At 68.1% G+C, this 55872-nt stretch carries 54 protein-coding genes and 1 tRNA gene (1 of these 55 only partly in view); 31 read left to right on the plus strand and 24 right to left on the minus strand.

Translation table 11 applies throughout. From position 1 onward, the window contains the following. Positions 1 to 1211, minus strand: the 5' portion of a protein-coding gene (locus MVG78_RS05395; RefSeq protein WP_247558903.1) for an extracellular solute-binding protein. Its footprint begins 547 nt before the window's first position; the window shows 1211 of its 1758 coding nt (coding positions 1-1211); its start codon is at positions 1209 to 1211; the stop codon falls past the left edge of the window. A gap of 356 nt (positions 1212 to 1567) precedes the next feature. Between MVG78_RS05395 and MVG78_RS05400 the strand changes: the two genes are divergently transcribed. Continuing rightward, on the plus strand, positions 1568 to 1762 hold the full coding sequence (locus tag MVG78_RS05400) for a hypothetical protein (protein WP_247558904.1): 195 nt from the start codon (positions 1568 to 1570) through the stop codon (positions 1760 to 1762). Positions 1763 to 1785: 23 nt separating this feature from the next. Here MVG78_RS05400 and MVG78_RS05405 read toward each other — a convergent pair whose 3' ends face one another. Continuing rightward, positions 1786 to 2580 (minus strand): inositol monophosphatase family protein, encoded by a 795-nt coding sequence (locus MVG78_RS05405; RefSeq protein WP_247558905.1) that lies wholly within the window; start codon positions 2578 to 2580, stop codon positions 1786 to 1788. Between the two features lie 11 nt (positions 2581 to 2591). Beyond that, positions 2592 to 3134 (minus strand): c-type cytochrome, encoded by a 543-nt coding sequence (locus MVG78_RS05410; protein ID WP_247558906.1) that lies wholly within the window; start codon positions 3132 to 3134, stop codon positions 2592 to 2594. Positions 3135 to 3379: 245 nt separating this feature from the next. Here MVG78_RS05410 and MVG78_RS05415 point away from each other — a divergent pair, with 245 nt between their 5' ends. The 5 genes from MVG78_RS05415 (at position 3380) to MVG78_RS05435 (ending at position 7035) form a co-directional block, all read left to right on the plus strand. After that, positions 3380 to 4126, plus strand: a complete 747-nt coding sequence (locus MVG78_RS05415; protein ID WP_247558907.1) for a 3-deoxy-manno-octulosonate cytidylyltransferase — start codon at positions 3380 to 3382, stop codon at positions 4124 to 4126. Then, complete coding sequence (locus MVG78_RS05420) at positions 4123 to 4977, plus strand: prephenate dehydratase (protein ID WP_247558908.1); 855 nt, start codon at positions 4123 to 4125, stop codon at positions 4975 to 4977. The genes MVG78_RS05415 and MVG78_RS05420 overlap by 4 nt, the downstream gene beginning before the upstream one ends. 170 nt (positions 4978 to 5147) lie before the next feature. Next, positions 5148 to 5954 (plus strand): undecaprenyl-diphosphate phosphatase, encoded by an 807-nt coding sequence (locus MVG78_RS05425; RefSeq protein ID WP_247558909.1) that lies wholly within the window; start codon positions 5148 to 5150, stop codon positions 5952 to 5954. 87 nt (positions 5955 to 6041) lie between these two features. Further along, the gene (locus MVG78_RS05430; RefSeq protein WP_247558910.1) at positions 6042 to 6521 is read left to right on the plus strand and encodes a hypothetical protein; all 480 of its coding nucleotides are present in this window, start codon (positions 6042 to 6044) and stop codon (positions 6519 to 6521) included. A 268-nt stretch (positions 6522 to 6789) separates the two neighbouring features. Further along, positions 6790 to 7035: a hypothetical protein gene (locus MVG78_RS05435; RefSeq protein ID WP_247558911.1), complete on the plus strand. Its 246-nt coding sequence runs from the start codon at positions 6790 to 6792 to the stop codon at positions 7033 to 7035. A 141-nt stretch (positions 7036 to 7176) separates the two neighbouring features. Here MVG78_RS05435 and MVG78_RS05440 read toward each other — a convergent pair whose 3' ends face one another. Together MVG78_RS05440 and MVG78_RS05445 are read right to left on the minus strand one after the other, a co-directional pair. Further along, positions 7177 to 7827 (minus strand): CoA transferase subunit B, encoded by a 651-nt coding sequence (locus MVG78_RS05440; protein WP_247558912.1) that lies wholly within the window; start codon positions 7825 to 7827, stop codon positions 7177 to 7179. A gap of 12 nt (positions 7828 to 7839) precedes the next feature. Further along, positions 7840 to 8589, minus strand: a complete 750-nt coding sequence (locus tag MVG78_RS05445; protein ID WP_247558913.1) for a CoA transferase subunit A — start codon at positions 8587 to 8589, stop codon at positions 7840 to 7842. A 155-nt stretch (positions 8590 to 8744) separates the two neighbouring features. Between MVG78_RS05445 and MVG78_RS05450 the strand changes: the two genes are divergently transcribed. Then, positions 8745 to 8820, plus strand: a tRNA-Ala gene (locus tag MVG78_RS05450). A gap of 117 nt (positions 8821 to 8937) precedes the next feature. On the opposite strand, the gene MVG78_RS05455 is transcribed toward MVG78_RS05450, so the two are convergent. From MVG78_RS05455 to MVG78_RS05480, 6 genes are all read right to left on the minus strand, one after another. Further along, positions 8938 to 9312: a hypothetical protein gene (locus tag MVG78_RS05455; protein ID WP_247558914.1), complete on the minus strand. Its 375-nt coding sequence runs from the start codon at positions 9310 to 9312 to the stop codon at positions 8938 to 8940. Positions 9313 to 9364: 52 nt separating this feature from the next. Next, complete coding sequence (locus MVG78_RS05460; RefSeq protein ID WP_428480800.1) at positions 9365 to 11260, minus strand: potassium transporter Kup; 1896 nt, start codon at positions 11258 to 11260, stop codon at positions 9365 to 9367. Positions 11261 to 11720: 460 nt separating this feature from the next. Beyond that, positions 11721 to 12515 (minus strand): amino acid ABC transporter ATP-binding protein, encoded by a 795-nt coding sequence (locus tag MVG78_RS05465; protein WP_282615051.1) that lies wholly within the window; start codon positions 12513 to 12515, stop codon positions 11721 to 11723. Positions 12516 to 12541: 26 nt separating this feature from the next. Next, positions 12542 to 13675, minus strand: a complete 1134-nt coding sequence (locus MVG78_RS05470; protein WP_247558916.1) for an amino acid ABC transporter permease — start codon at positions 13673 to 13675, stop codon at positions 12542 to 12544. A gap of 16 nt (positions 13676 to 13691) precedes the next feature. After that, on the minus strand, positions 13692 to 14894 hold the full coding sequence (locus MVG78_RS05475) for an amino acid ABC transporter permease (RefSeq protein ID WP_247558918.1): 1203 nt from the start codon (positions 14892 to 14894) through the stop codon (positions 13692 to 13694). A 93-nt stretch (positions 14895 to 14987) separates the two neighbouring features. Next, the gene (locus tag MVG78_RS05480) at positions 14988 to 16010 is read right to left on the minus strand and encodes an amino acid ABC transporter substrate-binding protein (RefSeq protein ID WP_247558920.1); all 1023 of its coding nucleotides are present in this window, start codon (positions 16008 to 16010) and stop codon (positions 14988 to 14990) included. 279 nt (positions 16011 to 16289) lie between these two features. On the opposite strand from MVG78_RS05480, the gene lhpI reads away from it, so the two are divergent. After that, positions 16290 to 17222 (plus strand): bifunctional Delta(1)-pyrroline-2-carboxylate/Delta(1)-piperideine-2-carboxylate reductase, encoded by a 933-nt coding sequence (gene lhpI, locus MVG78_RS05485; RefSeq protein WP_247558922.1) that lies wholly within the window; start codon positions 16290 to 16292, stop codon positions 17220 to 17222. 118 nt (positions 17223 to 17340) lie between these two features. Here the strand turns inward: lhpI and MVG78_RS05490 are convergent, their stop codons facing one another. Then, on the minus strand, positions 17341 to 18150 hold the full coding sequence (locus tag MVG78_RS05490) for an NAD-dependent protein deacetylase (RefSeq protein ID WP_247558923.1): 810 nt from the start codon (positions 18148 to 18150) through the stop codon (positions 17341 to 17343). 138 nt (positions 18151 to 18288) lie between these two features. On the opposite strand from MVG78_RS05490, the gene MVG78_RS05495 reads away from it, so the two are divergent. Next, on the plus strand, positions 18289 to 20466 hold the full coding sequence (locus MVG78_RS05495) for a TonB-dependent siderophore receptor (protein WP_247558924.1): 2178 nt from the start codon (positions 18289 to 18291) through the stop codon (positions 20464 to 20466). Positions 20467 to 20818: 352 nt separating this feature from the next. On the opposite strand, the gene MVG78_RS05500 is transcribed toward MVG78_RS05495, so the two are convergent. The 3 genes from MVG78_RS05500 to MVG78_RS05510 form a co-directional block, all read right to left on the minus strand. Continuing rightward, entirely contained in the window at positions 20819 to 21994 is a 1176-nt protein-coding gene (locus MVG78_RS05500; RefSeq protein ID WP_247558925.1) for a YncE family protein, read from the minus strand. A 300-nt stretch (positions 21995 to 22294) separates the two neighbouring features. Next, positions 22295 to 23521, minus strand: a complete 1227-nt coding sequence (gene rlmN / locus MVG78_RS05505) for a dual-specificity RNA methyltransferase RlmN (RefSeq protein ID WP_247558926.1) — start codon at positions 23519 to 23521, stop codon at positions 22295 to 22297. After that, positions 23518 to 24048 carry an invasion associated locus B family protein gene (locus tag MVG78_RS05510; protein WP_247558927.1) on the minus strand — a complete coding sequence of 177 codons (531 nt, stop codon included), beginning with the start codon at positions 24046 to 24048 and terminating at the stop codon, positions 23518 to 23520. Before MVG78_RS05510 ends, rlmN begins: the two co-directional genes overlap by 4 nt. A gap of 234 nt (positions 24049 to 24282) precedes the next feature. Between MVG78_RS05510 and MVG78_RS05515 the strand changes: the two genes are divergently transcribed. From MVG78_RS05515 to MVG78_RS05535, 5 genes are all read left to right on the plus strand, one after another. After that, the gene (locus MVG78_RS05515) at positions 24283 to 25566 is read left to right on the plus strand and encodes a methyltransferase (RefSeq protein ID WP_247558928.1); all 1284 of its coding nucleotides are present in this window, start codon (positions 24283 to 24285) and stop codon (positions 25564 to 25566) included. Between the two features lie 48 nt (positions 25567 to 25614). Next, positions 25615 to 27381, plus strand: a complete 1767-nt coding sequence (locus MVG78_RS05520) for a transglycosylase domain-containing protein (RefSeq protein ID WP_247558929.1) — start codon at positions 25615 to 25617, stop codon at positions 27379 to 27381. Beyond that, positions 27339 to 27488, plus strand: coding sequence for a hypothetical protein (locus MVG78_RS05525; protein ID WP_247558930.1), 150 nt, complete (start codon positions 27339 to 27341; stop codon positions 27486 to 27488). The genes MVG78_RS05520 and MVG78_RS05525 overlap by 43 nt, the downstream gene beginning before the upstream one ends. Further along, positions 27485 to 28096: a hypothetical protein gene (locus MVG78_RS05530; RefSeq protein WP_247558931.1), complete on the plus strand. Its 612-nt coding sequence runs from the start codon at positions 27485 to 27487 to the stop codon at positions 28094 to 28096. Before MVG78_RS05525 ends, MVG78_RS05530 begins: the two co-directional genes overlap by 4 nt. Positions 28097 to 28218: 122 nt before the next feature. Further along, a complete protein-coding gene (locus tag MVG78_RS05535; RefSeq protein WP_247558932.1) occupies positions 28219 to 28521 on the plus strand; it encodes a putative quinol monooxygenase in 303 nt (100 codons plus the stop codon). 10 nt (positions 28522 to 28531) lie between these two features. Here MVG78_RS05535 and MVG78_RS05540 read toward each other — a convergent pair whose 3' ends face one another. Beyond that, the gene (locus tag MVG78_RS05540) at positions 28532 to 29236 is read right to left on the minus strand and encodes an SDR family oxidoreductase (RefSeq protein ID WP_247558933.1); all 705 of its coding nucleotides are present in this window, start codon (positions 29234 to 29236) and stop codon (positions 28532 to 28534) included. Positions 29237 to 29282: 46 nt separating this feature from the next. Then, positions 29283 to 30225 (minus strand): IS630 family transposase gene (locus MVG78_RS05545; RefSeq protein WP_247558396.1). Its coding sequence is split into 2 segments (ribosomal slippage): positions 29283 to 29888 and positions 29890 to 30225, totalling 942 coding nucleotides; the frame shifts between segments, so codons are not numbered across the junction. A 127-nt stretch (positions 30226 to 30352) separates the two neighbouring features. Between MVG78_RS05545 and MVG78_RS05550 the strand changes: the two genes are divergently transcribed. The 9 genes from MVG78_RS05550 (at position 30353) to MVG78_RS05590 (ending at position 41660) form a co-directional block, all read left to right on the plus strand. Beyond that, entirely contained in the window at positions 30353 to 31030 is a 678-nt protein-coding gene (locus MVG78_RS05550; RefSeq protein ID WP_428480753.1) for a TraB/TrbI/VirB10 family type IV secretion system protein, read from the plus strand. 2 nt (positions 31031 to 31032) lie between these two features. Further along, on the plus strand, positions 31033 to 31263 hold the full coding sequence (locus MVG78_RS05555) for a DUF2274 domain-containing protein (RefSeq protein ID WP_247558934.1): 231 nt from the start codon (positions 31033 to 31035) through the stop codon (positions 31261 to 31263). 280 nt (positions 31264 to 31543) lie between these two features. After that, positions 31544 to 34510, plus strand: a complete 2967-nt coding sequence (locus MVG78_RS05560) for a type I restriction endonuclease subunit R (protein WP_247558935.1) — start codon at positions 31544 to 31546, stop codon at positions 34508 to 34510. Continuing rightward, positions 34497 to 34835 (plus strand): restriction endonuclease subunit S, encoded by a 339-nt coding sequence (locus MVG78_RS21485; protein ID WP_282615052.1) that lies wholly within the window; start codon positions 34497 to 34499, stop codon positions 34833 to 34835. Before MVG78_RS05560 ends, MVG78_RS21485 begins: the two co-directional genes overlap by 14 nt. Before the next feature lie 29 nt (positions 34836 to 34864). After that, on the plus strand, positions 34865 to 35737 hold the full coding sequence (locus tag MVG78_RS05570) for a restriction endonuclease subunit S (protein ID WP_282615053.1): 873 nt from the start codon (positions 34865 to 34867) through the stop codon (positions 35735 to 35737). Positions 35738 to 35740: 3 nt separating this feature from the next. Further along, positions 35741 to 36868 carry an anticodon nuclease gene (locus tag MVG78_RS05575; RefSeq protein ID WP_247558936.1) on the plus strand — a complete coding sequence of 376 codons (1128 nt, stop codon included), beginning with the start codon at positions 35741 to 35743 and terminating at the stop codon, positions 36866 to 36868. After that, entirely contained in the window at positions 36865 to 38499 is a 1635-nt protein-coding gene (locus MVG78_RS05580; RefSeq protein ID WP_247558937.1) for a type I restriction-modification system subunit M, read from the plus strand. The genes MVG78_RS05575 and MVG78_RS05580 overlap by 4 nt, the downstream gene beginning before the upstream one ends. Before the next feature lie 450 nt (positions 38500 to 38949). Beyond that, on the plus strand, positions 38950 to 41415 hold the full coding sequence (locus tag MVG78_RS05585; RefSeq protein WP_247558938.1) for a phosphoenolpyruvate carboxylase: 2466 nt from the start codon (positions 38950 to 38952) through the stop codon (positions 41413 to 41415). 14 nt (positions 41416 to 41429) lie between these two features. Further along, complete coding sequence (locus MVG78_RS05590; protein WP_247558939.1) at positions 41430 to 41660, plus strand: hypothetical protein; 231 nt, start codon at positions 41430 to 41432, stop codon at positions 41658 to 41660. 66 nt (positions 41661 to 41726) lie between these two features. Here MVG78_RS05590 and MVG78_RS05595 read toward each other — a convergent pair whose 3' ends face one another. The 5 genes from MVG78_RS05595 to MVG78_RS05615 form a co-directional block, all read right to left on the minus strand. Next, the gene (locus tag MVG78_RS05595; RefSeq protein ID WP_247558940.1) at positions 41727 to 42761 is read right to left on the minus strand and encodes an ABC transporter ATP-binding protein; all 1035 of its coding nucleotides are present in this window, start codon (positions 42759 to 42761) and stop codon (positions 41727 to 41729) included. Continuing rightward, positions 42761 to 44335, minus strand: a complete 1575-nt coding sequence (locus MVG78_RS05600; RefSeq protein WP_247558941.1) for an ABC transporter permease — start codon at positions 44333 to 44335, stop codon at positions 42761 to 42763. Before MVG78_RS05600 ends, MVG78_RS05595 begins: the two co-directional genes overlap by 1 nt. Positions 44336 to 44339: 4 nt before the next feature. Next, positions 44340 to 45347 (minus strand): iron ABC transporter substrate-binding protein, encoded by a 1008-nt coding sequence (locus MVG78_RS05605; protein ID WP_247558942.1) that lies wholly within the window; start codon positions 45345 to 45347, stop codon positions 44340 to 44342. 234 nt (positions 45348 to 45581) lie between these two features. Next, a complete protein-coding gene (locus MVG78_RS05610) occupies positions 45582 to 46514 on the minus strand; it encodes an alpha/beta fold hydrolase (protein WP_247558943.1) in 933 nt (310 codons plus the stop codon). 148 nt (positions 46515 to 46662) lie between these two features. Continuing rightward, positions 46663 to 47220, minus strand: coding sequence for a histidine phosphatase family protein (locus tag MVG78_RS05615; protein WP_247558944.1), 558 nt, complete (start codon positions 47218 to 47220; stop codon positions 46663 to 46665). Between the two features lie 173 nt (positions 47221 to 47393). Here MVG78_RS05615 and MVG78_RS05620 point away from each other — a divergent pair, with 173 nt between their 5' ends. Next, on the plus strand, positions 47394 to 48062 hold the full coding sequence (locus MVG78_RS05620; protein ID WP_247558945.1) for a Tim44/TimA family putative adaptor protein: 669 nt from the start codon (positions 47394 to 47396) through the stop codon (positions 48060 to 48062). A 372-nt stretch (positions 48063 to 48434) separates the two neighbouring features. Beyond that, positions 48435 to 49898 (plus strand): murein transglycosylase A, encoded by a 1464-nt coding sequence (gene mltA, locus MVG78_RS21490; protein WP_282615054.1) that lies wholly within the window; start codon positions 48435 to 48437, stop codon positions 49896 to 49898. 27 nt (positions 49899 to 49925) lie between these two features. On the opposite strand, the gene paaI is transcribed toward mltA, so the two are convergent. Then, a complete protein-coding gene (gene paaI / locus MVG78_RS05635; RefSeq protein WP_247558946.1) occupies positions 49926 to 50372 on the minus strand; it encodes a hydroxyphenylacetyl-CoA thioesterase PaaI in 447 nt (148 codons plus the stop codon). A 129-nt stretch (positions 50373 to 50501) separates the two neighbouring features. Here paaI and MVG78_RS05640 point away from each other — a divergent pair, with 129 nt between their 5' ends. The 6 genes from MVG78_RS05640 (at position 50502) to paaE (ending at position 55180) form a co-directional block, all read left to right on the plus strand. Then, a complete protein-coding gene (locus MVG78_RS05640; RefSeq protein ID WP_247558947.1) occupies positions 50502 to 51377 on the plus strand; it encodes a PaaX family transcriptional regulator C-terminal domain-containing protein in 876 nt (291 codons plus the stop codon). Between the two features lie 71 nt (positions 51378 to 51448). Next, positions 51449 to 52468 (plus strand): 1,2-phenylacetyl-CoA epoxidase subunit PaaA, encoded by a 1020-nt coding sequence (gene paaA / locus MVG78_RS05645; protein WP_247558948.1) that lies wholly within the window; start codon positions 51449 to 51451, stop codon positions 52466 to 52468. 15 nt (positions 52469 to 52483) lie between these two features. Next, complete coding sequence (gene paaB, locus MVG78_RS05650; RefSeq protein WP_247558949.1) at positions 52484 to 52774, plus strand: 1,2-phenylacetyl-CoA epoxidase subunit PaaB; 291 nt, start codon at positions 52484 to 52486, stop codon at positions 52772 to 52774. Positions 52775 to 52798: 24 nt separating this feature from the next. Then, positions 52799 to 53578: a 1,2-phenylacetyl-CoA epoxidase subunit PaaC gene (gene paaC / locus MVG78_RS05655; RefSeq protein ID WP_247558950.1), complete on the plus strand. Its 780-nt coding sequence runs from the start codon at positions 52799 to 52801 to the stop codon at positions 53576 to 53578. Continuing rightward, complete coding sequence (gene paaD / locus MVG78_RS05660; protein WP_428480757.1) at positions 53575 to 54066, plus strand: 1,2-phenylacetyl-CoA epoxidase subunit PaaD; 492 nt, start codon at positions 53575 to 53577, stop codon at positions 54064 to 54066. The genes paaC and paaD overlap by 4 nt, the downstream gene beginning before the upstream one ends. A gap of 13 nt (positions 54067 to 54079) precedes the next feature. Then, positions 54080 to 55180, plus strand: a complete 1101-nt coding sequence (paaE, locus tag MVG78_RS05665; protein ID WP_247558952.1) for a 1,2-phenylacetyl-CoA epoxidase subunit PaaE — start codon at positions 54080 to 54082, stop codon at positions 55178 to 55180. On the opposite strand, the gene MVG78_RS05670 is transcribed toward paaE, so the two are convergent. Continuing rightward, a complete protein-coding gene (locus tag MVG78_RS05670; RefSeq protein WP_247558953.1) occupies positions 55158 to 55805 on the minus strand; it encodes a TetR/AcrR family transcriptional regulator in 648 nt (215 codons plus the stop codon). The two genes, paaE and MVG78_RS05670, sit on opposite strands and share 23 nt — an antisense overlap. Positions 55806 to 55872: the final 67 nt, after the last annotated feature.

The following is a 55872-nucleotide window of genomic DNA, read 5'->3' on the forward strand; positions in this document are numbered from 1 at the left end:
ACCATCTGCCGGTCACGCACCACCCAGCCCGCCTGCCGCAGCAGTTCCAGCGCGCGGCGCTGGTTGTCACGGTTGTTGCCGCTGCCATCCGTGACCGGCAGCTTGAAGGGCTGCGTGAACAGCTCCGCCGGCAGCCTGTCGCGATAGGGTTGCAGGATCTCCAGCTCCCGCCCCTCCGGCACGCCGGAACAGGCGAGTTCCGAATTGGTGAAGTAGGAATAGCTGCGCTTGTACGCGTTGTAGAACAGGTTGGCGTTCATCCACTCGAAATCGAAGACCAGCCCCAGCGCCTCGCGCGTCCGCCGGTCGGCGAAGAGGGGCCGCCGCAGGTTCATCGCGAAGCACTGCATCCCCGCCGGAAGCTCGTGCTTCAGCTCGTCCCGCTTCACCAGCCCGCGCTGCACGGCGGGGAAGTCATAGGCGGTGGCCCAGGAGCGCGCGATGTTCTCCTGCCGGAAATCGATCTGCCCCGCCTTGAACCCCTCGAAGGCGACGGTCGGGTCGCGGAAATACTCGAAGCGCTGCACGTCGAAATTCTGCAGCCCCTTCATCGTCGGCAGGTCGCGCCCCCAGTAGTCCTTCACCCGCGACAGCACCATGCTGCGCCCCGCCTCGAAGCGCTCCACCTTGTACGGCCCCGAGCCCAGCGGCACCTCCAGCGAGGGCTGCGCGAAATCCCGCCCCTCCCACCAGTGCTTCGGCAGCACCGGCATCTGCCCGATGATCTGCGCCAGCTCCCGGTTGTCCGCGTTGCGGAAGCGGAAGACCACCCGCCGCTCGCCCTCGGCCACCGCCTCCGCCACATCGGCCCAGTAGGCGCGGAAACGCGGATGCCCCTTCTCCATGATGGTGGCGAAGGTCCAGGTCACATCCGCCGCCGTCACCGGCCGGCCGTCATGCCAGCGCGCCTCCTCCCGCAGCTCGAAGGCGGCCCAGCGGTTGTCCGCCGGCAGCTCCACCAGCCTCGCCAGATGCGCATAGGCGGTGCTGGCCTCGTCCGAGCTGTCCATCAGCAGCGTCTCGTAGAGCAGCCCGATCCCCACCGCCGACGTGCCGCGCAGGATGAAGGGGTTGAAGGAGTCGTAGGAACCCAGCGCCGTCCGCACCACCTCGCCGCCCTTCGGCGCATCGGGGTTCGCCCAGGGCCAGTGCGTGAAATCGGGCGGCAGGGAGGGATCGCCCAGCAGCGACAGCGCATGCACCCGGCGCACCGCCGTGTCCGGAATGGGGGAGGGGGTGGGGGCCGCCGTCCCTGCCCCTGGGCCAGGACGGCGCGTGACACCGTCCCCGACAGGGTGGCGGTCATCAGGGAGGCAGCGAGCAGGTCTCGGCGGAACATCCCGCGAGGATGAGGCTTTCCCGCCCCGCCCTCAACCTCTCCCTGCGTAGCGGATTGTCTCACGCTCCGGCGGGCCGGCCCTCCGACCGGAGCCGGAATTTATCCACCCCCGAAACCGTATGCCGCACCGCGGTGTTCCTTCCGGCGAGGCACCGTCTCCGCAAGGGGCAGGGCCACCGGACCGAAACGACATCCCGACCGATGAACCCACGCCCTGGCGGAAACACCATGGGAGTGCCCCCGATGGCCGAGGAACAGCCTGCCGCGAAGAGCCTGGGCGGCGCGATGAAGAATGGCGGGCAGATGCTGCGCAACGGGCTGAACCGCCTGCGCCGCTCGCCCGACGAGCTCCTGGCGCATCTCGACGCGAAGGCGAAGAAGGCGATGGACCGCCTGCGCTCCCGCCGCCGCTGGGAAGCCTGACGCGGCCCCCGGGGACTCCCCGGTCAGCCCGGCGCCGGGCTCAGGATGTGCCCCGCCTGCGCCAGCAGTGCCGGGTCGCCCACGGCGATCACCGTGCCGTCGCCCTCCAGCGTCAACGGCCGTCCCTTCCAGTCGGTGACACGCCCGCCCGCCCCTTCCACGATGGGCACCAGCGCCGCCCAGTCCCAGGGTTTCATCGTGGAATCCACCACCACGTCGATCAGCCCCAGCGCCAGCAGGCCATAGCTGTAGCAGTCACCGCCCCAGCTCACCCGCCGCACCGCGCCGCAGAGCCCGTCCCGCGCCGCGTATTCCTCCGGCCGGAAGATCGTGGGGCTGGTCATCGCCAGCTCCGCCGCCGACAGCTCCGGACAGGCCCGGCACCCCGCCACCCCGCCGAAAGGCCCGCGGAACTCCGTCCGCCGTCCGGTGATCCCGGTCCAGCGCTCCCCCGTCGCCGGCTGGTCGATGATCCCCAGCACCGGCCTGCCCCGGTGCAGCAGCCCGATCAGCGTGCCGAAGAGCGGCCGCCCGGTGACGAAGGCCCGCGTCCCGTCGATCGGGTCCAGCACCCAGACCCATTCGGCATCCGGGCGCACGGAGCCATGCTCCTCCCCGATCACCCCATGCTCCGGGAAGGCGGTCAGCAGATGCTCGCGCAGCACCAGCTCCGCCCGCCGGTCCGCCTCGGTCACCGGGCTGGCGTCGCCCTTGGCCTCCACCAGCAGCGCCGAGCGGAAGAGCGGCCGGATCACCGCCCCCGCCAGGTCGGCACCCGCCTGCGCGGCGGCCAGGAAGCTCTCGGGAGGCACGGGCATGTCCGGCACCGTCAGGGGGTGGGGAGGGGAGGCGGGTTGTCCGACAGCGTCCGCAGATAGGCCAGCACATCCGCCCGCTGCTGCGCGTTGCTCAGCCCGGCGAAGGCCATGCGCGTGCCCGGCATCGCCTTGGCCGGCGCCGAGATGAAGCGGTTGATCGCCTCGTAGTCCCAGACCTTGTCGGCCAGCGCCTTGTTCGCCGGGGAGTAGTTGAAGCCCGCCTCCGCCGCGTGGTGCCGCCCGATGATGCCGTACAGATTCGGCCCCACCCCGTTGCGCCCGTTGTTCTCGAAGATATGGCAGGCCCCGCATTGCCGCTGCACCAGGGTCTTGCCCGTATCCGCATTGGCATTGGCCAGCAGCGGCGCGATGGGGGGCACCTCATAGGGCGCGGGGGCCGCCGCCCCGGCCTCGGCCGGCGCATCGCCGATCTGGATCGCCGGCTTCTCCAGCCGCTGCGGGGAAACGACGACACTGCCGATGAAGCCGGCCACTCCGAAGACGACGCCCGCCGTCAGGATCGCCGCAAACGCCTTGTTCCCCTCCAGGCTCATCGCCCCGTCGTTCCCTTCTTATCGTTTTTCCGCGCCCGCGGGCCGTCGTCCAGTGGCGCAAAGGCCCAGCCCCGCCCAAGCTCCGGCAGGCCCCCCGGCCGCCCCGGCACGGCCTCCATCGGGAGGGCCTGGGGAATCGGCCGGACGGCATGCGCGGAACCCGTTCAGGCCATAGGTTTGCGCCTGTTCCCCGGCTCCATTACAAGCGCCTGGACCTTAATCGCCCAAGGCTCGTCTCACAACCCGTGCGCCCGCTCGTCCTGATCCCGGCCCGGATGGCCTCCACCCGCCTGCCGGACAAGCCTCTCGCCGACATCCATGGCAAGCCGATGATCGTCCACGTCCTCGACCGGGCGCGGGAGGCCGATATCGGCCCGGTCGCCGTCGCCTGCGACAGGCCCGAGATCGCCGAGGCCGTCCGCGCCGCCGGCGGCACCGCCATCCTGGTCGCCGACGACGTGCCCTCCGGCACGGATCGCATCAACCTCGCCCTCGCCACCATCGACCCGGTGGGGGCGCATGACGTGGTGGTGAACCTCCAGGGCGACCTGCCCACCATGCCGCCGGACATGCTGCGCGCCGTGCTCGCGCCGCTGGCCGACCAGCGCGTCGATATCGGCACCCTCGTCGCCCCGATCACCGATCCCGGGGAAGCCGCCGCCCCCTCCGTGGTCAAGGTCGCCTGCGCCTTCCCGCGCGGCGTCGCCGTCGCGCCCGCCCTCTATTTCTCGCGCAACATCATCCCCTCCGGCGAAGGGCCGCACTGGCACCATATCGGCGTCTACGCCTATCGCCGCCCGGCGCTCGCCCGCTTCGTCGCCCTGCCCGAGGGCGCGCTGGAGAAGCGCGAGAAGCTGGAGCAACTCCGCGCCCTGGAGGCCGGGATGCGCATCGGCGTGGTCCGCGTCGATCACGCCCCCTTCGGCGTGGACACCCCAGCCGACCTCGAACGGGCCCGCAGGACCCTCGCATCCGGGAGCCAGGCTGCATGAGCCAGACCATCGCCTTCCAGGGCATGCCGGGGGCCTATTCCGACCTCGCCTGCCGCGCCGCCTATCCGGGCTGGACCACGCTGCCCTGCCCCTCCTTCGAGGCCGCCATGGCCGCGGTGCGGGAGGGCAGGGCCGATCTCGCCATGCTCCCCTGCGAGAACAGCCTGGCCGGCCGCGTCCCCGACATCCACCGCCTGCTGCCCGATTCGGGCCTGCATGTGGTGGGTGAGCATTTCGAGCGCGTCGAGCACTGCCTGATGGCCCCGAAGGGCGCCACCCTGGACAGCCTGAAGCGCATCCACAGCCACCCCGTGGCGCTCGGCCAGATCCTCGACCTGCTGCGCGAGACCGGCCTGCAGGCGGTGATCGAGGCCGACACCGCCGGCGCCGCCCAGCTCGTCGCCCAGCGCGGCGGCATCGAGGACGCCGCCGTCGCCTCCTCCCTCGCCGCTGAGCTCTACGGCCTCGACATCCTCCGCCGCAACGTCGAGGACGCGGCCCACAACACCACCCGCTTCTACGTCATGTCGCGCGAGGCAACCCTGCCGCCGCCGGACACGCCCGGCTGCGTCACCACCCTGGTCTTCCGCACCCGCAGCGTCCCCGCCGCGCTCTACAAGGCACTCGGCGGCTTCGCCACCAATGGCGTGAACATCACCAAGCTCGAATCCTACATGCTCGACGGCCGCTTCGCCTCGACGCAGTTCCTCTGCGACGTGGACGGCCATCCCGACAGCCCGCCGCTGCAACGCGCTTTCGAGGAACTGCGCTACTTCTCGCGCCAGATGCACGTTCTCGGCGCCTATCCCGGCCATGCCTATCGCCGGCAGCAGGAAGAGGCTCCGCTATAAGACATAAGCCCGGCCAAATATTCATATCCGAGCCGGATTCCTGCCTTCCGCCTGCATCCGGAATGCTCCACAAGAACCGCAGGCGCATCCAGGCTGGTGAATATTCTTCCCGGTCCTGACGCGCAGCCTATTTCTTGAGACGCCCTTGAGACGCAGGAGCAGCGGCCCGCATGGATCTCGCCACTATTCTTCCGGCCCTGCTAATGGGGATCGTGGAGGGGCTGACCGAATTCCTGCCCATCTCCTCCACCGGCCACCTGATCCTGCTCAGCGACCTGATCGGCTTCCAGGGCCCGCCCGGCAAGACCTTCGAGATCGTCATCCAGCTCGGCGCCATCCTGGCCGTCATCGTCGTCTACTGGCGTGACCTCATCGCCATGGCCACCGGTTTCTGGGTTCCGCGCTCGCGCGAACGCTACGCGGTGGTCAACCTGATCCTCGCCTTCATCCCGGCGATGGTGCTCGGCGCCCTGCTGCACAAGACCATCACCGAGGTCCTGTTCAACCCCTATGTCGTCTGCTTCGCCCTGATCATCGGCGGCGTCGCGCTCATCATCATCGAACGCAACCGCCCCAAGCCGAACATCCACTCCATCGCGGAAATCGGCCCGCTCTCCGCCCTGCTGATCGGCTTCGGCCAGGTGCTCGCCATGATCCCCGGCACCAGCCGCTCCGGCGCCACCATCATCTTCGCCCTGCTCTTCGGCGTGGAACGCAAGGCAGCGGCCGAGTTCTCCTTCCTCCTCGCCATCCCCACCATGCTCGCCGCCACGGTCTACAGCCTCTACAAGGCCCGCGCCGAGCTCGCTGTCGGCGACATCAGCGAGATCGCGATCGGCTTCGCCGCCGCCTTCGTCGTGGCGCTGCTGGTGGTCCGCTGGGTGATCCGCCACATCAGCCGCATGGGCTTCCAGCCCTTCGGCTGGTACCGCATCGCCCTCGGCCTCGTGATGCTGGCGCTCCTCGGCCTGCGCTGAGGAACTACCCTCGGGGGAAACACCTGCGCTAGGCTCGCCCGGAAGTGGCGCCGGGCGCCACGACAGGAAAGTCTCCCCCGAGGTCCCATGCGCCGCATCGCCGCTCTCGCGCTTCCCGCCCTGCTGCTGGCCGGGTTCGTGCCGGGTCCCGCCAGCGCCCAGATGTGGCCGAACGATGTCGGCCCACGCCGCGACATGCTGGAACTCGCCCTCCAGCCCTTGCAGCGCTTTCAGCCCCCACCTTCCATCGCGCCCGCCGCAGCCATCCCGCCGCCACCCGTGGCGCCCCTGCCGGTCTGGACCCAGCCCGTGCCGGCACAACCCGCCCGCACCGCGCCACGCCGCGTCGCCCGCAGCACGCCGCCCCGCACACCCCCGCAGGCCCAACAGCCCCAGCCATCCGCCGCCGCGATCGGCGATCTGGAGCAGCGCCTCGCCGGGCGCGAAAAGCAGCTCGAGGAAATGCGCCGCCAGATAGAGACGGACCGGCGCAGCCTCCAGGCCCTGCGCTCCACTTCGGACAATGGCGCAAAGCCCGCGGCGAGCGTGTCTTCCACAATACAGTGATGCCAAAAAGTGACGGCCTCATCTCTTTCCGTGGTAGCAACCAGAGCCGTTGTCTGTTCTTGCTTGTAACAGGCGGATCGTCACGATTCGTCCAGAAGAACCAGGGAGTATGCGGGATGAATGCCCGTCTTTTCTTTGCCCTTCCCCTGCTCGCCGCGGTCGCGGCCTGCGCCAGCAGCCCTCCCCCCCGCCGCCGCCGGCGCCCGCTCCCGTCGTTGAGGCCCCGGCCTTCCCGCCCGGCCTCGACGGCGTCTACACCGGCTACGCCGTGGCCAACCAGCGCGCCTGCCGTCCCGCCCGCGTGGCGGTGACCAGCACCGTCGCCAACGGTCAGGCCGTGTTCCGCTGGTTCCGCCGTGCCGAGGTCGAGACCAAGATCCACGCCGATGGCGGCGTCGATTACCTGTTCGATGGTGGCCAGACCACCGGCACCTTCGCCCCCGGCACCTTCACCGGCAAGGCTGTGACGCAGAGCGGCGCCTGCACCTACACGCTCACGCTGAAGCGCTCGTAACCCCCGCACGCCTCCGGGCCGCGGAACGGGAAAGGGCGGCCGGGAAAACCGGCCGCCCTTTTTCATGCCCCATCACTCTCCCGTCAGGGGAGGCGGCACCGCCATTCCGGCGGCCTCCGCCAGCCCCTGCCGGCGAGGCTCTCAGCCAGCGAGGCCGGACGCCACCGTGTAGTCCGCCTCGGTCTTGCCGCGCACCTCATCAAGGGTCACGCCCGGCGCCAGCTCGATCAGCTCCATCTTCCCCGCCTCCTTGTCGATGGAGAAGACGGCGAGCTCGGTGATCACCAGATCCACCACACCCTTGCCGGTGAGCGGCAGGTTGCAGCTGTGCAGCAGCTTCGGCGCGCCCTTGGCGGTGTGCTCCATCAGCACCACCACGCGCTTCACGCCGGCGACGAGGTCCATCGCCCCGCCCATGCCCTTCACCATCTTCCCCGGCACCATCCAGTTCGCCAGGTCCCCATTCTCCGCCACCTGCAGCGCACCCAGCACCGACAGGTCGATATGCCCGCCGCGGATCATCGCGAAACTGTCGGCGGAGGAGAAGAAGGAGGTGGTCGGCAGCGCCGTCACGGTCTGCTTGCCGGCATTGATCAGGTCCGGGTCCTCCTCGCCCTCATAGGGGAAGGGGCCCATGCCCAGCATGCCGTTCTCGCTCTGCAACTGGACGTTCACACCCTCCGGGATGTGGTTCGCCACCAGCGTCGGGATGCCGATCCCGAGATTCACGTAGAAACCGTCCTCAAGCTCGCGGGCGGCGCGCGCCGCCATCTCGTCGCGGGTCCAGGGCATCGTCGCGTCTCCTCAGGCGGTGGCGGGGTCGGAACCGGCGGCGGCGGAAGCCGTCCCGCCGCGCTTGCGCACGGTGCGCTGCTCGATCCGCTTCTCGTAGCCCGCGGGCAGCTTCACGATCCGCTGCACATAGATCCCCGGCGTGTGGATCTGGTCCGGGTCGATCTCCCCGGGCTCCACCAGCTCCTCCACCTGCACCACCGTCACCTTGGCGGCGGTCGCCATCATCGGGTTGAAGTTCCGCGCCGTCTTGCGGAAGACAAGGTTGCCCTCGGTATCCGCCTTCCAGGCATGGACGAGCGCGAGATCGGCGAAGATCCCCCGTTCCATCACATAGTCATGACCGTCGAAGTTCCGCACCTCCTTGCCCTCGGCCACCGCGGTGCCGACGCCGGTGCGGGTGAAGAAGGCCGGGATGCCCGCCCCGCCCGCGCGGATGCGCTCGGCCAGCGTCCCCTGCGGGTTGAACTCGATCTCCAGCTCCCCGGCCAGGTACTGCCGCGCAAACTCGGCATTCTCGCCGACATAGGAGGAGATCATTTTGCGGATCTGCCGCGTCTCCAGCAGCAGCCCCAACCCCGCCCCGTCGATGCCCGCATTGTTGGACACGACCGTCAGGTCCCTCGCGCCGCTGTCCCGCACCGCCTCGATCAGCGCCGCCGGAATGCCGCAAAGCCCGAAGCCACCGGAATGGATCAGCATCCCGTCATGCAGCAACCCGTCCAGCGCCGCCGCCGGACTGTCGTAAACCTTTCTGCTCATTCCCACTCCCTGGCCTCTGCCCGGCCCCGTGCGCTGGCCCATTGCCCTGCGGATTTCGCGGCACGGTAATCCGTCGCGCGCATGTTTTAAAGTCACGGTAGGGGGCTTGCGGGGGTCTGCGGACGCGGCTAAAAGCCCGTTCACCGCAGCACGGCGGGGCCATAGCTCAGTTGGGAGAGCGCCTGAATGGCATTCAGGAGGTCGTCGGTTCGATTCCGATTGGCTCCACCATGACGAGGGGTTTCCGGAAACGGAAACCCCTCGAGCCTTTTTCGGCCCCCACTCACGCGCCGCCATCGCAGCCGGGTCCCCGCCAGGAACCTCCGCCCAGACCGCGGCAGCCCCGCTTCAGCTCAGGCTGACCACCCGCCAGGCATGCTCCTGCCCGTCCGCCTCCACGATCGTGACATTCTCGCCGGGCCGCAGCCGCGCCCGCAACTGCATCACCGCATGCAGCGGCGCATCCATCGCGGCCGAAGCCTGCCCGCCCTGCCCGAAGAAGCGCAGCGCCCAGCCCATGTCCTCGTCATACTGCACATCCCCCTCCGTCAGGCCCTCGCCCGGCCAGAGGCGCCGCGCCGGCCAGGGATTCGGGTCCGCATGCCAGGCCTCGGGGGAGGGGAGCCCGTCCGGCCCCAGGGTCAGCGTGATCTCATAGCGATGGTCGCGGCTTCCTTCCGGAAGGCTCGCCCCGCCACTCGGGGAGAGGATCAGCAGGGCCAAATGCCACCTCCTTCAGCGGATCGCGGCGGCCGAGGCCCCCAGCCAAGGGGGCTCAGATGGCCACGCGCGCACCCAGTTCCACCACGCGGTCGCTGGGGATTCGGAAAAACTCCGTCGCGGGCAGCGAGTTGCGGCTCATCAGCGTGAACAGCCACTGCTGCCAGCCCGGCATCTTCGGCACGGAGGCCGCCACCACCGTCTCGCGTCCCAGGAAATAGGAGGCCTGCATCGGCTCGAAGGGCACGCCCATCGTCTCGTGCATCATCTCCAGGTCGCGCGGGATGTTCGGGCTCTCCAGGAAGCCATAGCGCAGCAGCACGCGATAGATCCCGGGCCCCAGCTCCTCCGCCGAACCCCGGTCGCGCACCTGCGGCACATCCTCGTTGAGCACCGTGACGAACACGATCCGCTCGTGCAGCACCTTGTTGTGCTTCAGGTTGTGCAGCAGCGCGTTGGGCACGTAGTCCGCCTGCCCCGTCATGAAGATCGCGATCCCCGGCACCCGGATGGTGCGCGACTGCGGCAGCCGTGCCAGGAAGGACTTCAGCGGCAGGCTGTCCTGCTGGAAGCGCCGGAACAGCAACTCCCGCCCGCGCCGCCAGGTCAGCATCTGCACATAGAGCACCGCCCCCAGCAGCAGCGGCACCCAGCCGCCATCGGGGATCTTCAGCACGTTGGAGATGAAGAAGGCGAGGTCCAGCAGCAGGAGCGGCAGGAAGACCAGCGTCACCAGCCACCAGGACCACTGGAACCGGCGGTGGAAGACGATGGCGGCGAGGCAGGAGGTCGCCACGAACGTCCCCGTCACCGCGATGCCATAGGCCGCCGCCAGGCTGTCGGAGTTGCGGAAGGCCACCACCAGCACCACCACCCCGGCCAGCAGCGAGAAGTTCACCTGGGGCACATAGATCTGCCCCTCCTCCGTCTCGCTGGTGTGCTTCACCACCAGCCGCGGCAGCAGGCCGAGCTGCACGCATTGCCGCGCGATGGAAAAGGCGCCCGAGATCATCGCCTGGCTGGCGATGATCGTGGCCAGCGTCGCCAGCACCACCATCGGCAGCCGCAGCCAGTCCGGCGCCAGCAGGAAGAAGGGGTTCTCCAGCGCCTCGGTGTTGTTCAGCACCAGCGCGCCCTGGCCCAGATAGTTCAGGATCAGCGAAGGCAGCACGAAGCCCAGCCAGGCCATCCGGATCGGCCGCTTTCCGAAATGCCCCATATCGGCATAGAGCGCCTCCGCCCCCGTCACCGCCAGCACCACCGATCCCAGGGCGATGAAGGCCGCCAGCCGGTAGGCGACGCAGAACTGGATGGCATGGTGCGGCGACAGCGCCTCCAGCACCCCCGGCTCGCGCAGGATCTCGATCAGCCCCAGCAGCCCGATCAGCCCGAACCACAGCACCATCACCGGGCCGAAGATCCGCCCCATCGCATGGGTGCCGCGATACTGGATCAGGAACAGCCCGATCAGCACCGCCAGCGAGACCGGCACCACGATCTCCCCGAAGGTGGGCGAGATCACCTTCAGCCCCTCCACCGCCGAGAGCACGGAGATCGCGGGGGTGATGATCCCGTCGCCGAAGAACAGGCAGGCCCCGGCGATGCCGATCAGCGCCACCATGTGACGCCCCCGCTCGGTTCCCACCGCGCGCTGCGCCAGGGCCATCAGCGCCAGGATGCCGCCTTCGCCCCGGTTGTCCGCACGCAGCACGATCAGCACGTATTTCACGGTCACCACGATGATGACCGACCAGACGATCAGGCTGAGGACCCCCAGGATCTCCCAGCGCTCCAGCCCGTCGGAGGCGAAATGCACGAGTGCGGCCCGGAGCGCATAGAGCGGGCTGGTGCCGATATCGCCGAAGACGACGCCGAGAACCCCCACCACAAGGCCGATGCTCAAAGGGCGGGATTCACTGCTGGACGTGGTCGGTGTCACGATGTCCGGAATATTCCAGTGGAGCCCCAAGGCATACGCCGGAGGCGGAGACGCCCGCAAGGTCCGCCCCCAGCCCCCTCTCCGGACCGTGCGAGTCCATCCCCCCGCCCGCTGCTGAATTTCCTGTGCGCGCCGCTTTCGTGGCCGGCCCCGGGCTGAGGCTCCGCCTCCCCCGGCCCCCTCCGCTGGGGGGATGGTATCCCCCCAGACCCCGCCTTTCGTTGGCACGGGTGGTTCCACCAGCCCGCAGGCCGATCCCTGGGAGCAGGTGGATCAGCGGCGCTCCCGAAAGGAAAAATGCACCCTCTTCGCGCTGGTGGCGGCCGCCGTCGCCGGAGCGCGATGCTCTCCGGCGCGATCCGGCATCAGCAAGTGCCAGCGAACCGGGTCCAGGGCCCGCAGGGTCCTGGTAGAGTGGGGGTTTGGGGGCGAGGCAAAGCCTTGCCCCCAAAGGCACCCCCTCCGGAGGGGATCAGTGCCCGCGCAGGATCTGCGACAGGAAGGCGCGCAGGCGGTCTGTGCGGGGGTTGTTGAACATCTCCTCCGGCGTGCCGGATTCGACCACCTCGCCCCGGTCCATGAACACCACCCGGTCGGCCACGGTGCGGGCGAAGCCCATCTCGTGGGTCACGCAGATCATGGTCATGCCGCTTTCCGCCAGGCTGACCATGGTGTCCAGCACCTCCTTGATCATCTCCGGGTCCAGCGCCGAGGTCGGCTCGTCGAACAGCATGATCTTGGGCTTCATGCACAACGCCCGGGCGATCGCCACGCGCTGCTGCTGCCCGCCCGAAAGCTGCCCCGGGTACTTGTTGGCCTGGTCGGGGATCTTGACCTTGCGCAGGTACTCCATGGCCTCCTCCTCGGCCTGCGCCTTCGGCACCTTGCGCACCCAGATCGGCGCCAGGGTGCAGTTCTGCAGGATCGTCAGGTGCGGAAACAGGTTGAAGCTCTGGAACACCATGCCGACCTCGCGCCGGATGGCGTCCAGCGCCCGGATGTCATCCGTCAGCTCCACCCCGTCCACCACGATCCGGCCCTGCTGGTGCTGCTCCAGCCGGTTGATGCAGCGGATCATGGTGGACTTGCCCGAGCCCGAGGGCCCGCACACCACCACCCGCTCCCCCGCCGCCACCTGCAGGTTCACGTCCCGCAGCACATGCATCGTGCCGTACCACTTGTTCACGTTCTCCAGCAGGATCGCCGGCGGCGCCCCCGTCTGCACGGCGGAGGCGAGCTGCGGTTCCGGGCTCAGCGTTGCGCTCATGGTGTCACTCTCCGGGGAAAAGGGGGTCAGCGCCGGCGGTGCCGGTTGAGCTCGGCCTCGAGGTTCTGGCTGTAGCGCGACATGGCGAAGCAGAAGCAGAAATAGATCAGCGCCACCACGACATAGACCTCGATGCCGAAGCCCTGCCAGGCGGGCTCCACGATCGCGGTCTTGGCAGCGGTCAGCAGGTCGAAGATGCCGATGATCAGCACCAGCGACGTGTCCTTGAAGAAGCCGATGAAGGTGTTCACCAGCGGCGGGATCACGAGGCGCAGCGCCTGCGGCAGCACGATCAGCCCGGTCTTCTTCCAGTAGCTCAGGCCCAGCGCGTCCGCCGCCTCGTACTGCCCCTTGCTCAGCGCCTGCAGCCCGCCGCGCACCACCTCCGCCAGATAGGCGGCGGCGAAGAGGATGATGGCGATCTGCGCGCGCAGCAGCTTGTCGATGTTCATCCCCTCGGGAAGGAACAGCGGGAACATCACGCTCGCCATGAACAGCAGCGAGATCAGCGGCACGCCGCGGATCAGCTCGACATAGACGATGCAGAGCAGCCGGATCGCCGGCATCGAGGAGCGCCGCCCCAGCGCCACCAGGATCGACAGCGGGAACGCCACCGCGATGCCGAAGGTGGACAGGATCAGCGTGATCGGCAGCCCGCCCCAGCGCTCCTGCGGCACATAGGTGAGACCGAACACGCCCCCCCACATCAGCAGCGCGATGACGGCCAGCGTCACCAGCCACACCACCCCCAGCTCCCACCGCCAGAAGCGCCGCATGGCGGAGACGATATAGAGCCCGATGAACAGCAGGCAGACCAGCGCCGGCCGCCACTGCTCGTCATAGGGGTAGGTGGCGAAGAGGATGAAGCGGTACTTCTCCGTGATCACCGCCCAGCAGGCGCCCGTGCCCTGCACCGCGCGGCAGGCCTGGGTCTGGTTGTCCGGCACATACCAGACGGCGTTCAGGAAGGCCCAGTCCACGAAGCCGATCGCCCAGCGCACGATCAGATAGATCAGCGCCAGCGTGACCGCGGTGGACCACCAGGAGGAGAACAGGTTCGCCCGCAGCCAAGCCACCGGCCCCACCACCGTGGTGGGGGGCTGGCGCGGCGCCGCCTCGGGCGAATTGGCGGCGGCGGTGTTGAGGGTGATGTCGCTCATGCTGCCTCTCCCTCTCTCAGCGTTCCACCAGCGCGATGCGCGTGTTGTACCAGTTCATGAACAGGCTGATGCTCAGGCTGATGGTCAGGTAGACCAGCATGATGATGGCGATGCCCTCGATCGCCTGCCCCGTCTGGTTCAGCGTCGTGTTGGCGATGGACACGATGTCCTGATAGCCGATGGCCACCGCCAGCGAGGAGTTCTTCGTCAGGTTCAGGTACTGGCTGGTCATCGGCGGGATGATCACCCGCAGCGCCTGCGGCAGGATGATCCGCCGCAGCATCATCCCCGGCCGCAGCCCCAGCGCCTGCGCCGCCTCCCACTGCCCCTGCGGCACGGAGGTGATGCCGGCGCGCACGATCTCGGCGATGAAGGCCGCCGTGTACATCACCAGGCCCAGCAGCAGCGCGAAATATTCCGGGCTCACCGTGATGCCGCCCTGGAAGTTGAAGCCGCGCAGCGCCGGGATGTCCGGCGTCCAGGGCGCGCCCAGCACCCCCCAGATCACGATCGGCAGGCCGAGGATCAGCCCCAGCCCCACCGGCCAGACCCGGCGCGGCTGCCCGTCCTGCATCTGCTTCGCCCGAGCGGAGCGGGCATAGGCCCAGGTGCCGGCCACCCCCGCCACGAGGCCCAGCAGCGCCCAGTTGTGCGCCTCCGTCCACTCGACCCAGGGCAGCTTCAGCCCGCGATTGCTCAGGAACACGCCCGTCACCGGGTTCAGCGACTGCCGCGGGGCGGGGAGCCCCTGCATGATCGTGTACCAGAACAGCAGTTGCAGCAGCAGCGGCACGTCGCGCACCGCCTCGACATAGACCGCCGCGATCTTGCTCAGCAGCCAGTTCTTCGACAGCCGCGCGATGCCCACCATCGTGCCGAAGACCGTGGCCAGGATCACGCCCACCACCGCCACCTTCAGCGTGTTCAGCACGCCCACCGTCAGGGCGCGGAAATAGGTGCTGGTGGGCGAGTACTCGATCAGGTGCTCGCCGATCGGCAGCCCGGCCTCGCGCCAGAGGAAGCCGAAGCCCGTGGCGATGCGCCGCACCTCCAGGTTGCGCGCGGTGTTGCTGGCCAGCCACCAGACGATGGCCACCACCAGCCCCAGGATCAGCACCTGCCAGACGATCGAGCGCACCCGCTCGTCCCGCCAGCTCAGGCGGAAGGCTTTCTTCGGGGGCGCCTTCATGGTGCGCGGGTCCGTCGAGCTCTGCGACATCGGGAAAGCCCCTTGCGTCTGTCCGGCCTTCTGCGGGCCGCGTCCGGAGGAAAATGCCGCGGGCCGGACCCGGCCCGCGGCGTTCAGCTCAGCTCAGCGCATCGGCGGCGCGTATTGCAGCCCTTCCTTGGTCCACAGCGCGTTCTTGCCGCGGGGCAGGCCGATCGCCTTCAGGTTGCGGTCGAACACCTCGCCATAATTGCCCACGGCCTTGATGATCTGCACCGCCCAGTCGTTCGACACGCCCAGCATCTTGCCCAGGTCGCCGTTCTTGCCGACGAAGCGCTGGATGTCCGGGTTCGGGCTGTTCGCCATCGAATCCACGTTCTTGGAATCGATCCCCAGCTCTTCCGCGGTCACCAGCGCGAAATGCGTCCAGCGCACGAGGTCGGCGAAGCCCGGGTCGCCCTGCCGCACCGCCGGCGCCAGCGGCTCCTTGCTGATCAGCTCCGGCAGGATCACGTAGTCGTCCGGCTTCGGCTGGGTGGAACGCGTCGCCGCCAGCCCCGAGGCATCGGTCGTATAGGCATCGCAGCGCCCGGCCACGAAGGCGCTCACCAGCTCCTCCAGCCGCTCGATCACCACCGGGGTGAACTTGATGTTGCTGGCCCGCGCCCAGTCGGTCAGGTTCTGCTCGGTGGTGGTGCCCGGCTGCACGCAGATCGTGGCGCCGTCCAGCTCCTTGGCGCTCTTCACCCCCAGCGACGTCTTCACCATGAAGCCCTGGCCGTCATAGAAGGTCGTCGCCGCGAAATCGAAGCCCAGGCTGGTGTCGCGCGACAGTGTCCAGGTCGTGTTGCGCGCCAGCATGTCCACCTCGCCCGACTGCAGCGCGGTGAAGCGGTTCTGCGCCGTGGTCGGCACGTAGCGCACCTTGCTGGCATCGCCGAAGATCGCCGCCGCCACCGCCTTGCAGTAGTCCACGTCGAAGCCGCGCCACACGCCCTGGCTGTCCGGCTGGGCGAAGCCCGCCAGCCCGGTGTTCACCCCGCAGACGAGGCTGCCGCGGGACTTGATCGCTCCCAGCGTCGCCCCGGCCGGAGCCGCGGGTGCCTGCTGTGCCGCAGCCGGCGTCGCGAAAGCCCCGAGCGCCAGGGCGCCAAGGGACCCGAGCATGACGGCAAGCCGAAAAGGCCGCATTCCCTGAACTCTCCAAAATGGATTCCACAGATCCCGCCCGTTGCCCGGCACGGTGGGCCATCATTCCGGGGTCCTACATTCCGGTCTGGCAGCCCTGCGTAAATCGATACCCTTGACCTTCGAACGGCGCAAATCCTCGCTTCGCATCGGCTTCTGCCCGAATCTGCGCCATAAGAGCCCGCCGTAGCCAGCAAGGGCCGTGCCATGAACTGGAACAGGCCCGCCCGAACCCCAGCCCGCGGAAGGCCCACCACCATGCGCATCATCCCGAAAACGGACCTGGACCGGCTGCTCCCCTGGCCGGAACTGCTCGCCGCGCTGGAGGAGGTCTTCCGCCTCGGCTGCGAGGCCCCGCTGCGCCATCACCACCCCGTGCCGAACGGCCCGGATGCCACCGGCTCGCTCCTGCTGATGCCCGCCTGGTGGGCAGACCGCTTCACGGGGGTCAAGATCGTGCATGTCATGCCAGCGAACGCCTCCGCCGGCCTGCCCGCCGTCCAGTCCTCCTACCTGCTCTCCGACGGCCGCACCGGGGAGGCCCTGGCCCTGCTGGATGGTGGCGCCCTGACCGACCGCCGCACGGCGGCCAGCAGCGTCCTCGCCGCCCGGTTCCTGGCCCGCCCCGGCAGCCGCCGCCTGCTCATCATGGGCAGCGGCCGCGTCGCCGAGGCGCTGGCCGCCTGCTACGCCAGCACCTTCCCCCTGGAACAGGTCGCCATCTGGTCGCGCCGCCCGGAAAACGCCCAGACCCTGGCCCGCCACCTGCGCGCCGAGGGCCTGCCCGCCGAGTCCGTGCCGCAACCGGACCTCGCCTCGGCCGACATCATCGCCTGCGCCACCCTCTCGGCCACGCCGCTGGTCACAGGCGACTCCGTCCGCCCGGGCACCCATGTGGATCTCGTCGGGGCGTTCCGCCCCACCATGCGCGAAAGCGACGGCCCCCTCCTGGCCCGCGCCCGCCTCGTGGTGGACACCCGCCCCGGCGCCCTGGCCGAGGCCGGCGACGTGGTCCAGGCCATCGCCGAGGGTGCCATCACCGAAGCGGACATCGCCGCCGACCTGGCCCAGCTCTGCCGGGGCGAGGCCCAGGGGCGCCGCTCCCCCGAGGAGATCACCGTCTTCAAATCCGTCGGCTGGGCCGGCGAGGACCTCGCCGCCGCCGCCCTGGCCTACCAGCGCGCCACCTGAACCGCGCGGCACCTTGCCTCCGCCCCCAGGGGGCAAGGCTCCGCCGTCGACGCACTGCGTCGACGGCGGAGCCTTGTCCCCCGGAGGACAGGGCAAGGCCCGCAGTCAGGCCGCCTGGTCAGAGCAGAAAGGCCAGGGCCTCCTCGCAGCCCTGTTCCACCTTCAGCGCCAGCATCCCATCCGCCCGGGTCCGGCCCAGATTCACCGCCGCCACCGGCTTGCCGGCCTTCACCGCCGCCTGCACGAAGCGGAAGCCCGAATAGACCATCAGCGAGGAGCCTACGACCAGCACGGCATCGGCACGCTCCAGCGCCTGGAAGGCATCCTCCACCCGCGCCCGCGGCACGTTCTCGCCGAAGAACACCACATCCGGCTTCAGCAGCCCACCGCAGACGGGGCAGTCCGGCACAACGAATCCTGCGAAATCCCGCCCCTCCAGATCGGCATCCCCATCGGGCGCGATCCCGGCGGCCAGTCCGGCCCAGTCCGGGTTCAGGCGCACCAGCTCCGCCTGCATCTCCTCGCGGGGCATCGTGTGGCCGCAGGCCAGGCAACGGACAACGTCCAGCCGCCCATGCAGGTCGATGACGCGCCGGCTGCCGGCCGCCTGATGCAGGCGATCCACATTCTGGGTGAGAAGAATCTCCACCCCGCCCCGCTGCTCCAGCCGGGTCAGCGCGAGATGCGCGCGGTTCGGCCGCACCGTGCGGAAGAACCGCCAGCCGACCATGCCCCGGGCCCAGTACCGGCGGCGGGTGGTGCCCTGGCCCAGAAAGGCCTGGAGGGTAACAGGCGGGCTGCGCTTCCACTGGCCTTCGGCGTCCCGGTAGTCCGGGATGCCGGAATTCGTGCTGACGCCGGCGCCGGTGAGGAGGAAGAGCCGCGGGTGACGGTCGAGGAAGGCCTGGAGCGGCGCCGGATCGGTCATGAAGGGAAGATGTGGGCGCCCCCCGGGATGCGCCAGGGCACCCGGATTCGAGGCATCCGACAGGCACGGTGTTTCACAGTGTTGCGATTGATATCCATTATCAATTAAACCCCCGCCTCCGCTTCGGGATGACGAATCGTGCCTGCTCCTTCAGCCTCGAAACACCTCCCTCTTTGCCTGGGCCTGCTCGGCCTGGCCGCCGCCGCCCCCGCCGCATGGGCGCAATCGGGCGAGGGGACCACCAGCCAGCCGCTGGTCCTGCCCACGGTCTCCGTGGAGGGGCGGGGCAGGCCGGCGGAAACCGCGCGCGGCCCGGTCGAGGGCCTGGTCGCCACGCGCAGCGCCACCGGCAGCAAGACCGACACGCCGCTGGTGGAGACGCCGCAATCCGTCTCCGTCATCACCAGCGACCAGATCGAGATGCTGAACATCGGCTCGGTCAACGAGGCCCTGCGCTACAGCCCCGGCGCCTTCAGCAGCGGCACGGACTATCGCGGCGAGTATTTCAGCGTCCGCGGCTTCAGCGCCGATGTCTTCCTGGACGGGACGCGCGTGCCGGCGCCGGTGACGGCGCAGTCCTTCCGCATTGAGCCCTGGGGCATGGAACGGATGGAACTCCTCCGCGGCACCACCTCGGCCCTCTATGGCCAGGGCAATCTGGGCGGGCTGGTCAATGCCGTCAGCAAGACGCCCTATCCGGGCCAGGTGCGACAGATCGCCTTCCAGGCCGGCAGCTTCGGCCGCCTCCAGGGCATGTGGGATGTCGGCGGCAGCCTGACCGGCGACGACACGCTGCTCGGCCGCTTCGTCGGCCTCATCCGCGATGCCGACACGGAATTCGACGGCGGCACCGACAACCGCATCTACCTCGCCCCGTCGCTGCGCTGGCGCCCGCGGGCGGACACCACCCTGACCCTGCTCGGCAGCTATCTGCGCGACGACAACGGCGTGACCGGCCAGTGGCTGCCGCCACAGGGAACGGCGCTCTACAATCCCAACGGCACGATCCCGCGCGGCCGCACCACGGGCGAGCCGGGCTGGGACACCTACCGCAAGAGCCAGTACAGCCTGGGCTACATGTTGGACCATCAGGCGACCGACTGGCTGACGCTGCGGCAGAACCTCCGCTACACCTACCAGTCCCTCGACTACAACACGATCTACGCCTCCGGCCTCGTCGCCGGGCAATGGCGGCGGGCCAACCGCGTCGCCTCGATCAACCAGCCACTCGCCGCCTCGCTGACCCTGGACAACCAGGCCGAGGCGCGCTTCGACACCGGCCCGCTGCGCCACACCGCCCTGGTCGGGCTCGACTACCGCTACCAGCGCGTCAGCAACCGCACCTGGGCGGGCGCCACCACGACGCTGGATGTCTATGACCCGTCCTACGGCACCGTGCCCACCCTGCCGCGCGGCGCCTCCAGCATCACCCTGAACAACCAGACGCAGAACCAGCTCGGCCTCTATGCCCAGGACCAGGCGCGGCTGGGCAACTGGATCCTGACCCTGACCGGCCGGCAGGACTGGGCCAGTTCCGACACGCACAACAACCTCACCGGCAGAAACACCAGCCAGGATGACAGCGCGCTCACCGGCCGCGCCGCGCTGCTCTACGCCTTCGATTTCGGCCTGTCCCCCTACATCTCCTACGCAACCTCCTTCCTGCCGGTGCTCAGCACCTATGCCCCGCAGCGTGGCGGCGGGGCCTTCAAGCCCGTCACCGGCACGCAGTACGAGGGCGGCGTGAAGTACCAGCCGCCCGGCAGCCGCAGCCTCTTCTCGGCGGCCTATTTCGAGCTGACGCAGAAGAACGTCACGACCACCGACCCGGTCTACGCGAACTATTCCATCCAGACCGGCGAGGCGCAGTCGCGCGGCGTGGAGCTGGAGGCCCGTGTCGCCCTCACCGACGGGCTCAGCCTGATCGGCGCCTATACGGCGCAGGAGACGGAGGTGACGCGCAGCAACACCAACAATGTCGGCCGCCGCCTGACCACCGTGCCCAACCACATGGCCTCGCTCTGGGGCGACTACAGCTATCCGGTGTCGGAGGATCTGACGCTCGGCCTCGGCGCGGGCATCCGCTACGTCGGCAACACCATGGCCAACAACACGCCCACGGCGACCACGCCGATCTTCCACGCGCCGGGCTTCACCCTCTACGACGCCATGCTGCGCGCGGACTACAAGCAGTGGCGCATGACCGTGACGGGCACCAACCTGGCCGACAAGGACTACTTCGCCGCCTGCTACGCCACCTCCTGCTCCTACGGCGTCGGCCGCGCCGTCTACGCCACGCTCGCCTATCGCTGGTAAGGGCTGCCGGCGTTGCTCTGTCCCGGGGGAAGGCTCCGCCTTCACCCCCGGACCCCCATCCGCCAGGACGCTGCGCGCCCTGGACCCGGTTCGTTGGCACTCGCTGACACCGGATCGCGCCGGAGAGCATGGCTCTCCGGCGGCTGCGGGTGCCAACAGCGCGGACAGGGTGTTTTTCTTCTTCTCAGGAGCCCCGCCGACCCACCTGCTCCCAGGGATCGGGTGTCAGGCTGGCCTTATCCAGCGGTGCCAACTCAGGCCCGGGGTCTGGGGACCGGCTTCGGTCCCCAGCGGAGAGGGGGACGGGGGGAGAGGCAGCGCCTCTCCCCCGGATGCGGCGCCGAAGCCCCGATCAGAGCGTGATCCGCGCCACGCTGTCCTTCTCCTTGATCTGCTTGAACGGCAGCTTGATCGAGACGAAGGCCGCGCCGGACTTCTCGTCCAGCGCCAGGCTGTTGGGATGCGGCGGCAGCGGCACGGTCTCGGTGACGCTGTGGCGGCCCGTATCGAGCACGCTGACCGAGCCGGAGCCGCGGTTGGTGACGAAAAGCCGCTGGCGCGCGGCATCGAGGCGCAGCGCCACCGGCCCTTCGCCCACCGCCGCCTCCCAGAGCAGCTTGCCGCTCTCCGGCTCCACCGCCACGACGCGGTTGCCGGGATTCTTCGACTTGAAGCCCGGGATCATCTTCTCCTTGTAGCGGGTCAGGCTCTCCATGCCCTGGTCCACCGCCAGCACGGCGCCGCTGGCGGGATCATAGGCGAGGTTCAGCGGCTGCTCCGCGCCGCCGGCCTCCACCGAATGGCGCACCTCCTGCGTCTTCCGGTCGATGGTGAAAAGCTGCCCCGCCAGGGTGGAGATGAAGAGGCGGTCCTTCGCCGGGTCCAGGGAGATGCCGGTCGCGCCGGGGCCGATGCCGGTGATGGGCTTCTCCGCCGTCAGCCCCTTCGTGCCGACGACATAGACCTGGCTGTCCTTCAGGCCGAGACCGGGCAGATACAGGCGCTCCCCGGAAGGATCGAGGAGCAGTTCCCGCAGCTTATAGGGATAATCCTCCTTGCCATCCTCGCCTTTCACCTTGCTGGCCAGGCGCAGGGTTCCGGCGATGCGGTTCGCGCCGAGATCCACGGCGCTGACGGCGGCATCCAGGGTATGGCCGACATAGAGCCGGCCACCCGCGTCATCGAGCGCCAGCCCGAAGCCGCGCAGCGGCAACACCAGCTCCGACCGGATCGCGAGGCTGTCCGGGTCGAGGCAGAAGAGATGGCTGGCCGGCGAACCCTCCTCGAAACCACCCGCCGAAAGCACGTACAGCGCATTCCGCGCCGGGCTGAAGGCCAGTTCGTAAAGGGCGGGCGCCACCTCGGCCTTCACGACCTTCGCCGCCGCCCGGGCGGATCGCATGGTGGCGAGGGCGAGGCCACCCGCGAGAAGCCCCAGCGCCGCGCGCCGGCGCAGCAGGACCGGGCCGGGGGCGGGCGCGGCCGTGGTCACGGTCGTGCCCGGATACGGGCTGGCGGGCCGGTGCATGTGTCTCTCCTGATGCTGGGCCGGGAGCCCGGCCCCGGCGCGGGAATCGTGGCGCCCGACGGAAGGGGCGCGGGCAGGCGTCTGGAATCAGAATATGATTATCATTCGCATATACGGCCGCGGCAAGCCCATGGGCAGAGCCGCCCATATGCCACGCGCAGGGCCGGCGCCGCTTCCACGGAGGCCGCCGCCATTCCCGCCATTCTGCCAGGACCCGAGCGGCCTCCCCGCGTCGGGACAGTCCGCCGTCAACGGGCGCCGCCAGCCGCCGGACAGAGCGGTCCCGGACGGCCGCGCGCCTCAGGCCGCCGGGGTTTCCCCGGCCGCCGGCCGCCGCTGCCGCTCGGACTCGGTCTTCAACTGCCCGCAGGCGGCCAGGATGTCGCGCCCGCGCGGCCGGCGGATCGGCGCCGAATACCCCGCATCGCTGACGATCTCCGCGAAGCGCCGCACCACCTCGGGCTTCGAGGTCCTGTAGGCGCTGCCCGGCCAGGGATTGAACGGGATCAGGTTCACCTTGGCCGGAATGCCCTTGAGCAGCCGCACCAGCTCCCGCGCCTCGGCCTCGCTGTCGTTCACCCCGTCCAGCATCACGTATTCGAAGGTGATGCGCCGGGCGTTGGAGGCGGAGGGATAGCGCCGGCAGGCGGCCATCAGCTCGGCGATCGGATACTTGCGGTTCAGCGGCACGATCTCGTCGCGCAGCTCGTCCGTCACCGCATGCAGGCTGACGGCGAGGCCGACATTCAGCTCCCGCCCACAGCGGTCCATCATCGGCACGACGCCGGAGGTGGACAGGGTGATCCGCCGCCGCGACAGGCCGATCCCCTCATTGTCCATCACGATGGTCAGCGCCTTGGCGACGTTCTCGTAGTTGTAGAGCGGCTCGCCCATCCCCATCACGACGATGTTGCTCAGGTGGCGCGGCGTGCCGTCCTTGGGGGAGGGCCATTCGCCATAGCTGTCGCGCGCCGCCATGAACTGGCCGACGATCTCGGCGGCGCCCAGGTTGCGCACCAGCTTCTGCGTCCCCGTGTGACAGAAGCGGCAGGACAGCGTGCAGCCGACCTGGGTGGAGATGCAGACGGCGCCGCGATCCTCCTGCCCGTCGGGGATATAGACCGTCTCCACCTGCTGCGCGTCGCGGAAGCGGAACAGCCACTTGCGCGTCCCATCCTTCGAGAGCTGCTCGGTGGCCACGTCCGGCCGCCCCACCACGAACCGCTCCGCCAGCCGCTGCTGCATCGGCTTCGCGATGGTCGGCATCTGCGCGAAGTCGCGCACGCCCTGGTGATAGATCCAGTGCCAGATCTGGCGGGCGCGGAAGGGCTTCTCGCCCATCGCCACCATCTCCGCCTCCAGCTCCGCCCGCGACAGGCCGACGAGGTCGCGCCGCCCATCCGGCAGCGTGGCCGGGGGCGGGGCGAAGATCGCCGACTTGGCGAGGATGCGCGCGGCCTCGGCCTCGGTCAGTTCGGCCGGGCTGGAAGCCGCGTCAGGACGGGTCTGGAGGGCGGCGTCGCTCATCGGCGGGGGGGACATTCCTTGGAGATCGCCTCATAGGCCGCGGAGAAGCCGCTGAGGGAGAAGGTATCGGTGGTGGCGCCCTTGCCCTGCGGCCCCGGCCCCTTGATCACGAGGTCGCGCCCCGCCTTGAAGGCGGCCACGGCGGCGGAGCCTTCCTGGGCGAAGGCGTTGTTCTGCACGCCATAGAAACGCAGCTCGTTCGAGCCGACCGCGCCGGTGATCTCGGCATCGCGGTTGTTCTCGCGCCGGAAGGCATAGCCCAGCGAGGCCGCCACCTGGTCGCGCCCCTGCGGCCGCTGCGTCACCGTCAGCATGACGTTCTGCCGGCTGCCGCCGCCCTCGCTCTTCGCCGCGCGGGTGAAGGCATAGCAGACCTTGCCCCCGCTCTCCTGATGGGTCGCGGCCGTCCAGCTGCCGAAGCTGCCGAGGCGCTGCGGGCCGCTGGCGGCACGATTCTGCGCTGAGGCCTCCGGCATCTGGGCGAAGGAGACGAGCGCGAGGGCGAGAACAGGGAGCAATCGCTTCATGGCGGCGCAGATAAGGCCCCGAAGCCACCCGGTTCAACCGCGGAGATGACCGGATCAGCCATGTTCCGCCGCCGGGCCGGTCCGGAGGGCGGCCCGGAACGGCACCGCTCCCCGCCTCCTGGCATCTCTCCTGGCATCCCTTTTGGCATCCCTTTTGGCATCCCCCGCCGGGGCATCCCCGCTTGGCGCCCCGGCCGCATCGCCTTATCAGCCCGGGCCATGCAGGATGCGCGCATGACCGGCCAGTCCCCACCCCTTCCGGACGAGCGCGACCGCCAGCTCGCCGCCCAGTACGACAGCTACCCCTATCCCGCCCGCAACCCGGCGGACGAGGCGAAGCGCCTGATCATCGGCAGCCCCTCCCACCTGCGGGAGGTGGACCACTGGATCTTCGGCGCCCGCCGCCCGGAGTCGCAGCCGCTGCGGGCGCTCATGGCCGGCGGCGGCTCGGGCGACGGCACCATCATGCTGGCCCAGCACCTCGCCCGCGCCGGCCGCCCCGGGGAGGTCGTCTGGCTCGACCGCTCCGCCGCCGCGCGCAAGGTGGCGCAGGCCCGGGCGGAAAAGCGCGGCCTCGGCAACATCCGCTTCACCGAGGGCTCGATCCTCGATCTGCCCTCCCAGGGGCCCGACCCGCAGCTCGGCCTCTTCGACTACATCGACTGCTGTGGCGTGCTGCACCATCTGCCCGACCCGCTGCAGGGCCTGCGCAACCTCGCCGCCTCGCTCGCCCCCGGTGGTGGCATCGGCCTCATGGTCTATGCCCCGCATGGCCGCACCGGCGTCTACATGCTGCAGGACGCGCTGCGCCTCCTCACCCCACCCGAGGAAGCCCCCGCCGCCCGGCTGGAGGTCGGCAAGCGCCTCTGGAAACAGGCGCCCGAGACCGCCTGGCTCCGCCGCAACCCCTGGATCACCGACCACACGGAGGGCGGCGACGCCGGCCTCTACGACCTGCTGCTGAACCCGCGCGACGTGGCCTACACCGTGCCGCAGCTCGCCGCCCTGATCGGGGCCGCCGGCCTGCGCCTGCGATGCCTCGTGGAGCCCCTGCGCTACGATCCCGACCGCTACCTCCCCGATCCGAGGCTGCGCGAACGCGCCGCCCGGCTCGACCCCATCGGCCGCGCCGCCCTGGCGGAGGCGGTGGCGGGCAACATGGGCATCCACATCGCCTACTGCACCCGCGACCCGGCGCCGGAGCCCGACTGGGACAACCCCGATTCGGTCCCCGTGCTGCGCGAGATGGACGGCGCCGCCCTGGCCCGCGCGGTGGCCCCCCAGGGCGTGCTGCCGGTGAACTTCGACGGCGTGCGCATGGCCCTGGCCCTGCCGCGCCTCGCCCCGGCCATCCTGAGCCGCGTGGACGGCCGGCGCAGCCTGGGGGAGATCGCCGATGCCGTGGCCGCGGGCGGCGCCTCGCGCGAACAGGTGGCGCGCGACCTCGCCACGCTGCGCGGAGTGATGGAGCCGCTGAACCGCCTCCTCCTCGCCGCGCCCCGCCCGGCCGGCGGGTGACGCAGCCCGCCCCGTGCATCCCGGCAGGCCCGCCCTGAGGAAGCCTCCTTGAGGCGAGCCCCCGATCCGGACGGGGTGCCGGCCCCACGCCCCCGCGACAGCAGGCGGGACGGCGCGAGGCGCGCCCCGCCCGCCATCCCCGCCCTCCGCGGAGCGGCCCCCCGGGCGGCGAAGCCGGGCCGGGGCGGCTGGCGCTGGCTGCGCTACGGCCTGGTGCTCTCCGTCTGGGCCACGATCGGCACCGTCCTGCTCTTCCTGGCCCTGGTCTGGGACCTCCCGGCGCCGGAAAAGGCCCTCTCCGCCACCCGCCGCCCCTCCCTGACGCTGGAGGCCCTGGACGGCCGCGTGATCGCCACCCAGGGCGACCTCTATGGCGAGGCGCTGCGGCTGAAGGACCTGCCCCCCGCCATGCCGCAGGCCCTGATGGCCATCGAGGACCGCCGCTTCCTCGGCCATCCCGGCATCGACCCGCTGGGCCTGCTGCGCGCCGCCTGGGCCAACCTGCGCGCCGGCCATGTGGTGCAGGGCGGCTCCACCCTGACGCAGCAGCTCGCCAAGAACCTCTTCCTCAGCCCCGACCGCTCCTTCCGCCGCAAGGCGCAGGAGGTGCTGATGGCCCTCTGGCTGGAACGCCGCTTCAGCAAGGCCGAACTGCTGGAGATCTACCTGAACCGCGTCTACCTGGGCTCCGGCGTCTATGGCGTGGACGCGGCGGCGCGGGCCTATTTCGGCCTCTCCGCCCGCCGCCTGAACCTGTGGCAGGCGGCGATGCTGGCCGGCCTGCCCAAGGCCCCCTCCCGCCTCAACCCCCGCACCGATCCGGAGGCCGCCACCCGCCGCGCGAAGGAGGTGCTGCGCGCCATGGCCGAGACGGGCGCCATCGCCCCCGAACAGGCGGAGCGCGAGGCCGCGCGCATCGCCCTGCCGCCCCGCCCCGGCCGCAACGCCGGCTGGTTCGCCGACTGGGTGCAGGACGAGCTGGGCCGCCGCTTCCCGGAAAGCGCCGACCTCGTCCTGCGCACCACCCTCGACGCCCGCATCCAGGCCGTGGCGGAGAACCGCCTGAACGCCCTTCTCTCCGGCCCCGGCGCGGCGGCCGGGGTGGGCGACGGCGCGGTGCTGGTGCTGGACGCCCCCACCGGCGCCGTGCGCGCCATGGCCGGCGGCCGCTCCTACCGCACCAGCCAGTTCAACCGCGCCGTGGACGCCCGCCGCCAGCCCGGCTCCGCCTTCAAGCCCTTCGTCGTCCTGGCGGCGCTGGAGGCGGGCATGGACATCACCTCCACCGTCTCCGACGCGCCCCTGACCCTCGGCGACTGGTCCCCCGGCAACGGCCACTGGGCCAGCCGGGGGGAGATCACGCTGGAGGACATGCTGGTCCACAGCGTCAACACCGCCGCGGTGCGCACCCTGCTCCGCGCCGGCGGGGCGAAGGCGGCCATCGCGGTGGCCCAGCGCCTGGGCCTCGCCGGGCCTTTTCCGCGCGACGCCACCGTGGCGCTTGGCACAGGGCAGGCATCCCTGCTGGAACTCGTGGCCGCCTACGCCGCTTTCGCCAATGGAGGGTTGCACGTGGAACCGTTCGGCCTCGCCGCCGCCCGCAGCGGCAACACCCTGCGCCCCCTGCCGCCCCCCGATCCGGCCCGCGTGATGACGCCGGATCAGGCCCAGGCCATCCGGCGGGCGCTGGAAAGCGTGGTGGCGCGCGGCACCGCCCGCGCCGCCGCCATCCCCGGCCGCCCGGTGGGCGGCAAGACCGGCACCACCCAGGATTGCGCGATGCCTGGTTCATCGGCTTCTCCGGCCGCACCGTGATCGGGGTCTGGCTCGGCAACGACGACGCCACGCCCATGAACGACGTCCAGGGCGGCACCCTGCCGGCCCGCCTCTTCCATGAGATCCTTGAGGAGATCCCGCGATGAAGCCGGAGACGCCCCCCGGACAGACCCCGGCCGCCCCGCCGGATTCCCCGCCGGATTCCGCCCTGGCGGAACTGTCCTTCCTGTTCAGCCCCGTGCGCCACGCGGCGAACAACCTCGCCATGGTCCTGCTGATGAACCTCGAATCGGCGGCGCGCGTCATTCCCCCGTCCGAGCGCGGCGGCCGCCAGATCGCCCGCGCCGTGGAGGCGGCCGAGGAATACGACCGGCTGATGCGCAGCCTCCTGGGCCTGACCCGCGCCGAACAGGCCGTGCCCATCCGCGCCGCCGCCTATCTGCGGGACCTGCTGCCCCTGCTCGGCCTCGCGGCCGGCCGCAAGCTCACGCTGGAGGTCCAGGGGGAGGTCCAGGGGGAGGTCCAGGGGGAGGCCCAAGGAGACGCCGCCGAGATCCTGGTCCGGCGCCCGGCCCTGGACGCCGCCCTGCTGACGCTGATGCAGGATATGCCGGCGGAGGCCCCGCCGGTGCTGCGGCTGCGCGGCGACCGGCTGGAACCCGGCTTCGCGATCGCCCCGGCGCGGCGGGACGCGCTGCAGGCGGCCGGGGCGGCGGTGGAGGATGGCGACACCCTCCGCCTCCCCACGGGCTGACGGAAGGGAAGGGGGAACAGGCCCCGCCGCCGTCCCGGGATTGACCCCCGGGCCGCGACAGGCGCCTCATGGCGGGCGCCTCTTCCCCGGGGGTGGAACCGGATCAGCCAGGAAAGCCCGTCATGCCGCAGACCCGCTTCGTCGTGCTCGCCGAGTTCCGCCTGAAACCCGAGGGCCGCGCCCGCTTCATCGAACTCGCCCGCGCCGATGCCCAGGGCTCCGTCACCCACGAGCCCGGCTGCCGCCAGTTCGACCTCCTGCTCTCGGAGGAGGACGAGACCCTCGCCGTGCTGCACGAGGTCTATGACAGCCGCGCCGCCTTCGAGACGCACCTGACCATGCCGCACTACCTGCCCTTCCGCGACGGCGTGTCCGAACTCGTCACCGGCAGGACCGTCCGCTTCTTCCAGCAGGACGCCGGCTGATCCGGGCCGCTCACACCGCCCGCATCAGCCCGCCATCGACCCGCAGGTTCTGCCCGGTGATGTAGCCCGCCCCCTCGGAGGCCAGGAAGGCCACCGTGGCGGCGATCTCCTCCGCCTTGCCATAGCGCCCCATCGGCACGCTCCCGCGCCGCTCCCCGGTCTCCGGCAGGCTGTCGATCCAGCCGGGCAGCACGTTGTTCATGCGGATGTTCTCCGCCGCATAGGTGTCGGCGAAGAGCTTGGTGAAGGCCGCCAGCCCGGCCCGGAACACCGCCGAGGTCGGAAACATCGCGCTCGGCTCGAAGGCCCAGGCGGTCGAGATGTTGACGATCGCGCCGGATTTCTGCGCCTGCATCACCGGCGTCACCAGCCGCACCGCCCGGATCACGTTCATCAGGTACACGTCAAGCCCCGTGTGCCACTGCTCATCGCTGATCTCCAGCAGCGGCGCGCGCGGGCCATGCCCGGCGCTGTTCACCAGCACGTCGATCCGCCCCCAGCGCTCCATCGCCCCATCGACGAGGCGCTTCAGCGCCTCCCCGGACTGGTTGGAGCCGGTGACGCCCAGCCCGCCCAGCTCCCGCGCCAGGGCCTCGCCCTTGCCGGAGGAAGACAGGATGCCGACCCGGTATCCATCCGCCGCCAGCCGCCGTGCCGAGGCCGCGCCCATGCCGCTGCCGCCCGCCATGACCAGCGCCACCCTCTCCGTCGCCATGCTTCGCTCCCCGTTCCGGAAAAGCGCAGGCTAGAGTCTGTCAGGTTCAAATAGAAGCATAGCCGGCATGGCGGAGGTATGCGGCGCATTCGTCGGCGGTGAAGGTCAAGAGCAAGTCGCCGATCTTGCGCCAGGTGGCATCGATGGAGCGTTCATCGGCCTTTCGCAGGAGGGTCTTGAGCTTGGCGAAGACCATCTCGATCGGGTTGAGGTCGGGGCTGTAGGGCGGCAGGAAGAGCAGCCTGGCACCGACGCTCCGGATCGCATCGCGGGCTGGTTTTCCCTTATGACTGCCAAGGTTGTCGGCGATGACGATGTCTCGCGGCCCGAGGGTCGGCAGCAGGAACTGTCGCACCCATGCTGTGAAGGACAAGCCGTTGATCGGTCCGTCGATGACGCAGGGGGCGACGATGCGATCGTGCCGCAATCCGGCCAGGAACGTCAGCGTCTTCCAGTGCCCGTGCGGCACCTTGGCCAGGAGCGGCGCCCCGCGCAGGCTCCAGCCTCGTGTGCGGGTCATGTTGGTCTTCACCCATGTCTCGTCAATGAAGACCAGGCGGGCCGGATCAAACCGATGTTGACGGGTCCGCCAACGGGCCCTCAGACGCGCCAGGCTCGGCCGTTCCGTCTCGCTTGCCAGCAAAGTTTTTTTTGAAGGTGAGGCCTTGGCGGCGCATAAAACGCCAGACCGTGTCATGCGACACGTCGATGCCGCCGGCCTTCAGGTCGGCGGCAAGTGCCCGCACGGTCCAATCCGACTTCGCCGCAAGGCGGCTGGTCAATGCTTCGGTCGCATCCAGCAGTCTCGGCCGACGATTGCCCCCCACCTTGCGGGCCGCCAGACCATGCCCGGATCGGGCAAGTTGACCAATCCGTACCGCACTGGCGACCGAGACGCCAAAGCGTTTCGCCGCTTCTCGAACCGTCGACCCACCAGCCAACGCAGCTGCCACACGGATCCGCAAATCCAGGGAAAGGGCTCGAGCCATCGCCGCTGGCCTCCCATCCAGCAGCCATCTTGAATCACGGCCGCCCCGCGTCGCAGAAGTCAATTCTCGATTCAGAAACAATCTGACAGACTCTAGTCAGCGCACCGGAGGGCCGGCAGGGACGGCCATGCCCGGCCTTGCCGGCCTCAGCGGGCAGCCAGCGACACAGGATCGCCACGCGGCGTTTCTCAATGGACCCGTGGACCGGCAGACCGTTGTGCCGGATCGCGTCGCGCCGCCGGCATCGCCCTACATCCTTCAGGCCGGGGCCGTGATCCCGGCCGCGCTTATCACCGGTGTCCGTTCCGACCTTCCAGGCCAGATCACAGCGCAAGTGACCGAGAACGTCTATGACAGCCCGACCGGCTCGCTGCTCCTGATCCCGCAGGGCACGCGCATCATCGGCCAATACGATGACGGCGTGACCTTCGGCCAGCGCCGCGTGTTGCTGGTCTGGAATCGCCTGCTCCTCCCGGGCGGCCGCTCCATCGTTCTGGAGCGCCTGCCTGGCGCGGACGCCAGCGGTTATGCCGGGCTTGAGGATGGCGTCGATTATCATTGGGGGGATCTGATGAAGGCCGCAGGGCTGTCCACGCTTCTCGCAGTCGGTTCGGAGCTGGCGACGAGCGACGAGGACCGGCTGATCCGCGCCATCCGCGACGGGGCGCAGGATACCGTCAATCAGGCCGGCCAGCAGATCGTTCAGCGCCAGTTGCAGGTCGCGCCGACGCTTACCATCCGGCCCGGCTTCCCGGTCAGGATTATCGTCACCCGCGACCTTGTGTTCGAGGCGGCAGGAGGTTGACCATGACCAGGCTGAAACTCGGCCCGCTGCCCGACGACAAGCCCGTCAAGGTGACGGTGGAGCTGCCCGCGCCGCTTCACCGCGATCTGGTCGCCTATGCCGAGGTGCTGGCCGGCGAGAGCGGCCAGCCCATCGCCGATCCCGTCAGGCTCATCGTGCCGATGCTGGAGCGGTTCATCGCCACGGATCGAGGGTTCGTCAAGGCACGGCGAGCCATCGCTCGACCCCGTTAGGATCGTGCCGAGTGGGCCGACGGCACAAGTGCCCCATCAGGCATTGCGTTTTGACAAGAACCGGTCAACGTAACGCTGACTTCGTGAATAAGGCATTGTAGTAGCATGTTCTTTCCATCTTCTTGTAGTCTGTCACTGATCTGCCGCGGGGTGATTCTCAGAGGGCGGCCGGCCGAAGGGTGGCGTCAGTATCTCGACACATACGGAAGCAGAGGATAACTCTCGGACGAACTGCTCTCTTCCGTGTATGGCGATGTGGCTGCGATATCTGGCGGACTGAATGACAAAAGAAGTTGAGATCGAGCGAGAGCTCATTAAAAAGCTCGCGGATCTTAAGTATTCGCATCGCGATGGCGTTTGTGATCGAGAGGCGCTTGAACGAAATTTCCGCGAGAAGTTCGAAGCCTTGAACCGGGTCAGATTGACTGACAGCGAGTTCGAACGGTTACTCGAAGAAATCGTGACGCCAGACGTGTTCGCCACTGCGGAGCGATTGCGGAACTGGAATACTTTTGAGCGCGAAGACGGCACTCCGCTGCATTACCAACTCGTCAACCTGCAAGACTGGTGCAGGAACAGCTTCGAGGTCGTCACCCAGCTTCGGATGAACACGCGGAGCAGCCATCATCGGTACGACGTGATCCTGCTTCTCAACGGCTTGCCGTTAGTGCAGATCGAAATCAAATCGCTACACGTATCGCCTCGAAAGGCGATGCAGCAGATCATCGATTATAGAAACGATCCAGGGAACGGCTACGGCAACAGCCTGCTGTGCTTCACGCAGTTGTTCATTGTCAGCAATCGCAGCCAGACTTGGTATTTCGCAAACAACAACAGTGAGCACTTCTCCTTCAACGTTGAGGAGCGGTTCCTGCCAATCTATCGCTGGGCCACTCGTGACAACAGGAAGGTCGAGCACTTGTCGGATTTTTCCGACCAGTTCTTAGCCAAATGCACCCTCGCTGAAATGATCAGCCGCTACATGGTGCTTATCCAGAATGAGCGGAAGCTCGTGATGATGAGACCCTATCAAGTCTATGCGGTCAAGGCGATCGTCGACTGCATTCACGAGAACCGGGGCAATGGCTACATCTGGCACACGACCGGTTCGGGAAAGACACTGACCTCGTTTAAGACGTCGACCCTGCTCAAGGATAATCCCGACATCGAAAAATGCCTCTTCGTGGTCGACCGAAAGGATCTCGATAAGCAGACGCGTGACGAGTTCAACCGCTTCCAGCCCGGTTGCGTCGAGGAAAACACGAATACCGAAACCTTGGTTCAGCGGCTGCTGTCCGACGACTACCGGCACAAGGTGATCGTCACCACGATCCAAAAGCTGGGACTCGCGCTGGACGGGACGAACAAGCGGCAATATCGTGAACGCCTAGAGCCACTGAGTGACAAGCGCATCGTCTTCATCTTCGACGAATGTCACCGTTCTCAGTTCGGGGAGAATCACAAGGCGATCCGTGAATTCTTCCCGAATGCCCAGCTTTTTGGTTTCACCGGCACGCCGATCTTCGAGCAGAATGCTATCGCCGTCCAGGTCGAGGGCCAAGAAGCGCGCCTGATGACGACGGATGAGGTCTTCGAAAAGGAGCTCCACGCCTACACCATCACCCACGCCATCGACGATGGCAACGTGCTGCGCTTCCATGTGGACTATTTCAAGCCTGACGGTTCCCCCATCAAGCCGGGGGAGACGCTCGCCAGGCGAGCCGTGGTTGAAGCCATATTGGCCAAGCACGACGCCGCCACCAATCAGCGCAAGTTCAATACGCTCTTCGCTACGGCGTCGATCGACGACGCCATCGACTACTTTCGGCTCTTCCGCGACGTTCAGGCGAAACGTGATGAGCAGGACGAGGATTTCGTCCCGCTGAACATTGCCTGCGTCTTTTCGCCGCCGGCCGAAGGCAACCGCGACGTTGCCCAGCTGCAGGAGGATCTGCCCCAGGAGCTGGAGGACAACAAAAAGGAGCCTGGTCGCAAGAAGGCGGCGCTAGTGGAGATTATCGCCGACTATAACGCGCGCTATGGCGCCAATCACAACTTGGCGAACTTCGATAGCTATTATCAGGATGTGCAGCAGCGGATCAAAGACCAGAAATATCCCAACAGCGATCTGCCGCGCTCGCAGAAGATCGACATTACCATCGTCGTGGACATGCTGCTGACGGGCTTCGATTCGGCCTATCTCAATACGCTCTATGTCGACAAGAACCTGAAATACCACGGCCTCATACAGGCCTTTTCACGCACCAACCGGGTGCTGAATGATTCCAAACCCTACGGTAACATCCTCGACTTTCGCGCCCAGCGCGACGCGGTGGACGAGGCAATTGCGCTCTTCTCGGGGGAGGCGCCGGACCGGGCCAAGGAGGTCTGGCTGGTCGATCCCGCGCCGAAGGTGATCGGGAAGCTCGAGGAAGCTACGCAGAAGCTGACTGACTTCATGGCTGCGCACGAGCTTCAGCCTCGTCCCGATGAGGTGAGCAACCTCAAGGGCGATGAGGCGCGCGTTGGCTTCATCGAACGTTTCAAGGAGGTCAAGCGCCTCACCACCCAGCTTGATCAGTACACTGACCTGACGCCAGAGCAGAAGGCGCAGATCGAGGCGCTGATCCCCCGCGACGATCTGCGCGCTTTCTCTGCCCAATACCTGGAAACGGCTAGGCGCTTGCAGCAGGAAAGCCGCAGTAAGGACGACCCTGTCGATCCCGTTCAGCAACTCGATTTCGAGTTCGTTCTCTTCGACAGCGCACTGATCGATTACGACTATATCATGCGACTCATTGCCCGCTTTAGCCAGGCTGCGCCGAAGCGACTGAAGATGACGCGAGAGGAACTCATGCGTCTTCTCGCCTCTTCAGCCCGCCTGATGGAGGAGCGTGAGGATCTCGAAGCGTACATTGCCACTCTGAAAGAGGGCGAAGGGCTGAGCGAAGAGCAGGTCCGTAAGGGATACGAGCATTTCAAAGCCGAGCGTCAGGCGGCCGAGCTTTCCGGTATCGCCGGAAAGCACGATCTTCCCGCTGAGGCGCTGCAGCGCTTCGTCGATCTGATCCTTGACCGCTACATCTTTGATCCTGACGCGCTGAGCGATCTGTTCCGCTCCCGAGGTCTCGGTTGGAAGGCGCGCGCGCGGGCGGAGCTTGCGCTGATGGAAGACATTACCCCGCTTTTGCGCCGCAAGGCCGAGGGGCGCGAGATTTCAGGACTGGAAGTTTATGAAGGGTATTGAAACCAACGGCCCGGCCCCCCGCCTGCGTTTTCCTGAGTTCCGCGATGCGGGACCGTGGGAGGTGAAGCGATTGGGGGAGATTGGAACGATCATTAAGGGCAAAGGAATCTCCAAGTCCGACATCAAACCGGACGGAGCATCGCCGTGCATCCGCTACGGAGAGCTTTACACCTTTTATAGCGAAGTCATTAGTGAGGTAGCTTCGCGCACTGACGCCGATAATCTCGTTCTCAGTGAGGAAGGCGATGTAATTATTCCGGCATCTGGAGAGACGAAAGAAGACATTGCGACGGCCTCCTGTGTTACAAGAAGGGGGTCGCGTTAGGGGGCGACCTCAACATTTTTCGATCGCCTTTGAACGGACCATTTCTTGCCTATTATGTGCGCGGAAATCTGCAATCGGAAATTAGCAAGGTTGCGCAGGGTGATTCGGTTGTCCACCTTTACCCGGCGCAGCTCGAAAGGCTGCAACTTGCGGTTCCGCCTACGCTGGGCGAACAGAAAAAGATCGCCGATTGCCTCACGTCGCTCGACGATCTGATCCAGGCAGAAGGCGAGCAGTTGGCGTCGCTGAAGGATTACAAGCGCGGCCTTATGCAGAAGCTTTTCCCCCGCTCTGATGAGGCTACCCCTCGCCTGCGCTTCCCCGAATTCCGCGACGCAGGCACTTGGGACGTAAAACGGCTGGGGGAGGTATGTCAAATCAATCCGCCTTCTGGTCCCTTACCAGAAAGCTTCTTTTATATCGATTTAGAGTCTGTTGTCTCTGGGGAGTGGATACTCAGGAAGAGAATTTTTCGCGATGCTGCCCCTAGCCGAGCGCAGCGTATACTTGAATCGGGGGACATCATTTTCCAGATGGTTCGCCCCTATCAGAAAAACAATCTGCTTTTTACATCGGAAGTCGGGCAAGAATACGTTGCATCGACAGGTTATGCTCAACTCCGAGCTAAAGACTCGAGCAGTTTTTTATATCAATTGGTCCACACCGAATCATTCACGAACGCGGTTTTGGAGAAGTGCACTGGTTCAAACTACCCTGCTATCAGCTCTTCCGATCTCGCGGAAGTGTGGGTTTCCGTTCCCGGTCTTCCTGAACAACAAAAAATCGCCGACTGCCTCACCGCGCTCGATGAGTTAATCAGGGCACAAAGCGGAAGGATCAAGGCGCACAAGGGCCACAAGCGCGGGCTGATGCAGCAGCTTTTCCCGCAGGAAGTAGGTTGAGCCATGGCGGATGCGCAGACCTTCGACACGCTCGAGACGCTTGCCGCCCACCTGCGGCAAGAGATCGAGGGGAAGAACAAGAAATGTACCCTGATCTTCGCCCATAACGGCACCGGTAAGACGCGGCTGTCGATGGCGTTCAAGGAGCTCGGCAAGCTGCGTGACGACGACGGCGCGGTAACAGCCCGTGACACGCTCTATTTCAACGCCTTCACCGAAGACCTCTTCAACTGGGACAATGACCTGGAAAACGACCGCGACCGCGTGCTGCGGTTGAACACGGCTTCTGCCTTCTTCAATGGCCTTGCCGAGCTGGAGATGGAAAACCGCATCCGCCCGGTGCTGCGCCGTCATGCCGACTTCGACTTCCAGATCGACTATGCGCAGGGTACGGTCCTGTTCTGGCGCGAGACGGTGAAGAACGCCGAGGGTGAAGATGTGCCTGTGCCTATCAAGATCTCGCGCGGCGAGGAAAACATCTTCATCTGGTGCTTCTTCCTGGTCGTGGCCCAGCTCGCCATAGATGCTCAGGAGGCCTATGACTGGGTGAAATACCTCTATATCGATGACCCTATCTCCTCGCTTGACGAGAACAACGCCATTGCCGTTGCTGCGCATCTGGCACTGATGCTGAAGGGGCAAGACCGGCTGAAGGCGGTGGTCTCCTCCCATCACACGCTATTTTTTAACGTGCTGTGCAACGAATTGAGCAAGCCTTGGCAGTTTTTTCTGAGCCGAGATAGTGCCGGCTGGCAGCTGCGCGACACGGGCCAGACGCCGCGGTTCTACCATGTCGCAATGCTGAAGGACCTGTACGAGGCCGCGCGGTCGGGCAGGCTTTACACCTATCACTTCACAATCTTGCGCAGCATCATGGAGAAAACTGCAACCTTTCACGGTTTCAGCAATGTGGGCGATGTGATGAAGCGTGACGCAGACGATGAGGACGGTAGGCTTCATTTTCGCTACGTCCAGCTTTTGAGTCATGGGGGCTATTCTTTGTTCGAGCCTGCCGAAATGTTGCCGGAGAACAAGGACATCTTTCGCAAGATACTCGAGAACTTCATGAATGATTATCGCTTTAATCCCGAGCTGTTTCCGGCGGCCGAAGCAGAAGGAGCCGTCGTATGACCGAACAGGACCAAATAAGGCTAGGCAGGACGCTTTGGGCTATCGCCGACGAATTGCGCGGCGCGATGAACGCGGACGATTTTCGCGACTACATGCTGTCGTTTCTGTTTCTGCGCTACCTGTCGGATAATTACGAGGACGCCGCGAAGGGTGAACTCGATGCGGACTGGCCCGCACTGCCGGCGGGCGACCGTCGCTCGCCGCTTGCCGTCTGGTATGAGCAGAATCCAGAGGATACGGAGGAATTCGAGACGGTCATGCGCCGAAAGGTACATTACGTCATCAAGCCCGAATTCTTCTGGAGCTCCATCGCCGAGATGGCTCGGACCCAGAGCGACAAGCTGCTCAGGACCCTGCAAGACGGCTTCAGATTCATCGAAAACGAGTCGTTCTCGTCGAATTTTCAGGGCCTCTTTTCCGAGATCAACTTGGACTCTGACAAGCTGGGTAGGAACTATGCGCAACGCAACGCGCGGCTATGCACCATCATCCAGAAGATCGCTGAAGGCTTGGCGGAGTTCCCTAGTGACCGCGACATTCTGGGTGACGCCTATGAATACCTGATCGGCCAGTTCGCCGCCGGTTCGGGCAAGAAGGCGGGCGAATTCTACACCCCGCAGCAGATTTCTAACATCCTGTCGGAGATCGTGACGTTCGATAGCCAGGACCCGGCATCAGGCAAACGGGCAAAGCTAAACCGCGTCTACGACTTTGCCTGCGGTTCGGGCTCGCTGCTCTTGAACGTGCGGCGGCACATGGGCAAGCACGGTATCGGGAAGATCTACGGGCAGGAAAAGAACATTACTACTTATAATCTTGCCCGAATGAATATGCTGCTGCACGGAGTGCGGGACACCGAGTTCGACATCCACCACGGTGACAGCCTGGAAAACGACTGGGACATCCTGCGCGAGCCGAACCCGGCGAAGAAGATAGAGTTCGACGCGGTGATCGCCAATCCGCCGTTCAGCTACCGCTGGAGTCCGACCGAGGAAATGGCGAAGGACTTCCGCTTCAAGGACTACGGGCTTGCACCAAAGTCGGCGGCTGATTTCGCCTTTTTACTGCACGGGTTCCACTTCCTCGCTAAGGACGGCACCATGGCGATTATCCTGCCGCATGGTGTCCTGTTCCGCGGCGGGGCTGAGAAGAAGATACGTACCAAGCTTCTGAAAGATGGTCACATCGATACGGTGATCGGCCTGCCAGCCAAGTTGTTCTATTCGACAGGCATACCAGTCTGCATTCTCGTGCTGAAGAAATGCAAGCGGACCGACGACGTTTTGTTCATCAACGCGGCAGAGCATTATCAGCCTGGCAAGCGACAGAACTCGCTCTTTCCCGAGCACATAGACAAGATCGTCGATACCTATAAGTACCGGAAGGAAGAGGACCGCTATTCGCGGGTGTTCAGCCTTGATGAGATCGAGAGGGAGCACGACTTCAATCTCAATATCTCCCGCTATGTGAATACTTCCGAAGCCGAGCAAGAAGTCGATCTCGCAGATGTGCACGGAGAGCTTGATGCCCTTCAACAAAAGATTCAGACAGCCGCGGAGACGCACAACAGGCATCTTGAGGAACTCGGCCTGCCACCTTTGCCTCTTGGTTTGAAAAATAGTTCGGAATGATGGGTCGGGAGGTAAAGCGTGAAGCAGCGATTGAACGTTCTATCTACGCATCTGACCTGCTCATTCAGCCTGAGATCTGGGTGCGCCTCCTTTTGAGCAGCAGGGAGTATAGCCGATAAGGCATTCGCAGACGCTTATCTGCCGTCGCTGAGTTGGTAGGGGTCAAGGTCTGCCCCTTATCAGATCATAACCTCTAACTTATGTCGGCATCGGTAGTTGCGCGTCCCCGCATCCAAATCCCCACACAATCACCCTGCATAAACACCCCCCCCAAGCCATAAACCGGGGGGGTAGCGTTGCGGTTCTGTCAAAAAGAAAACACGACAGCACCCATTCGCCCGTGCAGCATGTGTCGTCATGCGGCACGATTCACCTATCGACATCCTCCGGCTCGCAGCTGAAACCCGGCAGGCAGCTGTCAGCGATCCCTTTGGCAGCCCCGCCCTTGCCTTGGCTCTTCTGCTCAGCCGCCGCATGGACGATGGAGGGCTAGCACGGCCGGAACTCGCGCAGCTTCTGCGTGACCTGGGGCAAGCGGCCTTCCGCGATCGTGCCGGCCGGTTGCGGGAATCCGTCGGCGTCGTCCCGACCGCCGAGACCGATCAAGCCCTGACCCTTCTCGCCAGCCGCATTGCCCGGCCCGATCCCCAGGACAGCCCGGTGCGCTTCGCGGCCTTCGCGGCGGCGGCAGAGCGCCCCCGGGCGGCGGCGGTCTTTACGGCACATCCCACCTTCAGCCTTCCCCCCATTGCCAACAAGGCCCTGGCTGCCATGGCCAGCGGCGGTCCGGCACCCGCCGAAGCGCTGCCGCTCCGCCCGGATGTGCCGACCTTGGCCATGGAATTCGCCCAGGCCGCAGAAGCCATCGGCCATGCCCGGGACGCGCTGGACCGCCTGGCGGAAGCCTTCCTGAAAGTGGCACGGGATTTCTGGCCGGACCGCTGGCTCAGGCTGGAGCCCAGGCCGGTCATCCTGGCCTCCTGGGTCGGCTACGACACCGACGGGCGTACGGATATCGGTTGGCAGGATACGCTTCACCTCCGCCTGTCCATGAAGCGGATGCAGCTCGAACGCTTGAGACTCCAGCTCGATTCCCTGGAAGAGAAGGCGGCGGGTCCCCTGCGGCAGCGCGTGGATGAGGCCCTTCTGGCCGTGGACGAGCAGATCGCCACCTGTCCACCTTCCGGGCCGACGGAGCCCATGGCAGTGCGCGACTTCGCCCACAAGCTGGTGGGGCTCCGCGATGCCGCGCTCACCACCCCGGCTCCGCTGCTGGATCTGTTCGAGACCGCCATTGCCGAGGCTGCGGACGAGGAGACCCGCATGGCCCTCTGTGTCGCCCGGGCCGGGCTGGTCGCGCATGGCCTTTCCCTGGCCGGCACGCATGTCCGCCTCAACGCGGCGCAGCTCCACAACGCCGCCCGGCTGCATTTCGCGGAGATCGGTGGCGACCCCGCCGATCCGGCCCGGCGCCGCGCCATGTTCGCCGCCGTGAACGAGGCCCTGCAGCATGTGAAGCCCGAACCGGTCGATCTGGGGGGGCTGATGGCCGAGCAGGCCAGCGCGCTGCGCCTGATCATGACCGTCACCCAGATCACCAAGCATGTGGATGCCTCGCAACCCGTCCGCTTCCTGATCGCCGAGACGGAAAGCGGGCTGACCCTGCTGATCGCCCTGCTCCTGGCCAGGCTCTGCGGCGCGGAGGAGCATCTGGAGATCTCCCCGCTCTTCGAGACCGCGGAGGCCCTGGAGCATCGTGGGGAACGTGTGGTCGAGGAAGCTCTGCGCTCCCCGGCCTGGCGGGACTATCTGCGCAAGCTGGGCCGGCTCTGCCTGCAATTCGGCTACTCCGACTCCGGCCGCTATGTCGGCCAGGTCCAGGCCAGCCAGCTCATCGAGCGGCTGAAGCTGCGCGTCGCCGATCTCCTCGACCGCTACGGGCTGGGGGATCTGGAGGTCGTGCTCTTCGACACCCATGGCGAGGGGCTCGGCCGCGCCGGCCATCCGGATGGGCTGGCCGCCCGGCTGGACTATCTCGACCCGCCGGCGGTGCGGGCGGCCTTTGCCGCGCACAACACCCCGGTCCGCCTGGAGACGAGTTTCCAGGGCAGCGACGGCTACCTGAATTTCGGCACGCCGGAACTGGCCCATGCCACGATTGCCCGGATCGCCGAGCACGCCTTCGCCCCGATCGAGACGGAAAGCGATCCCGTCTATGCCGAGGGCGGCTTCGCCAATGACCTCTTCGCCGGCGCCCGCGCCGCGATGACGGCGCTGGTGGATGATCCAGGCTATGCGGCCCTGCTGGGCGCCTTCGGCACGGCCCTGCTGGACCGGACCGGATCGCGCCCCGCCGCCCGGCAGAGCGATAGCGGCGGCCCGAGCGTCATCCGGCATGTACGCGAACTGCGCGCCATTCCCAACAATGCCGTGCTGCAGCAGCTCGGCTTCCTGGCGACGCTCACCCATGGCATGGGCGAAGGAGCGTCGCGCGAGCCCGACACCTTCGCCGACCTTCTCCGCCGCTCGCCACGCTTCCGCAATGCGATGGCCTTCGTGCGCGCCGCCCTGCGTTGCTCGGACCCGGATGTGCTGCGCGGCTATGTGGCCAGCCTGGACCCGGGCATGTGGCTGGACCGTGCCGCCCGTACGCGGCGTGCCGGACGCCCAGCGGCCCTGATGCGGGTGGCCAAGGCGCTGGAGGATCTCGGCCTGACCGACCCCACGCGCCGCGTCCTGCGCCGCCTCCTGGCCGACGATATCCGCCTGCGGGGCGCCTGGCCGAAGGAGGGCAGCTACCTTGCCCCCGCGATGAGCGACCGGCTCTTCGCCCTGCATGCCCTGCGGCTCTGCCTGATCCACCGGATCTGGCTGATCGCCGTGGAGATGCCCGATTTCTCCCCCGTCACAGCGTGACACGGGAAGGGCTGGTGCAGCGCCTGCTGCGCCTCGACGTGGAAGGCGCGGCCGATCTCTTCGATGCGGTCTTCCCGGCGGTGGAACCGGCGGGAGCCTCACTGGACTTCGCCGAACCGCCCACGCCACGCCACGGCGGCTATGGCCGTGAACATGCCGAGATCACGGAACCCCTGCGCGAGCTTTTCGCCATGGTGCGCGAGGTCAGCGCTGTCGTGACGCTGGAATGCGACGCCTTCGGGTGAGATGAAGCCCGGCTCCGGCCTTGCCTTCCATGGCTGGCCCCTGAGCCACGAAGCGCAGCGCCGGTATCAGCCCGGCAGCAGATGTGCTTCCCCAAGGATGCGAAGCGAGACCTCGTCACCCGCCCGCGGCACCCGGAAGGGCGAAGCGCGCAGGGTGATGACGGTCCCGTCGGTTTTCAGGCGCAGCCACAGGCTGCTCCGGCTGCCGCCGAACGCCGTCTGTTCCACCACGGCCATGCCGGCGCCCGGTGCCGCGGGTTCCAGCTCGATCTGCTCCTCGCGCAGCATGACGGTCGCGTCGCCCGGGCGGGCGCCGGGATGGACGCGCAGTGTTCCCAGCGGGCAGAGGGCCTCGCCACCGGTGCAGCGGGCCGGCAGCAGGATGGCCGGGCCCAGGAAGCGGGCGACCGCGGCGTCGCGGGGGCGAAGATACACGTCCTCTGGCGTTCCCGCCTGGAGAAGCCGGCCCTCACGCATCACCACCACCTGATCGGCGAAAGAAAGCGCCTCGGCCTGATCATGGGTCACGAGGATGGTGGTGATGCCCTCGGCGCGCAGCAAATCGGCCACTGCCTGACGGGTGCTGGCGCGCAGTCCGGTGTCGAGGGCGGAGAACGGCTCGTCCAGCAGCATCAGCCTCGGACGGCGTGCCAGGGCGCGGGCGAGCGCCACGCGCTGCTGCTGCCCACCCGAGAGCGTGTCCGGCCAACGGCGCAGCAGGGCGGCGTCCAGCCCGACCATGGTGGCGAGGCCGGCGATGCGCTCCGCGCGCCGGTCCTCCTGCCGGGGAATGCCGAAGCCGATATTGTCGGACACGGTGAGATGGGGGAACAGCGCGCCTTCCTGCGCCACCAACCCGATGTTGCGCAAATGCGCCGGCACACTGGCCGGGCCGTCGGCCAGTACCGCGCCGTCCAGCGCGATCCGCCCGCGATCGGGTGCCTCGAAGCCTACGATGAGGCGCAGCAGCGTGGTCTTGCCGCTGCCCGAGGGGCCCAGGATGGCGGTGCGGCCGCCACGTGCGACGTTCAGGCTGAGATCGTCCAGGGCCGTCACGGCGCCATAGCGCCGGGTCACGCGATCCAGCGTCAGGATGCTCATCAGCCGGCGGTGCGGCGCGACTGGCGGTGCAGGAGCCAGGTCAGTGGAGAGGAGAGGAAGATCATCAGGAGGGCGTAAGGCGCCGCGGCGGCGTAGTCGATCTCGCCGCTGTAGGACCAGAAGGCCATGGCCAGGGTCTGGGTGCCGTTGGGAGCCAGCATCTGGGTGGCGGTCAGCTCGTTGGTGATGCCCAGGGAGACCATGGCCATCGCGGCGGCCACGCCGGGCGCGGCGAGCCGCAGCGTCGTGGCACAGAGCGCCCGGGCCGGGCTTCGGCCCAGGACCAGCGCCGCCTGCTCCAGTTCCACCGGGGCCTGGGCGAGGCTTGCGCGCAGGCCGATGATGGCGCGCGGCAGGAACATCAGCGCATAGGCCAGCATGATGGTGAACAGCGTCTGGTAGAGCGGCTGCACCACGCGGATGGCGATGGTCACGAGCGCCAGGGCGATGACGACGCCCGGCAGCGCGCCGCTGACGAAGTTGGCCCCTTCCAGCGCCCGCTGCATCTTCCCGGGGCGGCGGATGGAGAGCCAGGCCATGGGAAAGGCTGACAGTGTCGCCAGCGCCGCGCCCCCGGCCGCCAGCAGCAGCGTCTGCGCCAGGGCCGGGCCTATCTCACCCCAACGCCAGATCGTCGCGCCGCCCGCCGCCAGCCAGCGTCCGAGCGTTATGGCTGGGACGCCGAGGGACAGCGCGGCCACCGCCAGGGGCAGCAGCAGGCAGGGCAGCGTCCAGGCGCCCAGGCGGGCGCGGCGCGGGTGCCGCGCCGCGCCGGAGCCGAGGCGGGCATAGCGGGCCCGGCCACGCAGCACGGCCTCCAGCCACAGGAGGCCAAGGCAGCAGGCCACCAGGACCAGCGCCAGCATCGAGGCTGCGGGGCCGTTGAAGCTGGACTGGAACTGATCGATGATCGCGGTGGTGAAGGTGTCGAACCGGATCATGGCGAAGAGGCCGTACTCGGCCAGAAGGTGAAGTCCGACGAGCAGCGCGCCGCCGCACAGCGCCAGGCGCATCTGCGGCAGGACGACGCGGCGGAAGACGCGCGCGGGCGGCTCTCCCAGCGCGGCGGCGGCGTCCTCCAGTGCCGGGTCCAGGCGGCGCATGGCGGCCGCGACCGGAAGATACAGGAAGGGGAAATAGGCGATGACCGAGACCAGGACCCCCGCTGCCAGCCCGTGCAGCCAGGGCACCAGCGTCACCCAGGCATAGCTCTGCACGAAGGCGGGCACGGCCAGCGGCGCCACCGCGGCCCAGGACCAGAGACGCGCCCCGGGCAGGTCGCTGCGTTCCGTCAGCCAGGCCAGCGCCAGGGCCAGGACGCCGCAGAGCGGCACCGAGAGCAGCACCAGCAGCAGGGTGTTGACCAGGAGGTCGCCGACACGCGGACGGAACAGCAGGGCGGCGGTGGTGGACCAGCCAGCCTGCACCGTGGCCCACAGCACAAAGCCAAGCGGCAACAGGGCCAGTAGCGTGACCGACAGCGCCGCCGCAGAAAGCAGCGGCGTCGCCGGGCGCAGCACCGGGGAGCGGAGAGCGGGACGGATCGCAGCCGCCCCCTCCAGCGATGTGGACAAGGGCCTAGAGCAGGCCGGCCTGCGTCATGAGGCTGGTGACAGCCTTGCTGTTCAGCGTGGAGGGTTCCACCGCCGGAGCCTGCAGCTCGGCCAGGGGCACGAGCTTCGGGTTGGAGGCTTGGCCCTTGCCCACCGCATACTCAAAGGAATCGCCGGTGCGCAGGATGCCCTGCCCCTTCGGGCTGGTCACCCAACGGATGAAGGACTGCGCGGCCTCCGGCTTCTTGCTGGAGGCTAGCACGCCACCGCCGGAAATGCTGACGAAGGCGCCCGGATCCTGGTGGCGGAAGTAATGCAGCTTGACGTTGCTGCTGTTCTCGCCAGTGCGGGCCTGATCGCCGAAATAGTAGTAGTGGTAGATGACGGCGCCTTCGATCTCACCGGCATTCACCGCCTTCAGGCAGGTGCTGTTGCCGCGATAGGCGGTGAAGTTCTGCTTCATGCCCTTCAGCCAGGCCAGGGTTGCGGCTTCGCCCTTCAGTTGCAGCATGGCGCCGACGATGGCCTGGAAGTCCGCGCCGCTCGGCGATGCGGCCCAGCGGCCCTTCCAGGCAGGGGCGGCCAGATCCATGATGGAGGCAGGCAACTGCGCTTCGGTCAGCTTGCGGGTGTCGTAGGCGAAGACCGTGCTGCGGGCGGCCACGCCGATCCAGCGGCCATTGGAAGGCTGGAAGCCGGCGGGGACCTGGGCCAGCGTCTCCTTCGCAAGCGGCGCGAACAGCCCCGCCCCGTCCACCAACGCCATGGCGGGGGAGTTCTCCGTCAGGAAGACGTCTGCCGGGGAAGCCGCTCCTTCCTGCACGATCTGGTTGCCCAGTTCTACGTCGCCGCCGTTCCGGATGGTGACGGCAATGCCGGTATCGGCCGTGAAGCCCTCGACCCACTCCTTGGCGAGGCTGGCATGCTGTGCGTTGTACAGGAGGATCGACTGGTCCTGCGCCCTGGCACGGCCCAACCCGAGCATGGGAACTGCGAGCACGGTGGCGGCGAGGGTACGGCGAGTGACCGGCATGGGACGGGTTCCAGTGGGAAGATCCGTCCGATTTATCGAAGCACTCTCTGCCAGCGTCAAGAATTTGCTCTTCATACTTATTCGCAATTTACTCCGTCCGGACACCCGGCGGATGCACGCAGCCGGGCAAAGGCCGGAACCGGCACAAGCCCGGGACGGAAATGGCCTCACGCTGCTCGCCAGGGCCGCTCCCCCGGCCTCCAGCACCACACCGGATCGGCGGTGAAGGGCGCATCACTTCCCCGGCTGTTCCAGCCATTCCCGGGCCGCCCGGTCTGCGCCGGAGGGCAGAGGCGCCTCCGGATGGGCGATCCAGGCCAGGATATCGCCGGCGACCACGGCCCTTTCCCGGTCGCGCAGCAGCATGTGGTAGCCCTGGGCATAGTAGGCGAGCCGCTGGGAAGGTCCGTCCGGCATGCGGCGCAGGGCGGCGCGCACCGGATCGGCCCGCACGATCTGGTCATGGGCGCCATAGAGGATCAGCGCCGGGGCGCGGAACTCCGGCGCCGCCTTCACCGCCGCATCCATCAGGTTGACCAGGCCATAGAGCGTGTCCACCCGGACCTCCTTGTAGGTGCGCGGATCGTCGCGCCATCCGGCCGCGGCCTCGGGGTTGTCGGTCGGGGTGATGCCCGGGGCCGAGTTGCGGAAGCCGACCTTGGGGATGGTATGGGCGGCGAATTCCAGCAGGCCGCGCATCCAGCCGGGCATCTCCGAACGACCCCAGAGGGCGGGGGCCACCAGGATATAGCCATCCGCCACGGGCGGGTCTTTCGAGGCAGCAGCGGCCACGGCGACCGCGCCGCCCATGCTTTCCCCCAGGATATAGAGCGGCACACCGGGATAGCGTTGCCGCAGCAGCCGGGAGGCGGCGGTGAGATCGGCCTTCAGGGTTTCGGCGCCAGGCCAGAGCGGCCAGTTCGGCGCCTCGCCGAACCCCCGCTGGTCATAGGCGTAGAGGGCCACGTCCCCGGCGGTCAGCAGCGGCGCCGCCATGCGGAAGGCGTTCCGGGCGGTATCGCCGAAGCCATGGACCGCCAGGATCACCGCATGCGGCGGGGCATCCGGCAGCCAGGCATGCAGCGGCAGCCTCGCCCCATCGGCCATGATCAGGCTGTCGGCGGCCAGTTCCGGCGGGGCCAGCGCCGGCCCGGCAGGAATCACCACCGGCGTGCAGGCCGCCAGCAACAGGGCGCAGAGAAGAAAGGCCGGCTTCCAGGGCCGCAGGCGCCCATTGCCGGGACGCCAGCCCCGCAGCCGATCCCGGGAACACCAGTTCCGGGGCGGAGCCCTGGAAGGCGACGGCCGGGGCCGTTCAGCCGTGGTGCCAGACCACATCCTCCGGCTCGGGCTCGTTCGGGTCGCAGCGCAGCCATTCACCGTTCATCAGTGACCGGCCGGTCATCGCCAGGATGAAGCCCCAGTGGCTGACCACCACCGTATGCGCCCAGTCGTCCCGCAGCATCATGTCCAGGCGGAACTGCATCGCCCGGGCGGCGATGGCCTCCGGCGGCTCCTCCTCCTGGGGCCACCAGACCTCGTCGATCCGGGTGAAGTCGTGATGCGGCCAAGCGGTCGAGAGCCGGCTGCAGGGCGAGCCGACATCGCAGGACAGGGCATAGCGCTCCCGCACCAGCGGGGTGATCAGCACCGGCAGGCCCAGCTTCTCCGCCAGGGGCGCGGCGGTCTGCAGGGCGCGGGTATAGGGGCTGGCCAGGATGCGGCGGATATCCTCCCTCGCCAGCACATCCGCCGCCGCGCGGGCCTGTTCCTGGCCCAGGGGCGTCAGGCGCGGGTCCGGGATGCCGGGATCGATCTTCGTGGCCGTGTAGTGGAGGTTGAACTCGCTCTGGCCATGACGCAGCAGGATCATGCCGGCAAATTGGCGACAGGCTGGGTTTCCGGCAATGGGCTTCGCGGGCCCCGCGGGCCGGGCCACAAAAAAAGCCGCGGGGGATCGGCGGCGGAGGGCGCCGCCGGGGGTGAACGGCGTTGCGTTAACGGGCGTTCATCCCCATTTTCCCCTTTCAGAAAGAGGAGACCACGATGCAGGGCGGCTTCCCCATCGACCTGATCCTGTTCGCGATGGTCGCGGCCTTCCTTGTGCTGCGTCTTCGCTCCGTGCTCGGCCGGCGCACCGGCTTCGAACGGCCACCCGAGGCGCGCCCGGCCCCCGGCTACCCGCCCCGGGTGATCGAGGGTGAGGCCAGCGAGGCGGTGCCCGTGCCGCCCACGCCGCAGCGCCACGCCGTGCCCGATGCTCAGGGCCCCGTCGGCCAGACCCTGGCCAGCATCCAGGGGGTCGATCCCTCCTTCTCCGTCCAGAACTTCCTGGGCGGGGCGGAAACGGCCTTCCGCATGATCGTCGAGGCCTTCGCCCGCGGCGACCGCGACACGCTGCGCAGCCTGCTCGGCCCGGAAACCTTTGCCGGCTTCGAGGGCGCCATCAAGGCGCGCGAGGATGCGGGCGAGACGCAGCGCACCGAGATCCGGCATATCCACGAGGTCACCGTGGAGGGTGCGGAACTGCGCGGCTCCGTGGCCGATGTCACCGTCCGCTTCGTGTCGGATCAGGTGAACATGACCCTGGCTGCCGATGGCAAGCCTGTCACGGGCACCGACAGCGTCACGGAACTGAAGGATCTCTGGACCTTCCAGCGCGACCTGAAGAGCGGCGACCCGACCTGGCGGCTGGTGGATACCCGCTCCGTCTGAACAGCTTCCTTCCGGCCCTGGACCGGGCGGGCGTTACCCGCCCGCCTCTGCCGGTCTGGGCCCATGTCGCCTGTCGGGCAGAGTGGACTGTCCTTCCTGGCCATGCCACCCACGCGCGCATGGCCTCCTTCCCGGCCTGTTCTTCCACTCCTGGCGTTGCGGGGTGAGCCAGGGCCAAGTCCCTTGTTGCGGCAGGATTTTTTGGGCGCTTCGGCTCTGGCCTCCGTGATGTGCACTTCCCTGGAGCCATTTCGCCGGGCCTGCTGAGCAGAAAAACCTTGATGATTTTTGTTTTCTGTTTCTAAAAAACGATCCGACTTGCCCTATCAGAGACCGATTTCTGCTCAGAGGTCCGGAAGAACAGGCTGCCGCATGATGCTTCCCCCGCCAAATCCCTGCCAAAAGCCGACGATCTGGCACCGGGGCCGCATCCGTGGCCTCTCCGCCCTGGCCCTGCTGGCCGGGGGTGTGTTCCTGGCACCGGCGGGCGGTTCCCCCGCCCTGGCTGCCGAACGTTCCACCGCACGGACACAGCAGGATGTCCTGCCCGCGCTGCGGCAGGCCCGGACGCGCCTGCCGGCCCTGGAAGCGGCGCTCGGCCGCTCCGGCACTGCGCAGGGGCCCGGGCCGCGCGGCATGGTACAGCGGCGGATGGAGAAGCAGCGGCAACTCGCCCGCGATGAGGCCCGGGCACGCGGCGTTGCCCTACCGGCAGCGAAGCTGGCCGGGGCCGGCGTTGCCGGGGGGCTGCTGGCCGGCACCGCCCGCCCGGCCCTGTGGAGCGAGTTGCCCGGCTGGGAAAGCGACACGGTGAGCGAGGCGATGCCGGCCGTGCTGGCCTCCTGCCGTGCCGTCAACGCCGGTTCGCCCGATGCCTGGCGCCGTTCCTGTGATGCGTTGTCCCAGGCCTGGCGCAACCTGCCGTCCGTGCCGGCCCGCGCCAGCGGTGCCCGGCTGCGCGAGGCGCGGCAGTTGCGCGATGACCGCCTCCGCGATGCGCTGGAGGCGAATTTCACTCCCACCCCGGTCGGGGAGGGGCTGCTGACAGGCTATTACGAGCCGGTGCTGCGCGGCTCGCGCATGCGGGTAGGCGATTTCCAGACGCCCCTGCTCGCGCCGCCTTCCGAGCATGTGCAACTCGGCCAGGGCGACGGCCAGCGCCCCCTGCACGGCCAGATGCTGGATGGCAGGTTGCAGCCGCTGCCGGACCGCGCCGCCATCCAGAACGGCGCGCTGGACGGGCGCGGGCTGGAACTGGTCTGGGTGGACGATCCGGTGGAGGCCTTCTTCCTGCAGATCCAGGGCTCGGGCCGTGTGGTGCTCCCGGACGGTAAGATGCTGCGCCTCGGCTATGCCGGGCAGAACGGCCAGCCCTACCGCTCCATCGGCCGCTCCCTGATCAATCGGGGCGATGTCACGCCGGAGAACATGTCCGCCGACGCCATCCGCCGCTGGATGACCAAGGTGGGCTATGACCGCACCGCCGCGCTGATGGCGGAGAACCCGTCCTACATCTTCTTCCGCATCAACCAGGGCCTGCGCCCCGACCAGGGGCCGCCCGGCGCCATGGGCATCCCGCTGACGCCGGAACGCTCCATCGCCGTCGATCCCTCGGTGGTGCCGCTGGGAGCGCCGGTCTTCGTGGCGGGGGGCGGCATCCGCCGCCTCGTCGCCGCCCAGGACACGGGCGGGGCCATCCGCGGCCCGGGGCGGGGCGACCTGTTCCGGGGCTGGGGGCCGGAAGCCGGCAAGTGCGCGGGCAACCTGCGCGAGCCGGTGCGGATGTGGGTGCTGATGCCCCGGGCGAATGCCCTGGTGGCGGATGGGAGCCGCTGAGCGGCGGGTTCCTCCAGGGGTGGGGAGTTATTCCCCGCCCAGCATGCTGCCGCCGACGGTGCGGGACTGCCCCCGGAAGGTGGCGACCACCTGCTCCTGCTCATCCACCACCAGGACATCATAGATTCCGCTGCGTCCAGCCTCGGCGACGCGCCGGGCGCGGGCGGTCAGCACCGTGCCCGCCGTGACGGGGCGGATGTAGTGGATGGTGCAGGACTGGCCGACCGTGATGCGGTCGAAGCTGTTGCAGGCGCAGGCGAAAGCGGAATCCGCCAGGGTGAAGATGAAGCCGCCATGGCAGTTCTGGTGGCCGTTCAGCATATGCGGCGCGACCTGCATCGACAGTTCCGCCTCGCCCGGCCCCACCCGCGTCAGGCGCATGCCGAGGCCGTTCGTGGCCGGATCGCGTTCCAGCATGGCGGCGACGCATCGCTCCGCCAGTTGCTGCGCCGCGTTCCGCGTTTCCGTCTCCATTCCTGATTCTCCCGCCCGTTTTCACCGGCCGCCCGGTCAGGGATAGTCTGCGCGCCGGTCCGGTGCGGGACAAGACGGCCACCATCCGGCCGGTTCCGCGCCCGCCCCGCCATGGCTATGCAGGAGCCGATGTCCTCTCCCTTCCTCGAACCGATCCTGCGCCACCTGAACAGCGAGCCATCGCGCACCTGGTCGGTGGTCATCACCTTCTACGGCGACGCCATCCTGCCGCGCGGCGGGTCCGTGGGGCTGCAGACCCTGGCGGAGGTCCTGGGCGGGCTGGGGGTCAACGACGCCGCCGTGCGGGCCGCCGTGTCGCGCCTCGCCGCCGATGGCTGGCTGGAACGGCGGCGGCTGGGGCGGAACAGCTTCTACCGGCTCGCGGAGAAGGGAGCGGGGACCTTCGCCGAGGCGGCACGGCGCATCTATGGCCCGCACGAGACCCGGCCGGAGGAGGACCGGCTGCGGCTGCTTCTCCTGCCGCCGGAGATGGCGCGGGAGCCGGCGCGCGAGGCGCTGCGGGCGGCTGGCTACGGCGCCGCGCTGCCGGATCTCTGGCTGGCGCCCTGGGAGCGGGCCATTCCCGCCGAAGCCCGCTCCGCGATCACGCTGGAGACGCGGGCCGGGGCGGCGGAGGCAAGGCGACTGGCCGCCCTGGCCTGGGACCTGGAGGGCATCGCCAGCGGCTACCGGCGTTTCCTGGAGCCCTTCGGCGAGGTTTCGCGCCGCATGCCGGAGGATGGCCTTCCGGGGCTGGAGGCGCTGGTGGCGCGGCTGCTGCTGATCCACGAGTATCGCCGCGTGGTGCTGCGCGATCCGTTCCTGCCGCGCGGCATGCTGCCGGCGGGCTGGCCGGGCAAAGCGGCGCGGCGGATCTGCGCCGATCTCTATGCGCGGCTCCTGCCCGCTTCCGAAGCCTGGCTCGATGCCCATGCGGTGGATGAGGACGGGCCGCTGCCCGCGCCGGGGCCGGAGCTCTGGCGGCGCTTTCGCGATGACGTGTGACGGATAATTCTTGAACACAGAAATTCTGTCACATATAATCCTCCCAACGAAGGACGTCAGGGAGGCCGGCCATGTACACGCAGGCGCTCAACCAGAAGGATGAGCCGCGCGACATCCCCATGCTGGAGGATGCCGAGGCGGCCGCGCGGTTCCAGGCGCGCGTCGATGCCGAGGAACGCATCGAGCCCAACGACTGGATGCCGGCGGCCTATCGCAAGACGCTGATCCGCCAGATTTCCCAGCATGCGCATTCCGAGATCGTGGGCATGCTGCCGGAAGGCAACTGGATCACCCGCGCCCCCTCGCTGCGCCGCAAGGCCGCGCTGCTGGCCAAGGTTCAGGACGAATGCGGCCACGGCCTCTACCTCTATGCCGCCGCCGAGACGCTGGGCGTGACGCGGGAGGAACTGACCGACCAGCTCCTCTCCGGCAAGGCCAAGTATTCCTCGATCTTCAACTACCCGACGCTCACCTGGGCGGATATCGGCGCCATCGGCTGGCTGGTGGATGGCGCGGCGATCATGAATCAGATCCCCCTCTGCCGCTGCTCCTATGGCCCCTATGCCCGCGCCATGATCCGCGTCTGCAAGGAGGAGAGTTTCCACCAGCGCCAGGGCTACGAGATCATGCTGACGCTGTGCCGGGGCTCGGAGGAGCAGAAGGCGATGGCGCAGGACGCGCTGAACCGCTGGTGGTGGCCCTGCCTGATGATGTTCGGCCCGCCCGATGCGGCCAGCCAGCATTCCGACCAGTCCACGCGCTGGAAGATCAAGCGCTTCTCCAATGACGAGCTGCGCCAGCGCTTCGTCGATGCCACGGTGCCGCAGGCGCGGTATCTCGGCCTGACCATCCCCGATCCGGAACTGCGCTTCGTGCCGCCGCCGGCGGATGCCCCTGAAGGCACGCCGGGGCACTGGCATTACGGCGCGATCGACTGGGCGGAGTTCAGGCAGGTCCTGGCCGGCAACGGCCCCTGCAACCGCGAACGCCTGGCCGCGCGCAACAAGGCGCATCGCGAGGGCGCCTGGGTGCGGGAGGCAGCGCTGGCCCACGCGGCCAGGCGCAACGCACGCCGCGCCGCGGCGGCCTGAGCGGGAGAGGAACCGATGTCCAAGGAACAGGCCACTCCTCTCTGGGAGGTCTTCATCCGCAGCCGCAACGGGCTGTCGCACAAGCATGTCGGCTCCCTGCACGCGGCGGATGCCACGCTGGCGCTGCAGGCGGCGCGCGACGTCTATACGCGGCGGGGGGAGGGGCTCTCGATCTGGGTCGTGCCCTCCAGTGCCATCACCGCCTCCGACCCCTCGGAGAAGGGGATGATGTTCGAGCCCACCGCCTCCAAGATCTACCGGCACCCGACCTTCTACGAGGTGCCGGACGAAGTCGGGCATATGTGACGCGGCGGGGGAGGGAGGCAACACATGGCCACGAGCTCGATCCGCGTGCGCGAGACGCCGCCGGTGCTGCATGCCCTGCGCCGGGCGGATGACGCGCTGGTCCTGGGCCATCGCCTGTCGGAATGGTGCGGCCATGCGCCGATGCCGGAAGAGGACATGGCACTGGCCAATATCGCCCTCGACCTGATCGGGCAGGCGCGCTCGCTCTACGCCCATGCGGCGGAGCTGGGCGGTGAGGGGCATGGCGAGGATGGCTTCGCCTATCTGCGGGAATCCGGCCAGTACCGGAACCTGCTTCTGGTGGAGCAGCCGAACGGCGATTTCGCGCAGACCATCCTGCGGCAGTTCCTCTATTCCGCCTTCGCCGACCCTTATTGGCGCGCGATGACGCGCTCCGCCGATCCCACCCTCGCCGCCATCGCCGCGAAGTCGGAGAAGGAGAGCGCCTATCACCTGCGCCACAGCGCGGAATGGGTGATCCGCCTGGGCGACGGCACGGAGGAAAGCCATGCCCGTGCCGCCGGGGCGCTGGCGCTGCTCTGGCCCTATACAGGTGAGATGTTCGAGGCCGATGCGGCCGAGCACGAACTGATCGGGGCGGGCGTGGCGGTGGACCCGGCCACGCTGCGCGAGACCTGGCTGGCGACGGTGCGGGAGGTGCTGGAACAGGCGACGCTGCCGATGCCCGACCCTTCGGCCTGGATGCAGAGTGGCGGCCGCAGCGGGCGGCACAGCGAGCATCTGGGGCACCTGCTCGCGGAGATGCAGCACCTCCAGCGCACCTATCCGGGCGCCGTGTGGTGAGTCCCGTGGAAACGCTGCGCGATCGCGCCCTGCGGGCCGCGGCGGAGGTGGTGGACCCGGAGATTCCTGTCCTCACCATCGCCGATCTGGGCGTGCTGCGCGATGTGCGGGAGGTGGATGGCGCGGTGGAGGTGCTGATCACCCCCACCTATTCCGGCTGCCCGGCGATGAACATGATCGCGCTGGAGGTGGAGATGGCGCTGGAGCGCGCCGGCATCCCGCTCGCCCGCGTGCGCACCGTGCTGTCCCCCGCCTGGACCACGGACTGGATGACGGAGGAAGGGCGGCGGAAGCTGCGCGACTACGGCATCGCGCCGCCTTCCCGGACCGGCGGGCGGCGTGCCCTGTTCGGCGAGGAGGCGGTCGCCTGCCCGCGATGCGGTTCCGCGCGCACGGAGCGGATCGCGGAGTTCGGCTCCACCTCCTGCAAGGCGCTGTGGCGCTGCCTCGCCTGCCGCGAGCCCTTCGACCATTTCCGCTGCCACTGAGGGACGCCTCCCCATGTCGAGCAATCCGTCCGGCTCCCTGCCGCGCTTCCACAGCCTCCGCGTCGCGGATCTGCGGCGGGAAACGCCGGATGCCGTCTCCATCGCCTTCGAGGTGCCGGAGGCGCTGAAGCCGCTCTATGGCTTCAGGCCGGGGCAGTACCTGACACTGCGGCGGGATTTCGAGGGCGAGGAGGTCCGCCGCTCCTATTCCATCTGCTCCGGCCCCGATGACGGGGAGCTGCGCATCGCCGTGAAGCGCGTGGAGGGCGGCAGCTTCTCCGGCTGGTGCAACACGGCGCTGCGCGCGGGCGATGCGCTGGAGGTGATGGTGCCGACCGGCCGCTTCGGCATCGCGCCGAAGCCGGAGGAAGCGCGGCTGCATCTTGGCTTCGCGGCGGGGTCGGGCATCACGCCGATCCTCTCGATCATCCGCTTCCTCCTGGCGCGGGAGCCGAAGAGCCGCTTCTTCCTTTTCTACGGCAACCGCACCGCCGCCGACATGCTGTTCCGCGAGGCGCTGGAAGAGCTGAAGGACCGTTTCCTCGAACGCTTCTCCGTCTTCCATGTGCTGTCGCAGGAGGAGCAGGACCTGCCCATCCTGAACGGGCGGCTGGATGGGGAGAAGGTGCGCCTGCTGCTGCGCCACATCGTGCCGGTGGGGGAGGTGGATCATGCCTTCCTCTGCGGCCCCGCCGGGATGAGCGAGGAGGTCGCCGCCACGCTGCGCGAGCTCGGCCTTCCGGAGGAGCGCCTGCATGTGGAGCGCTTCGTGTCCGTCTTCGACGGCCGCCCGCGCCGCGCGGTGGCGCCGAAGCCCGCCCCGGATGCGCCGCCCGCGCACACCGCCGCGCTGATCGTCGATGGCAAGCGGCGCGAGGTGCCCGTGGCTGCGGGCGAGGCCGTGCTGGACGCGGCGCTGCGGGCGGGGATGGACCTGCCCTATGCCTGCAAGGGCGGGATGTGCAGCACCTGCCGTGCCCGGGTGGTGGAGGGCAAGGTGGAGATGGAGGTCAACTACTCGCTGGAACCCTGGGAGATCGAGGCGGGCTATGTGCTGACCTGCCAGGCGCGCCCCACCACCCCGCGCGTGGTCATCGACTACGACCAGATGTGACGAGTTCCGGCACGGCCATCTTGCCGGGCATCCCATGGGGCGCCCCATCCAGCACCAGGCCGACCGCGAGGCGGGCATAGTCCTCCCGCCCCAGCGGGCCATCCGGGCGGAACCACATGTAGTTCCAGTTCAGCATGCCGAAGAGCGACATGGTGAGCGGCTTGAGCAGCAGCCGGTTGCCGGCGAGGTCGGGCCGCGCCGCCAGCAGCGCCTCGGCGAAGACGGCGACGAGGCGCCGCTCCAGAGCCACCAGCCCACGCTTCTTCTCCTCCGGCAGGAGGCGCAACTGCCCGATCTGTACCTGATGCGCCGCATCCGCCCCGGCATAGGCGCCGAGCAGCGCCACGGCGAGATCCTCCAGATAGCGGCGCGGCGGCCCCCCCGGCTGCGGCGAGACGGCCTCCACCACCTCCACCAGCTCCTCCAGATGGAAGCGGATGATGTCGTGCAGCAGCTCCAGCTTGTCGCGGTAGTAGTGGTAGAGCAGCGCCTTCGACACCCCGCAGGCCTGCGCGATCATGCTGGTCGAGGCGCGGTCATAGCCGTGCTCGGCGAACAGCTGCGCGGAACGGTCGAGGATCGCACGCCGCTTGTCGTCATGGTCGGATGCGCGCGGGCGGCTCATCGGCAAATCTCGCTGCGGATCGGGACGGAGGCTGGAATCCGGCCTGCGCCAGGGCCTGTCAAGTTTC

This window comes from Roseomonas gilardii subsp. gilardii (assembly GCF_023078375.1).
Taxonomy (GTDB): Bacteria; Pseudomonadota; Alphaproteobacteria; order Acetobacterales; family Acetobacteraceae; genus Roseomonas; species Roseomonas gilardii.

Excerpts from the sequence above, each read along its gene's own strand:
- MVG78_RS05490 (WP_247558923.1), bottom strand. The coding sequence starts at position 18,150 with ATGACCGATCCGGCGCCGCTCCAGGCCTTCCTCGACCGTCACCCGCGG.
- paaE (WP_247558952.1), top strand. The coding sequence starts at position 54,080 with ATGTCGAGCAATCCGTCCGGCTCCCTGCCGCGCTTCCACAGCCTCCGC.
- MVG78_RS05465 (WP_282615051.1), bottom strand. The coding sequence starts at position 12,515 with ATGAGCGCAACGCTGAGCCCGGAACCGCAGCTCGCCTCCGCCGTGCAG.
- paaI (WP_247558946.1), bottom strand. The coding sequence starts at position 50,372 with ATGGAGACGGAAACGCGGAACGCGGCGCAGCAACTGGCGGAGCGATGC.
- MVG78_RS05560 (WP_247558935.1), top strand. The coding sequence starts at position 31,544 with ATGACAAAAGAAGTTGAGATCGAGCGAGAGCTCATTAAAAAGCTCGCG.
- MVG78_RS05605 (WP_247558942.1), bottom strand. The coding sequence starts at position 45,347 with ATGCCGGTCACTCGCCGTACCCTCGCCGCCACCGTGCTCGCAGTTCCC.
- paaC (WP_247558950.1), top strand. The coding sequence starts at position 52,799 with ATGGCCACGAGCTCGATCCGCGTGCGCGAGACGCCGCCGGTGCTGCAT.
- MVG78_RS05580 (WP_247558937.1), top strand. The coding sequence starts at position 36,865 with ATGACCGAACAGGACCAAATAAGGCTAGGCAGGACGCTTTGGGCTATC.
- MVG78_RS05615 (WP_247558944.1), bottom strand. The coding sequence starts at position 47,220 with ATGATCCTGCTGCGTCATGGCCAGAGCGAGTTCAACCTCCACTACACG.
- paaA (WP_247558948.1), top strand. The coding sequence starts at position 51,449 with ATGTACACGCAGGCGCTCAACCAGAAGGATGAGCCGCGCGACATCCCC.
- MVG78_RS05620 (WP_247558945.1), top strand. The coding sequence starts at position 47,394 with ATGCAGGGCGGCTTCCCCATCGACCTGATCCTGTTCGCGATGGTCGCG.
- MVG78_RS05640 (WP_247558947.1), top strand. The coding sequence starts at position 50,502 with ATGTCCTCTCCCTTCCTCGAACCGATCCTGCGCCACCTGAACAGCGAG.
- MVG78_RS05510 (WP_247558927.1), bottom strand. The coding sequence starts at position 24,048 with ATGAAGCGATTGCTCCCTGTTCTCGCCCTCGCGCTCGTCTCCTTCGCC.
- MVG78_RS05440 (WP_247558912.1), bottom strand. The coding sequence starts at position 7,827 with ATGCCCTGGACCCGCGACGAGATGGCGGCGCGCGCCGCCCGCGAGCTT.
- paaB (WP_247558949.1), top strand. The coding sequence starts at position 52,484 with ATGTCCAAGGAACAGGCCACTCCTCTCTGGGAGGTCTTCATCCGCAGC.
- MVG78_RS05475 (WP_247558918.1), bottom strand. The coding sequence starts at position 14,894 with ATGTCGCAGAGCTCGACGGACCCGCGCACCATGAAGGCGCCCCCGAAG.
- lhpI (WP_247558922.1), top strand. The coding sequence starts at position 16,290 with ATGCGCATCATCCCGAAAACGGACCTGGACCGGCTGCTCCCCTGGCCG.
- MVG78_RS05410 (WP_247558906.1), bottom strand. The coding sequence starts at position 3,134 with ATGAGCCTGGAGGGGAACAAGGCGTTTGCGGCGATCCTGACGGCGGGC.
- MVG78_RS21485 (WP_282615052.1), top strand. The coding sequence starts at position 34,497 with ATGAAGGGTATTGAAACCAACGGCCCGGCCCCCCGCCTGCGTTTTCCT.
- MVG78_RS05670 (WP_247558953.1), bottom strand. The coding sequence starts at position 55,805 with ATGAGCCGCCCGCGCGCATCCGACCATGACGACAAGCGGCGTGCGATC.
- MVG78_RS05595 (WP_247558940.1), bottom strand. The coding sequence starts at position 42,761 with ATGAGCATCCTGACGCTGGATCGCGTGACCCGGCGCTATGGCGCCGTG.
- MVG78_RS05430 (WP_247558910.1), top strand. The coding sequence starts at position 6,042 with ATGCGCCGCATCGCCGCTCTCGCGCTTCCCGCCCTGCTGCTGGCCGGG.
- MVG78_RS05470 (WP_247558916.1), bottom strand. The coding sequence starts at position 13,675 with ATGAGCGACATCACCCTCAACACCGCCGCCGCCAATTCGCCCGAGGCG.
- mltA (WP_282615054.1), top strand. The coding sequence starts at position 48,435 with ATGATGCTTCCCCCGCCAAATCCCTGCCAAAAGCCGACGATCTGGCAC.
- MVG78_RS05555 (WP_247558934.1), top strand. The coding sequence starts at position 31,033 with ATGACCAGGCTGAAACTCGGCCCGCTGCCCGACGACAAGCCCGTCAAG.
- MVG78_RS05445 (WP_247558913.1), bottom strand. The coding sequence starts at position 8,589 with ATGAGCAGAAAGGTTTACGACAGTCCGGCGGCGGCGCTGGACGGGTTG.
- MVG78_RS05405 (WP_247558905.1), bottom strand. The coding sequence starts at position 2,580 with ATGCCCGTGCCTCCCGAGAGCTTCCTGGCCGCCGCGCAGGCGGGTGCC.
- MVG78_RS05530 (WP_247558931.1), top strand. The coding sequence starts at position 27,485 with ATGAAGCCGGAGACGCCCCCCGGACAGACCCCGGCCGCCCCGCCGGAT.
- MVG78_RS05535 (WP_247558932.1), top strand. The coding sequence starts at position 28,219 with ATGCCGCAGACCCGCTTCGTCGTGCTCGCCGAGTTCCGCCTGAAACCC.
- MVG78_RS05425 (WP_247558909.1), top strand. The coding sequence starts at position 5,148 with ATGGATCTCGCCACTATTCTTCCGGCCCTGCTAATGGGGATCGTGGAG.
- MVG78_RS05500 (WP_247558925.1), bottom strand. The coding sequence starts at position 21,994 with ATGCACCGGCCCGCCAGCCCGTATCCGGGCACGACCGTGACCACGGCC.
- MVG78_RS05575 (WP_247558936.1), top strand. The coding sequence starts at position 35,741 with ATGGCGGATGCGCAGACCTTCGACACGCTCGAGACGCTTGCCGCCCAC.
- MVG78_RS05480 (WP_247558920.1), bottom strand. The coding sequence starts at position 16,010 with ATGCTCGGGTCCCTTGGCGCCCTGGCGCTCGGGGCTTTCGCGACGCCG.
- MVG78_RS05420 (WP_247558908.1), top strand. The coding sequence starts at position 4,123 with ATGAGCCAGACCATCGCCTTCCAGGGCATGCCGGGGGCCTATTCCGAC.
- MVG78_RS05400 (WP_247558904.1), top strand. The coding sequence starts at position 1,568 with ATGGGAGTGCCCCCGATGGCCGAGGAACAGCCTGCCGCGAAGAGCCTG.
- MVG78_RS05515 (WP_247558928.1), top strand. The coding sequence starts at position 24,283 with ATGACCGGCCAGTCCCCACCCCTTCCGGACGAGCGCGACCGCCAGCTC.
- rlmN (WP_247558926.1), bottom strand. The coding sequence starts at position 23,521 with ATGAGCGACGCCGCCCTCCAGACCCGTCCTGACGCGGCTTCCAGCCCG.
- MVG78_RS05550 (WP_428480753.1), top strand. The coding sequence starts at position 30,353 with ATGCCCGGCCTTGCCGGCCTCAGCGGGCAGCCAGCGACACAGGATCGC.
- MVG78_RS05540 (WP_247558933.1), bottom strand. The coding sequence starts at position 29,236 with ATGGCGACGGAGAGGGTGGCGCTGGTCATGGCGGGCGGCAGCGGCATG.